The 55,344-nt window shown below is 62.8% G+C and carries 55 protein-coding genes; 32 read left to right on the forward strand and 23 right to left on the reverse strand.

Features of this window, described 5'->3' with window-relative positions:
• Positions 1 to 223: 223 nt before the first annotated feature.
• The 3 genes from NKK50_RS04975 (at position 224) to NKK50_RS04985 (ending at position 4,153) form a co-directional block, all read left to right on the forward strand.
• The gene (locus tag NKK50_RS04975) at positions 224 to 1,540 is read left to right on the forward strand and encodes a sugar ABC transporter permease (RefSeq protein ID WP_352462175.1); all 1,317 of its coding nucleotides are present in this window, start codon (positions 224 to 226) and stop codon (positions 1,538 to 1,540) included.
• Between the two features lie 12 nt (positions 1,541 to 1,552).
• A complete protein-coding gene (locus NKK50_RS04980; RefSeq protein WP_023683966.1) occupies positions 1,553 to 2,350 on the forward strand; it encodes an ATP-binding cassette domain-containing protein in 798 nt (265 codons plus the stop codon).
• A gap of 156 nt (positions 2,351 to 2,506) precedes the next feature.
• A complete protein-coding gene (locus NKK50_RS04985; protein WP_023670103.1) occupies positions 2,507 to 4,153 on the forward strand; it encodes a CHASE domain-containing protein in 1,647 nt (548 codons plus the stop codon).
• Positions 4,154 to 4,192: 39 nt separating this feature from the next.
• Here the strand turns inward: NKK50_RS04985 and NKK50_RS04990 are convergent, their stop codons facing one another.
• The 6 genes from NKK50_RS04990 to NKK50_RS05015 form a co-directional block, all read right to left on the reverse strand.
• Complete coding sequence (locus NKK50_RS04990; protein ID WP_023670102.1) at positions 4,193 to 4,435, reverse strand: YMGG-like glycine zipper-containing protein; 243 nt, start codon at positions 4,433 to 4,435, stop codon at positions 4,193 to 4,195.
• Positions 4,436 to 4,518: 83 nt separating this feature from the next.
• Entirely contained in the window at positions 4,519 to 4,845 is a 327-nt protein-coding gene (locus NKK50_RS04995) for a hypothetical protein (protein WP_023670101.1), read from the reverse strand.
• Positions 4,846 to 4,987: 142 nt separating this feature from the next.
• Positions 4,988 to 5,164 (reverse strand): hypothetical protein, encoded by a 177-nt coding sequence (locus NKK50_RS05000; RefSeq protein WP_023683964.1) that lies wholly within the window; start codon positions 5,162 to 5,164, stop codon positions 4,988 to 4,990.
• A 129-nt stretch (positions 5,165 to 5,293) separates the two neighbouring features.
• Positions 5,294 to 6,328, reverse strand: coding sequence for a sensor histidine kinase (locus NKK50_RS05005; RefSeq protein WP_023670099.1), 1,035 nt, complete (start codon positions 6,326 to 6,328; stop codon positions 5,294 to 5,296).
• A gap of 163 nt (positions 6,329 to 6,491) precedes the next feature.
• Positions 6,492 to 6,659, reverse strand: a complete 168-nt coding sequence (locus NKK50_RS05010; protein WP_023670098.1) for a DUF1328 domain-containing protein — start codon at positions 6,657 to 6,659, stop codon at positions 6,492 to 6,494.
• Between the two features lie 220 nt (positions 6,660 to 6,879).
• Positions 6,880 to 7,674 (reverse strand): response regulator, encoded by a 795-nt coding sequence (locus tag NKK50_RS05015; protein ID WP_023670097.1) that lies wholly within the window; start codon positions 7,672 to 7,674, stop codon positions 6,880 to 6,882.
• A 212-nt stretch (positions 7,675 to 7,886) separates the two neighbouring features.
• Between NKK50_RS05015 and NKK50_RS05020 the strand changes: the two genes are divergently transcribed.
• Both NKK50_RS05020 and NKK50_RS05025 read left to right on the forward strand, forming a co-directional pair.
• Positions 7,887 to 8,090 (forward strand): NepR family anti-sigma factor, encoded by a 204-nt coding sequence (locus NKK50_RS05020; RefSeq protein ID WP_023670096.1) that lies wholly within the window; start codon positions 7,887 to 7,889, stop codon positions 8,088 to 8,090.
• 3 nt (positions 8,091 to 8,093) lie between these two features.
• Positions 8,094 to 8,645 carry a sigma-70 family RNA polymerase sigma factor gene (locus NKK50_RS05025; RefSeq protein WP_023670095.1) on the forward strand — a complete coding sequence of 184 codons (552 nt, stop codon included), beginning with the start codon at positions 8,094 to 8,096 and terminating at the stop codon, positions 8,643 to 8,645.
• A 56-nt stretch (positions 8,646 to 8,701) separates the two neighbouring features.
• On the opposite strand, the gene NKK50_RS05030 is transcribed toward NKK50_RS05025, so the two are convergent.
• Positions 8,702 to 9,019: a response regulator gene (locus tag NKK50_RS05030; RefSeq protein ID WP_050485906.1), complete on the reverse strand. Its 318-nt coding sequence runs from the start codon at positions 9,017 to 9,019 to the stop codon at positions 8,702 to 8,704.
• Positions 9,020 to 9,357: 338 nt separating this feature from the next.
• On the opposite strand from NKK50_RS05030, the gene NKK50_RS05035 reads away from it, so the two are divergent.
• The 3 genes from NKK50_RS05035 to NKK50_RS05045 all read left to right on the forward strand — a co-directional run bounded on the left by NKK50_RS05035 (position 9,358) and on the right by NKK50_RS05045 (position 11,043).
• Entirely contained in the window at positions 9,358 to 10,119 is a 762-nt protein-coding gene (locus NKK50_RS05035) for a Crp/Fnr family transcriptional regulator (RefSeq protein ID WP_023670093.1), read from the forward strand.
• A gap of 124 nt (positions 10,120 to 10,243) precedes the next feature.
• The gene (locus NKK50_RS05040) at positions 10,244 to 10,570 is read left to right on the forward strand and encodes an ElaB/YgaM/YqjD family protein (protein ID WP_023670092.1); all 327 of its coding nucleotides are present in this window, start codon (positions 10,244 to 10,246) and stop codon (positions 10,568 to 10,570) included.
• 11 nt (positions 10,571 to 10,581) lie between these two features.
• A complete protein-coding gene (locus NKK50_RS05045) occupies positions 10,582 to 11,043 on the forward strand; it encodes a hypothetical protein (RefSeq protein ID WP_023683962.1) in 462 nt (153 codons plus the stop codon).
• 58 nt (positions 11,044 to 11,101) lie between these two features.
• Here NKK50_RS05045 and NKK50_RS05050 read toward each other — a convergent pair whose 3' ends face one another.
• Positions 11,102 to 12,622, reverse strand: coding sequence for a sensor histidine kinase (locus NKK50_RS05050; protein ID WP_502896545.1), 1,521 nt, complete (start codon positions 12,620 to 12,622; stop codon positions 11,102 to 11,104).
• Between the two features lie 164 nt (positions 12,623 to 12,786).
• On the opposite strand from NKK50_RS05050, the gene NKK50_RS05055 reads away from it, so the two are divergent.
• Entirely contained in the window at positions 12,787 to 13,014 is a 228-nt protein-coding gene (locus tag NKK50_RS05055; protein WP_023706301.1) for a hypothetical protein, read from the forward strand.
• A gap of 26 nt (positions 13,015 to 13,040) precedes the next feature.
• On the opposite strand, the gene NKK50_RS05060 is transcribed toward NKK50_RS05055, so the two are convergent.
• Positions 13,041 to 13,961, reverse strand: a complete 921-nt coding sequence (locus NKK50_RS05060; RefSeq protein WP_023670088.1) for a diacylglycerol/lipid kinase family protein — start codon at positions 13,959 to 13,961, stop codon at positions 13,041 to 13,043.
• A gap of 255 nt (positions 13,962 to 14,216) precedes the next feature.
• Here NKK50_RS05060 and NKK50_RS05065 point away from each other — a divergent pair, with 255 nt between their 5' ends.
• The gene (locus tag NKK50_RS05065) at positions 14,217 to 15,521 is read left to right on the forward strand and encodes a PRC-barrel domain-containing protein (RefSeq protein ID WP_023708587.1); all 1,305 of its coding nucleotides are present in this window, start codon (positions 14,217 to 14,219) and stop codon (positions 15,519 to 15,521) included.
• Between the two features lie 105 nt (positions 15,522 to 15,626).
• Here NKK50_RS05065 and NKK50_RS05070 read toward each other — a convergent pair whose 3' ends face one another.
• The gene (locus tag NKK50_RS05070; RefSeq protein ID WP_352543150.1) at positions 15,627 to 17,165 is read right to left on the reverse strand and encodes an alkaline phosphatase family protein; all 1,539 of its coding nucleotides are present in this window, start codon (positions 17,163 to 17,165) and stop codon (positions 15,627 to 15,629) included.
• A gap of 217 nt (positions 17,166 to 17,382) precedes the next feature.
• Here NKK50_RS05070 and NKK50_RS05075 point away from each other — a divergent pair, with 217 nt between their 5' ends.
• The 4 genes from NKK50_RS05075 (at position 17,383) to NKK50_RS05090 (ending at position 20,552) form a co-directional block, all read left to right on the forward strand.
• Positions 17,383 to 18,315, forward strand: a complete 933-nt coding sequence (locus tag NKK50_RS05075; protein ID WP_023724468.1) for a VOC family protein — start codon at positions 17,383 to 17,385, stop codon at positions 18,313 to 18,315.
• Between the two features lie 4 nt (positions 18,316 to 18,319).
• Positions 18,320 to 18,952 carry an alpha/beta hydrolase gene (locus tag NKK50_RS05080; RefSeq protein ID WP_023683957.1) on the forward strand — a complete coding sequence of 211 codons (633 nt, stop codon included), beginning with the start codon at positions 18,320 to 18,322 and terminating at the stop codon, positions 18,950 to 18,952.
• Entirely contained in the window at positions 18,945 to 19,244 is a 300-nt protein-coding gene (locus tag NKK50_RS05085) for a GNAT family N-acetyltransferase (protein ID WP_023683956.1), read from the forward strand. The genes NKK50_RS05080 and NKK50_RS05085 overlap by 8 nt, the downstream gene beginning before the upstream one ends.
• A gap of 249 nt (positions 19,245 to 19,493) precedes the next feature.
• Entirely contained in the window at positions 19,494 to 20,552 is a 1,059-nt protein-coding gene (locus tag NKK50_RS05090; RefSeq protein ID WP_023690114.1) for a dipeptidase, read from the forward strand.
• A 3-nt stretch (positions 20,553 to 20,555) separates the two neighbouring features.
• Here NKK50_RS05090 and NKK50_RS05095 read toward each other — a convergent pair whose 3' ends face one another.
• From NKK50_RS05095 to NKK50_RS05110, 4 genes are read right to left on the reverse strand one after another with little or no spacing between them, the layout of a single operon-like run.
• Positions 20,556 to 20,801, reverse strand: coding sequence for a hypothetical protein (locus NKK50_RS05095; RefSeq protein WP_023690115.1), 246 nt, complete (start codon positions 20,799 to 20,801; stop codon positions 20,556 to 20,558).
• Between the two features lie 2 nt (positions 20,802 to 20,803).
• Positions 20,804 to 22,030: an aminomethyl transferase family protein gene (locus NKK50_RS05100; RefSeq protein ID WP_352543151.1), complete on the reverse strand. Its 1,227-nt coding sequence runs from the start codon at positions 22,028 to 22,030 to the stop codon at positions 20,804 to 20,806.
• 51 nt (positions 22,031 to 22,081) lie between these two features.
• A complete protein-coding gene (locus NKK50_RS05105; protein WP_023835003.1) occupies positions 22,082 to 23,647 on the reverse strand; it encodes a phytoene desaturase family protein in 1,566 nt (521 codons plus the stop codon).
• Positions 23,634 to 25,253 (reverse strand): phytoene desaturase family protein, encoded by a 1,620-nt coding sequence (locus NKK50_RS05110; RefSeq protein WP_023835004.1) that lies wholly within the window; start codon positions 25,251 to 25,253, stop codon positions 23,634 to 23,636. The genes NKK50_RS05105 and NKK50_RS05110 overlap by 14 nt, the downstream gene beginning before the upstream one ends.
• A gap of 201 nt (positions 25,254 to 25,454) precedes the next feature.
• Between NKK50_RS05110 and NKK50_RS05115 the strand changes: the two genes are divergently transcribed.
• From NKK50_RS05115 to NKK50_RS05135, 5 genes are all read left to right on the forward strand, one after another.
• Positions 25,455 to 26,195, forward strand: coding sequence for a class I SAM-dependent methyltransferase (locus NKK50_RS05115; RefSeq protein ID WP_245274204.1), 741 nt, complete (start codon positions 25,455 to 25,457; stop codon positions 26,193 to 26,195).
• An 85-nt stretch (positions 26,196 to 26,280) separates the two neighbouring features.
• Positions 26,281 to 26,943: a transcriptional regulator BetI gene (gene betI / locus NKK50_RS05120; protein WP_023711681.1), complete on the forward strand. Its 663-nt coding sequence runs from the start codon at positions 26,281 to 26,283 to the stop codon at positions 26,941 to 26,943.
• A gap of 53 nt (positions 26,944 to 26,996) precedes the next feature.
• Complete coding sequence (locus NKK50_RS05125) at positions 26,997 to 28,079, forward strand: ABC transporter substrate-binding protein (protein ID WP_023748364.1); 1,083 nt, start codon at positions 26,997 to 26,999, stop codon at positions 28,077 to 28,079.
• A gap of 116 nt (positions 28,080 to 28,195) precedes the next feature.
• Positions 28,196 to 29,272 (forward strand): extracellular solute-binding protein, encoded by a 1,077-nt coding sequence (locus NKK50_RS05130; RefSeq protein ID WP_023835005.1) that lies wholly within the window; start codon positions 28,196 to 28,198, stop codon positions 29,270 to 29,272.
• Positions 29,269 to 30,564, forward strand: coding sequence for a flavin monoamine oxidase family protein (locus tag NKK50_RS05135; RefSeq protein WP_352543152.1), 1,296 nt, complete (start codon positions 29,269 to 29,271; stop codon positions 30,562 to 30,564). Before NKK50_RS05130 ends, NKK50_RS05135 begins: the two co-directional genes overlap by 4 nt.
• A 39-nt stretch (positions 30,565 to 30,603) precedes the next feature.
• On the opposite strand, the gene NKK50_RS05140 is transcribed toward NKK50_RS05135, so the two are convergent.
• The 3 genes from NKK50_RS05140 to NKK50_RS05150 all read right to left on the reverse strand — a co-directional run bounded on the left by NKK50_RS05140 (position 30,604) and on the right by NKK50_RS05150 (position 33,507).
• Positions 30,604 to 31,677 carry an ABC transporter ATP-binding protein gene (locus NKK50_RS05140; protein ID WP_352543153.1) on the reverse strand — a complete coding sequence of 358 codons (1,074 nt, stop codon included), beginning with the start codon at positions 31,675 to 31,677 and terminating at the stop codon, positions 30,604 to 30,606.
• Positions 31,678 to 31,768: 91 nt separating this feature from the next.
• On the reverse strand, positions 31,769 to 32,593 hold the full coding sequence (locus NKK50_RS05145; RefSeq protein ID WP_352543154.1) for an ABC transporter permease: 825 nt from the start codon (positions 32,591 to 32,593) through the stop codon (positions 31,769 to 31,771).
• Positions 32,590 to 33,507 carry an ABC transporter permease gene (locus NKK50_RS05150; protein ID WP_023701363.1) on the reverse strand — a complete coding sequence of 306 codons (918 nt, stop codon included), beginning with the start codon at positions 33,505 to 33,507 and terminating at the stop codon, positions 32,590 to 32,592. The genes NKK50_RS05145 and NKK50_RS05150 overlap by 4 nt, the downstream gene beginning before the upstream one ends.
• 292 nt (positions 33,508 to 33,799) lie before the next feature.
• On the opposite strand from NKK50_RS05150, the gene NKK50_RS05155 reads away from it, so the two are divergent.
• Positions 33,800 to 35,212: an aminotransferase gene (locus NKK50_RS05155; protein WP_352543155.1), complete on the forward strand. Its 1,413-nt coding sequence runs from the start codon at positions 33,800 to 33,802 to the stop codon at positions 35,210 to 35,212.
• Between the two features lie 15 nt (positions 35,213 to 35,227).
• Here the strand turns inward: NKK50_RS05155 and NKK50_RS05160 are convergent, their stop codons facing one another.
• Positions 35,228 to 36,430: an aromatic ring-hydroxylating oxygenase subunit alpha gene (locus tag NKK50_RS05160; protein WP_023711686.1), complete on the reverse strand. Its 1,203-nt coding sequence runs from the start codon at positions 36,428 to 36,430 to the stop codon at positions 35,228 to 35,230.
• Between the two features lie 504 nt (positions 36,431 to 36,934).
• On the opposite strand from NKK50_RS05160, the gene NKK50_RS05165 reads away from it, so the two are divergent.
• The gene (locus tag NKK50_RS05165) at positions 36,935 to 37,315 is read left to right on the forward strand and encodes a hypothetical protein (RefSeq protein WP_023701367.1); all 381 of its coding nucleotides are present in this window, start codon (positions 36,935 to 36,937) and stop codon (positions 37,313 to 37,315) included.
• Positions 37,316 to 37,549: 234 nt separating this feature from the next.
• On the opposite strand, the gene NKK50_RS05170 is transcribed toward NKK50_RS05165, so the two are convergent.
• Positions 37,550 to 39,640 carry a PAS domain S-box protein gene (locus NKK50_RS05170; protein ID WP_352543156.1) on the reverse strand — a complete coding sequence of 697 codons (2,091 nt, stop codon included), beginning with the start codon at positions 39,638 to 39,640 and terminating at the stop codon, positions 37,550 to 37,552.
• A gap of 222 nt (positions 39,641 to 39,862) precedes the next feature.
• Entirely contained in the window at positions 39,863 to 40,591 is a 729-nt protein-coding gene (locus NKK50_RS05175) for a response regulator (RefSeq protein ID WP_023690130.1), read from the reverse strand.
• Positions 40,592 to 40,685: 94 nt separating this feature from the next.
• On the opposite strand from NKK50_RS05175, the gene NKK50_RS05180 reads away from it, so the two are divergent.
• Positions 40,686 to 41,390, forward strand: a complete 705-nt coding sequence (locus NKK50_RS05180; protein ID WP_023670063.1) for a response regulator transcription factor — start codon at positions 40,686 to 40,688, stop codon at positions 41,388 to 41,390.
• A 71-nt stretch (positions 41,391 to 41,461) separates the two neighbouring features.
• Here NKK50_RS05180 and NKK50_RS05185 read toward each other — a convergent pair whose 3' ends face one another.
• On the reverse strand, positions 41,462 to 41,632 hold the full coding sequence (locus NKK50_RS05185) for a hypothetical protein (RefSeq protein WP_023670062.1): 171 nt from the start codon (positions 41,630 to 41,632) through the stop codon (positions 41,462 to 41,464).
• Positions 41,633 to 41,810: 178 nt separating this feature from the next.
• Between NKK50_RS05185 and NKK50_RS05190 the strand changes: the two genes are divergently transcribed.
• Together NKK50_RS05190 and NKK50_RS05195 are read left to right on the forward strand one after the other, a co-directional pair.
• Complete coding sequence (locus NKK50_RS05190; RefSeq protein ID WP_352543157.1) at positions 41,811 to 42,050, forward strand: hypothetical protein; 240 nt, start codon at positions 41,811 to 41,813, stop codon at positions 42,048 to 42,050.
• Between the two features lie 279 nt (positions 42,051 to 42,329).
• Entirely contained in the window at positions 42,330 to 42,791 is a 462-nt protein-coding gene (locus NKK50_RS05195) for a L,D-transpeptidase (protein WP_023683946.1), read from the forward strand.
• A 164-nt stretch (positions 42,792 to 42,955) separates the two neighbouring features.
• Here NKK50_RS05195 and NKK50_RS05200 read toward each other — a convergent pair whose 3' ends face one another.
• Positions 42,956 to 46,039, reverse strand: a complete 3,084-nt coding sequence (locus NKK50_RS05200; RefSeq protein WP_023696405.1) for an efflux RND transporter permease subunit — start codon at positions 46,037 to 46,039, stop codon at positions 42,956 to 42,958.
• Positions 46,036 to 47,340, reverse strand: a complete 1,305-nt coding sequence (locus tag NKK50_RS05205; protein ID WP_023708598.1) for an efflux RND transporter periplasmic adaptor subunit — start codon at positions 47,338 to 47,340, stop codon at positions 46,036 to 46,038. The genes NKK50_RS05200 and NKK50_RS05205 overlap by 4 nt, the downstream gene beginning before the upstream one ends.
• Before the next feature lie 149 nt (positions 47,341 to 47,489).
• Between NKK50_RS05205 and NKK50_RS05210 the strand changes: the two genes are divergently transcribed.
• The 8 genes from NKK50_RS05210 (at position 47,490) to NKK50_RS05245 (ending at position 55,157) form a co-directional block, all read left to right on the forward strand.
• On the forward strand, positions 47,490 to 48,026 hold the full coding sequence (locus NKK50_RS05210) for a TetR/AcrR family transcriptional regulator (RefSeq protein ID WP_023670057.1): 537 nt from the start codon (positions 47,490 to 47,492) through the stop codon (positions 48,024 to 48,026).
• 348 nt (positions 48,027 to 48,374) lie between these two features.
• A complete protein-coding gene (locus NKK50_RS05215; RefSeq protein WP_023670056.1) occupies positions 48,375 to 49,163 on the forward strand; it encodes a 3-hydroxybutyrate dehydrogenase in 789 nt (262 codons plus the stop codon).
• Between the two features lie 140 nt (positions 49,164 to 49,303).
• Complete coding sequence (locus tag NKK50_RS05220; protein WP_023748367.1) at positions 49,304 to 50,122, forward strand: chromate resistance protein ChrB domain-containing protein; 819 nt, start codon at positions 49,304 to 49,306, stop codon at positions 50,120 to 50,122.
• Positions 50,119 to 51,510: a chromate efflux transporter gene (gene chrA, locus NKK50_RS05225; RefSeq protein WP_023751679.1), complete on the forward strand. Its 1,392-nt coding sequence runs from the start codon at positions 50,119 to 50,121 to the stop codon at positions 51,508 to 51,510. The genes NKK50_RS05220 and chrA overlap by 4 nt, the downstream gene beginning before the upstream one ends.
• Before the next feature lie 237 nt (positions 51,511 to 51,747).
• A complete protein-coding gene (locus tag NKK50_RS05230; RefSeq protein ID WP_023751680.1) occupies positions 51,748 to 52,734 on the forward strand; it encodes a methyltransferase in 987 nt (328 codons plus the stop codon).
• Positions 52,735 to 53,115: 381 nt separating this feature from the next.
• Positions 53,116 to 54,321: a pilus assembly protein TadG-related protein gene (locus tag NKK50_RS05235; RefSeq protein WP_348524259.1), complete on the forward strand. Its 1,206-nt coding sequence runs from the start codon at positions 53,116 to 53,118 to the stop codon at positions 54,319 to 54,321.
• Between the two features lie 4 nt (positions 54,322 to 54,325).
• On the forward strand, positions 54,326 to 54,757 hold the full coding sequence (locus tag NKK50_RS05240) for a TadE/TadG family type IV pilus assembly protein (protein WP_023690708.1): 432 nt from the start codon (positions 54,326 to 54,328) through the stop codon (positions 54,755 to 54,757).
• Positions 54,747 to 55,157, forward strand: coding sequence for a TadE/TadG family type IV pilus assembly protein (locus tag NKK50_RS05245; RefSeq protein WP_352543158.1), 411 nt, complete (start codon positions 54,747 to 54,749; stop codon positions 55,155 to 55,157). The genes NKK50_RS05240 and NKK50_RS05245 overlap by 11 nt, the downstream gene beginning before the upstream one ends.
• The last annotated feature ends 187 nt before the right edge of the window (positions 55,158 to 55,344 follow it).

Genomic DNA, 55,344 nt, shown 5'->3' on the forward strand with positions numbered 1-55,344 from the left:
GGTATCCGCGGCGGGGGGTAAAACAATGCCGAATGTGGCCACTGGGTGCGGGGGGGCCTGGGGGGGGGTTTCAACTTTACCGCTACTATTTAAATAATGGCGCCCGCGGGGGTTCAACGCGGGGGCGTTTTCTCTACGAGAATTGTGTGTTTCCGCCATCGGCGGCAAACTTCTAGGCTGTGGTCCGGCATCCGCGCCAGACGGCAAGCCGCTGGAGGACATCATGACCGACACGACCTCAAATCCGCAGGCCGATACGGCACGAGCGTCTGAACTCGGCGCGGTCGCCCGGTTCCTGAAAGCGACCGAGCTCGACACGCGCATGCTCGGCATGGTCGGCGCGCTGCTGGTCATCTGGGTCGGCATACATATCCTGTCGGGTGGGCTTTTCCTGACGCCGCGCAATCTTTGGAACCTGTCGGTGCAGACGTCCTCGGTCGCGATCATGGCGACCGGCATGGTACTGGTCATCGTCATGCGCAACATCGACCTTTCGGTGGGCTCCGTCGAAGGCGTGATCGGCATGATCATGGGCGTGGCACAGGCCGAATTCCTGATTCGCGTCATCGGCTTCCAGCTTGGAAACCCCTGGCTCTGGGTCGTCGCGCTTGCCGCCGGCGTGGTGCTTGGTCTGCTGATCGGCGCGTTCCAGGGCTTCATCATCGCCTATATGCAGGTTCCGGCCTTCATCGTGACGCTTGGTGGCCTGCTGGTCTGGCGTGGCATGGCATGGCTCATCACCAGCGGGCGCACGGTCGCGCCACTCGACGCCACCTTCCAGCTGATGGGCGGCGGACCACGCGGCTCGATTGGCGCCGCTGCCAGCTGGATCGTCGGCATCGTCGCCTGCGCGGCGGTCGCCTTCGCGCTGCTCAACGGTCGCTCGCAGCGCAAGCGCTTCAGCTTTCCACTGCGCCCCGTCTGGGCCGAGACCCTGCTTGGCGTGGTCGCTTGCGCGGCCATCCTCGGCGCCGTGTGGATCGCCAATTCCTATCCATGGCCGATCGGCATCGTGCGCCAGTACGCACAGCAGAACGGCATCACCGTTCCCGAAGGCGGGCTGTTCATCGCGCATGGCATCGCCATACCGGTGCTGATGGCGGTGATTGTCGGCATCATCATGACGTTCATCACCAAGCGCACGCGTTTCGGCCGCTATGTCTTCGCCATCGGGGGCAATCCGGAGGCAGCGGAACTCGCCGGCATCAACACGCGCTGGGTGACCATGAAGGTGTTCATGATCATGGGTGTGCTGGCTGCAATCAGCGCGGCGATCTCGTCGGCCCGTCTCAATGCGTCAACCAATGCGCTGGGCACACTGGACGAGCTTTTGGTGATCGCGGCCGCTGTCATCGGCGGCACGTCGCTCGCGGGCGGCGCCGGAACGGTGATGGGCGCCATGCTCGGCGCGCTACTGATGCAGTCGCTGCAATCCGGCATGGTGCTGCTCGGCATCGACTCGCCGCTGCAGAGCATTGTCGTTGGCGCTGTCCTGGTCATCGCCGTCTGGCTCGACACCGTCTACCGCAAGCGCGTCTAGGGAGGAACGATTATGGAAAAAACTGCTCCCACCGGTACGCCACTGATCGACATGCGCAACATCTCGATCGCGTTCGGTGGCATTCGCGCCGTCGACGATGCGTCCATCGATCTTTTCCCGGGCGAAGTGGTGGCGCTGCTTGGCCACAACGGCGCCGGTAAGTCGACGCTGATCAAGATCCTGTCGGGCGCCTACAAGCGCGATGCCGGCCAGATCTTGGTCAACGGCCAGGAGGCCTCGATCTCCAATCCGCGCGACGCCAAGAAATACGGCATCGAAACGATCTACCAGACGCTTGCGCTGGCCGACAATGTCGACGCTGCCGCCAACCTCTTCCTCGGCCGCGAACTGATGACCGCGTGGGGGACACTCGACGATGTCGCCATGGAGGCCGAGGCGCGCAAGGTGATGGGCCGGCTCAATCCGCGCTTCCAGCGCTTCAAGGAGCCCGTGATCAAGCTATCGGGCGGCCAGCGCCAGTCGGTGGCGATCGCACGCGCCATCCTGTTCAACGCCCGCATCCTGATCATGGACGAACCGACGGCCGCGCTTGGGCCGCAGGAGACGGCGCAGGTCGGCGAACTGGTAAAGCAGCTCAAGGCCGACGGCATCGGCATTTTCCTGATCAGCCACGACATTCACGACGTGTTCGAGCTTGCCGACCGGGTCTGCGTAATGAAGAACGGCCAGGTCGTCGGCACCGCGCTCACCACCGATGTGACGCAGGACGAAGTGCTCGGCATGATCATCCTGGGAAAGTGCCCGCCCGGCGCCATTCCCGGTCCGGGTGCGCTGAAGATCGCGGCCTGAGACCACGCTATCGTCAGCTGTCATGTTCACTGATGCTCGAGATCGATAAGCCGGCTAAATATGCATGATATGCCAGCTGTCATTATGGCTTGGCCGCGCCATTGTCTTGCCGCGGCGACTTGCCCATAAAGGTCCCGAACCGTCCATGGGCCTGCGTTGAAGAAGTTTTTCCCGATCCTTGCCTTCATTGCCGTTGCACTGATCAGCCTGACGATGGCGGGCTTCGCCTATTTCGCGACCCAGGAAGCGGCGCGCATCAAGTTCGAGGCGACGGCCGACGACGCGCTCAACCGCATCGAAAGCCGTATCGATCTGCATCTGTCACTGCTGCGCTCGACGCAGGCGCTGTTCGACGCCCGCAATGGCGAGATTTCAGGTAGCGAATTCAAGGCCTTCTTCAGCGCCCTCGATGTCGATAACAATTTCGCCGGCCTGCGCGGCATCGGCTATCTCAGGCTGGCCAAGACCGGTGACGAAGCGGCGGTCGAGCGCGACATGTTGCGCGACCGCGGCGCCGCCCACACGGTCTATCCGGACACGACACAGCCATGGCGCACGCCCGTCGTGCTGTTCGAGCCGCTCGACCCTGCCAACGAATCCACCATCGGCTACGACATGTTCACCGAGCCGGTGCGGCGCGAGGCGATCGAAAAAGCGATGGCCGATGACGCACAGCACGCAAGCGGTCTGGTCCAGCTCGGCCAGGACACTGGCGCGGCGCAGACCTTTACCGGTTTCCTGGTCTTCGTCAGGCTCAATGTCGAAACCGCGCCGGATGGTATCAATGCGTCCAGATCATCGACATCAGGCCTTCTCTACGCGGCCTTCCGCGCCCGCGACCTGTTCCAGACCGCGCTCAGCCGCACGCCTTTGCTGCCGGTCAACACCGCGGTCTATGACGGCACGGCCGACGCCGACAATCTTCTGTTCCAGTCGGAAACGCCGCCGGTTGCGAGCTTTGGCGACAGGCTGTTGGTGACGCGCAAGATCATCGTCGCCGGTCGGCCGTGGACGGTGCTGTTTCGGCCGACAAGTGCATTTTCGCAACCGTCCTCGCGCGCCATTCCGGTCATGCTCGGGCTGTTCGGCCTGCTTCTGGCCGGGGCCATCGCGTTGGTGGCGCGCTACCAGGAGCGCGCCTACGACGCCAAGTCGCTGCTGCATGAAACGACGGAAAAAAGCCTGCTCGAAAAGGATTTGATGCTGCAGGAGATGAAGCATCGGATCAAGAATTCGATCACGCGGGTGCTGGCGATTGCGCGCCAGACGGCAGCGCAAGCAACCGACGTGAAGGAGTTCTCAACTTCCTTCTCAGCCCGCCTGCAGGCAATGGCGGCTTCCCAGGATATGCTGACGCGTTCGCGCTGGCAGAAGGCCGATCTTGGCGACCTGCTGCGCATCGAGCTCGGCCAGGTGTTCGGCAAGGAGCTTCCGGAAGGGATATTGTCAGGGCCTCAGGTGCTGCTCGACGAGAGGACGACGCAGGCGCTTGGCCTGACCTTTCACGAACTGGCGACGAATGCGCTGAAATATGGCGAGGCCGGCAATTCCGTGGGTGCGCTCAAGGTCGACTGGTCGTTCGAGGGGCGCGGGTCCGAGCGGATGCTGGTTCTGAACTGGCGCGAGGCCGGGCAGAAGGAACTCGAAGCGCCGGCGAAGACCGGCTTCGGCACCAAGCTGATCGACCTCAATGTCACGCGCGAATTGCGCGGCACGATTGCCCGAGATTTTCGCATCGATGGGCTTACGGTGGAAATCAGGATCCCGCAGCCTGATGCAGTCAAACAAACGGAGACCGGCTGACCGGTCTCCGTCGCGATTGTCTGACGCTTTTGAAGCGGATCAGCAGCGAGCGGTGTAGAGCCGGCCGCGATTGTCGCGATACTGGCAATAGCCGTTGCGCAGGTTGCGCACCAGCAGGCCGGAACCGGCGCCAACGGCTGCGCCGATCAGCGCACCCTTGCCGCCGCCGATCAGTCCGCCGGCCAAAGCACCGACACCGGCGCCGACACCGACATCCTGCTCGGTCGTGCTGCAGCCGCTGACGGCGACCACCGCAACCATGGCAATAATCAATTTCCGCATAGAATCTCTCCTCACTTTTGTCCTCACTTTAGTAAGCTCCAGCCGCTATTTAGCACGAAACAGCAGCCTTTGCCCGCTCGATCTTATTGTTGGCTAAGAGAGTCTTTTTCGCGGCGCGTGGCGTTCGACGCGACCACGACACTGGAAATCTGCAAAGACGCGTCGAGGGTGCCGTCCGGGCGCACGTTCCAGACGATCTGGTCGTAATCATCTTCCAGCGCGGGGTCGACCGTAAGACATTTGGCAACGACGTGCTCGGCCTGACCCTGCACGTCGCCGGCAGCGAATGGACGTTCTGCCGTGCATGCTTCGGCGGTTTCGAAAACACTGACCGGCACCGGCAGTTCACGGCATTCGGTCATGTTGTTCGAACAGCCAATTACCAAAAGCAAAGCGGCGATGTGTTCCACGGCGACACGTCCTCTCGCCATAAGAACGGTCCACAGCCGTCAAAGTTCCTGTGCCGAAAGGGGCGTTAATAATTGGTCGGCTACGAGCTGGACAGTTTCTGAGCCAGGCTGCTTGGGAGCAGCGTGAACCTGAGCATCTGGCTCAGACCAATTGCGACGCCACGATCAGCACAACAGCGGCGACGAGCGCGACAGCGGCGACGCGAAGCAAGGGATGCCAGGCGTGCTGCAAAGGCGAGGCTGAAGCGTCAGGATCCTGAAAGCCGCTCATCGACACCCGGGCGGCCTGCTCCAGCCTGTTCATATCGGCAACCGTCATGATCATTCCTCCCATACTCGCGTTGCAGGCTGCGGCCGAAACATCGGTTGAATCGGTCAAGATCCAGCAATCTCTGGGAACCACAGCATCGGATTTTATGGTGAACAGCCGGTTAAGGAATCCCGCCGCTCATTCGGTTTCGAAATTGCCGTGCGGAACGACGAGGCGATATTCGAGGCGGTCACTGGTGATCTCCAGCGTCGCCGTGCCGTTCAGCGATGCCGGCACGACACGTTCGAGGGCAACGCTGCCGAAGCGTTTCTCGGTGCGCCTGTTATCATTGGCGACAATGGCCTCGACCCAGGTCAGCGACAAAGCCGGCTTGTCTGCGGCCTCTGCGACGTTCGACAGATCGGCGGTTACCTCGACAAAGCCGTCCGGCCGCGCCAGGGCGCCGTAGCTGAATGAATTGACGGCGAGTTCGTGCATGGCCAGGCCGATATGAATGGCCGCGTTGGGATTGAGGTAGGGGTTGACGCCATTGAAGCGCAGGCTCTGCGCGGGATCGGCGCCGTAGCGAACGACCTGGCCGCGGATAAGCTCGCGAAGTGCTGCACCCCGCCAGTTCGACGACGTCACCAGGTCCTGCGAGGAAGCCAGTGACTGCAGGCGGCCGCGAAAGCGCTTCAGGAAATCGTCCGGTGTCTCGGAATAGCGGCCGGTCTGGGTGGCAATACTCTGGATGATAGCCAACAGGTTCTTGGAGCGGTGGCTGACTTCGCGCAACAGCGTCTTCAGCGTCTGTTCGCGGCGTTTCTGCTCGGTGGTTTCCACCATCGTGGTGACGACGCCCTGCACGTCGCCGCGATGGCCCCGATCGGCATCGACCCATACCTGGAACCAGCGCATGCCATCACCGGTGGGAACACTCAGTTCAAGGCGTTCCGGATTGCCGGAAGCGATCACATTGCTTTTGGCGGCGGCGATTTGCTCAGCTTGCGCCGGTGGCAACGCGCCGTTGCTGTCGGCTGTGTCGGAAACCCACGGCGCACGCATGTTGCGGGCCCATACAGTCTTCAATTCACGATCCTGATAGAGGACGGAAATGCCGGCATTGTGCAGAGCGTGAAGCAAGGCCCGGCCAAGCTGCATTCCGCTTTCAGCCGGGTGCAGTGCGATCACCTCGTCGCCCTGTCCGCTCTCGCCTCCGCCAATGGAACGCATCAATCACCTGTCCACCTGATCAGGACCGAACGATTCACTTGGACTCAGTTCCTGAGTAGGTCCCCAGAAAAGGTCCGCCGGACGATGTCCCGTTGGAGGACATCGCCCGGCGGTGGCTGGAAACCGTTTGAGGGGTGCGGCTTCCAGTGTTCTTCGCCCGCTCCTACGATGCCCGTCTGAACAGGCCGGCCAGAAGCGAGATGACGAGGAAGGCGAGAAAGATGAAGAACAATATTTGCGCGATACCGGCCGAGGTACCGGCGATGCCGCCGAAACCAAGCGCGCCGGCGATGATCGCCACGACGAGAAATACGAGCGCCCAGTAGAGCATGATCTGTCTCCTTCCGATACTGGATCAAGAACGTGAGTGATTGCTGTTTGTTCCACCATTTGCCGAAAAAGAAGGTCTTTGGAAGGGGCCCGGACGCGAATTGATTCGCGCGCGTGAGCGCCATACGGCGCGACGGGCAGCCGCCGATCGCCGGGTTAGGCGATCGCCAGTGCCGCCAACGCTGCGAGGCGGCGAAAAGTTGGAGATTGAAGGCCCTACTTCACGCGGCGGCCTTGGCCTGCCGGTCGAAGAACAGCGCTTGGCTGATCAGCGCCTTGACCATGTCGGGATTGAACGGCTTGGTGACGAGGAAGGCCGGTTCAGGCCGCTCGCCGGTCAGCAGACGTTCGGGGAAGGCGGTGATGAAGATTACCGGCACCGAAGTCGACGACAGGATTTCGTTGACCGCATCGATACCCGAGCTGCCATCGGCAAGCTGGATGTCGGCCAGCACCATCTTCGGCCTTGTCTTGCCGAACATCGCCACCGCCTCGGTATGGGTGCGCGCGGTTCCGACCACGTGGTGGCCGAGGCTCTCGACCATTTCCTCGATGTCCATGGCGATCAGCGGCTCGTCCTCGATGATCAGCACATCGGTCGCCACCTGGCGAGAGATCTCGTTGCTCGCCTGGGCAAGCAGTTCGGAGAATTCCTTGGCGTCGACATCGAGAATTTCAGCTGCCTCGTCTTCACCGAAGCCTTCGACCGCGACCAGCAGGAAAGCCTGGCGTGGCCGTGGCGCAATGGCGTTCAGATTGGCGGCGGCGCGCTGCTCCCATGCCGATTGCGCCTGCTCCTGCGGAACGCGGATGGCAATGGAGGTGAACAGTTTGGCGAATACCTTGTAGAGCGCGATGCGGTCGCTTGACGCTTGCGGGAAGATGTCGACGTCGGCGATGATGGCTTCGAGCATCGCGGCGACCAGCGCATCGCCACTCTCCTGCGATCCGGATACGGCGCGTGAAAAGCGGCGCAGGAACGGCAGGTGCGGAGCGATGGTTGCGGAAAGGCTCATGGTAGACGTCTCCCTCAGATGACGTGATTGCATAGATTGCAGGTCAAGCTGATTGCAAGCCCCAACACCCAAACGCGGGTTTTGCGAAAAAGTTCCGAGACTTGTGGAACGAAACCGTACGGGCGACGTTTGTGGTGCGATGGGCAACCAGACGAGGGGGCCGCTTTGCGTTGTGTAATGGGGCGGCTCGGGGCGCTGGATTTAAGGGCGAAATGAAGGACATGAATAAAGAAACGCTGGCTGGCGCCGCTGACAGGCGCCGGGCCAATTCCGGCGACCCGCTCGGGGCGAATTCGGAAATCGGCCGCAAACTCAAACAGTATTATGACGAACTGGTCTCGGACAATGTGCCGGATCGCTTTGCCCAGTTGCTCAGCCAACTGGAAAAGGCCGAACCCGCACAGAAGAAGGACTGAGGCATGGCAGCTGTCTCACAAGGGTTCAAGACCGACCTGCTCGGCTCGATCCCGAGCCTGCGGGCCTTTGCCGTGTCGCTGACGCAGAATGCCGACAAGGCCGACGATCTGGTGCAGGAGACGCTGGTCAAGGCCTGGGACAAGCATGAGAGCTTTCAGCCCGGCACCAATCTCAAGGCATGGCTGTTCACCATCCTGCGCAACGAGTTCTATTCCCAGATGCGCAAGCGCGGCCGCGAGGTGCAGGACAGCGACGGCATCATGACGGCCAGGCTTGCCGTTCATCCGGCTCAGCACGGCCAGCTTGACCTCAAGGATTTTCGCGGCGCGCTCGAGCAACTCCCCGAGGACCAGCGCGAAGCCATCATCCTCATCGGCGCTTCAGGCTTTTCCTATGAAGAGGCCGCCGAAATCTGCGGCTGTGCGGTCGGAACGATCAAGAGCCGGGTCAGCCGGGCCCGCACGCGGTTGCAGGAGATCCTCAAAATCTCCGGCGAAGACGAATACGGGCCGGACGCGATCTCGTCCCAGGTGACGGGTTCAAACGCTGCCTGACGGCGGAGGGCCCGTTTGCGGGCCTGGGCTCTCTACACATACGCATCGAAGATATCTCAGACTGGCGCGCGGCCGCAGGCCGCCGCCAGAGCCTCGACGAGATCGGTCCCCGAATAGGGCTTGGTGACCAGGCGGATGCCGGGAAAAGACCCTTTGATCTCATCGGGGTCCGAATAGCCGGAGGCAAAGACAAACGGCAGGCCCGATTGGCGCAACCGCGCGGCAAAATCGAGTGTGGACGTTCCGCCCAGCATGAGGTCCACGATAGCGGCGTCGAACTCGCCAACGACCTTCTGCTCATCGATCTCGGCCAGAGCGCGGGCAATCACTACGTCGTTCGCGCCATGGTCGCGGCAAAGCTGCTCGACATCCATGGCGATCAGGAATTCATCCTCCAAGACAAGAATTCGCAATCCCTCAAGCAATGGCGGCACTTGGCAATCTCTCCTCAATTCTTGCAGCATCGGGTACAGTGACTCCAGTCAACCGCATCGCGGACCTTGGGGGATCGGTCAGGCCTTAATCCGAAAAGTTCGCCACCGGCTCTACTCCACAAGCGGGCTTCGAATTCGCCTCAGTGGAGTGTAGCGAGTCATGATCGCTATTTGCCATCCTGTCATTTAAAAAAGACATGCCATCGGCAGCGGAACCGCGGCCTTGCAAAGGCGTAGCACTCAGTCTCTGGCAAGAGACGTTCGAAAGAGGGATCGAAATGTCTGGCCAGAATGGTCGTTCGTTTTCCAGCCGTCAGTACCCATGCGAGATCTGCCCGCTTCGGCCATTGCCGGTGTTCCGGGAATTCGAGAAGCAGGAGCTTGCCTATGTCAGCATGTTCAAGAAGGGCGAACTGGCCGTCGACAAGGGCGCCACAGTGCTGGTCGAAGGCAGCCAAAGTGCTCATCTCTACACCGTGCTTTCGGGCTGGGCCTTCCGCTACAAACTATTGTCGGACGGCAGGCGCCAGATCCTGAACTACTCCATGCCCGGCGATCTTATCGGGCTGCAGGGCAGCCTGATGGGCGAAATGCAGCACTCGGTCGAGGCGCTGTCGCCCATGCTGTTGTGCGTCTTCGAGCGTGAAAACCTGCACGAGCTCTACCGCAACCATCCGGGCCTTGCCTACGACATTACCTGGCTGGCGTCGCGCGAGGAGCGCATGCTGGACGAGAACCTGCTCAGCGTCGGCCGGCGTACGGCGGTCGAGCGCACCGCCTATCTCATTGCCTTCATCGCCAGCCGCGCGGCGGCAGTCGGGCTCAACGGCAAGGCGCCGGTGCAAATCCCGATTACCCAGCAGCATGTCGCCGATACGCTCGGCCTGTCGCTGGTCCACACCAACAAGACGATCCGCAAGCTCATCGATCGCAAGCTGATCGCCTGGCGCGACGGCGGTTGCGAAGTGATCGACGGGGAGGGGCTGAAGGATCTCGCGCGCTGGGAGGGCCTAAGCGAAGGCCGTCGGCCGCTGATCTGACAGGCAGGCCTCCATCTGGGGCTGGACTCGCACTTGCAAACACCCTTTCATGGATACGGTCTCCGATTTCGGAACCATGACGTGTGTCGGGCGTTTGAAGCCAAGCAAACGCAAGGAGTTTAGAATGGCAACTGCCGCAGGAAAAACCGCCAACGAAAGTCAGACGAACGCCGACCTGGAAGCCGACATTCGGCAGTTGAAGGCGGATATCGAAAAGTTGACCAAGCAATTGGCCAAGACCGGCGAACATGGTTACGGCACGGCGCGGCGCGCTGCTGCCGAAGGCGTCGACCAGTTGCGCGCCCAGGGTGAAGCCGTCTTCGACAGCCTGCGTGGCAACGCCAAGGATCTTGAGGCCCAGATCACGGCCAATGTGCGCGAGAAGCCGGTCACTTCACTGGCGATCGCGGCCGGCGTCGGCTTCCTGTTTGCGCTTCTTGCCCGGCGCTAGTTTCGACAGAGATGGGCATGCTGGCACCGCTTATCTCGGCCTTGGCCTCGGGTGAAGCCATTGCCGCCATGCGCCGCGCGCGCACGGCGGCAATCGTCTACGGGCTCGCCGCCGTGGCTGCCCTGTGCGGCCTCGGGTTTCTCCTGGGGGCGGCCTACATCTGGGCGGCTGACCGTTATGGCTCGATGGCCGCCTGTCTTGGCTTCGCCGCTGGTTTCCTGGTACTGGCCGGGCTTATCGTGCTCATTCATCAACTTGCGGCTGGAACGCGTGCACGCCGACGTGCGCGAAGGCGCAATGCCGACCTGAAGGCGCTCGGTATCACCGCGGCGCTTGCCGTGCTGCCGGCCTTGCTCAAGGGGAAAGGCGGGAAGGGCGTCATTCTCGGCCCGATGATCGCGCTCGCGGCCTATGCCATCTACCGCGAGAACGTCAAACCGGATCCGGGCGATCCAGACAGCGAAGCCGACTAAAGCGCGTCGCGCTGATACGCTGTTCCCGGGAAAACCGCTTCGCACTTCTGAAATTGCTTTAAGCCGGCAGATCTTCAAGCGGCATCGATATTTCGGCGAACACGCCTTCGCTGCGGAATTCGTGGGTCACTTCGCTCGACAAAACCTTGGCGAGGCTGCGGCGGATCAGGATAGAGCCGAAGCCCTGGCGTTCCGGCGGGTCGACTTTCGGCCCGCCGCTTTCGATCCAGGTCAGCACAAGGCGGTGCGCGCCTTTCTTGCCCGCCGCCTTCCAGTCGACATCGACCTTCCCCGAGCCAACCGACAGCGATCCGTATTGCAGCGCGTTGCTGGCCAGTTCGTGCATGATCAGGCCGAGCCCCACCGCCTGGTCGGGCGAAAGCAGCAGCTCCGGACCGGAGATCACGATGCGCGGCCGTTCTGCCGAATCGAACGGCTTGACCTCGATCTGCATCAGTTCGCGAATACCGATGCCGCGCCATTCGCGATCCGACAGCAGGTTATGGGCAGCGCCCAGCGCCTGCAGCCTGGCGCCGAAGGCTTCCAGGAATTCGCTTGGGCGGCGAGCGTGGCGAACGGTCTGCGTCGCCAGCGCCTGCACCGTCGCCAGCGTGTTCTTGACCCGATGGTTGAGCTCGCGCAGCAGCAGCCTTTGCCGGTCCTCGCCGAGCTTGCGTTCCGAGATGTCGTAGTTGACGCCAAAGATAAGCGTCGGCTTGCCTTCGCCGTCGCGCTCGATGACGCGGCCGCGGGTGACTATCCAGCGCGGCGGATCGAAGCCTTTGACCCGGTATTCGCCGAAATAGTCGTCGCTGCCGGTCAGGGCATCGCGAAAGCGCGTCTCGGTCTGGTAGACGTCGCGCGGGTCGATGGCGGCCAAAATGTCGCGCGCCCGCAGCCGGTTCGAACGCGGCAGGTTGAACAGCTCCGACAAACGCACGTCGCATTCGATCATGTCGGTGCGGATATCCCAGGCCCAACTGGCGAGCGAGGCGGCATCGAGCGCTATGGCTCGGCGCTTTTCCTCCTGCGCCAAAGCAGCCGTGGCAATGGCGCCGCTGCGGGTGGCGTCCTTGAGGGTAAACAGGCTGGCGGCGAGGCTGGCCAGCGATTTCAAATGATCGAGCGCGGCAGCGGACGGAAGTTCATGCGGCTCCCGGTCGAATACGCACACCGTACCGACGCGCGCGCCGGCGACCACCATCGGCGCGCCGACATAAAAGCGGACATGGTGTTCGCCGGTGACCAGTGGGTTGCGGGAGAAGCGAGGGTCGATGCTGGCATCCGGCACCACCATGGGCTCGTCGCCGGCGGCAATGGTATGGGCGCAGAACGATATGTCGGTCGCGGTTTCGGTCTCGTTGAAGCCGACACAGGATTTGAACCACTGTCGTTCGGTGTCGAGCAGCGTGACGAGCGCGATCGGCGCCTGCATCACGGCTGCGGCAAGGCCGGTGATGCGATCGAAGTCGGGATCGGAGTCGGTGTCGATCGCGTCAAGCCTATGCAGTACGGCAAGCCGCTCCGGCGCCGCCACGGCGCGGCGGACCTCAACCGGCAAACCAGCCTGCTTCGTCACCTTGCTATCCACCAAGCCCCCTCGCTTGCAGGCCCCACCCGCGGTGGCGCGCACCTTGCGCGGCCGTCGCGCCGGAACTTTTGTAGCAAGCAATCGTTACCCCACCATGTTTCGCCGGCGATGGTTTTATCCACCATCCCGGCTGCACGATAGGAACGCCGCCAATGACCAAGATCGCCCCTGAAAACAAAGCCCGTCAGGGGCGCTGGGGTTGGCACGGCCTGCGCATATTGGTCGCCGCGTTGCTCCTGGCTTTCATTGCTTGGGGAGCGGCCGAGATTTATGGCCAAAAGATCGATCCAGATAGCCCTGAAAGCCAGGGGCAGCCCACCGGCCAGACCGCGCCGGCCAACCAGAGCGCGCCAGCCGGCGAGGGGCAGTCGGGTGGCTAGGGTTCTCCTCGTCATTCGTAATCGCATCAGGCGGCCTTTGCCTGGGCGGCTTGCGCCGGAACCAGGACGTTCAGTGCGCCAGGGTGGATCTGGATTGTCGTTTCACGCTCCAGCTTGACCAGTTCGCCGTCGATGACGGCGCCGAATTTCTTGCTCCCTGTATGGATTTTCACGATTGCCTTGTCGGCCTGATGGGTTTCGACATGATCGCTGTCGCGCCACCTGCCTCGAGCCATGTCGAAGAGCGCCCTGACCAACTCGCCACGCTGCCGCGCCACGGTGACATAGATGCCGAGCACGCCGCCGGCAGGATTGTCGGCATAAGGCAGATGGCCTTCCCCAAACAGATTGTTGGAAATGCCGATGCCGCTGATGCGGGTCACGATCTCGGCTTCGCCGACCGTCAACGTCACCTTCATGGCGGGAGGATTGTTGATCGTCGTCCAGGCGGCCTTGGCCGAGGCGCGAATCTTTCCCAGGCGCGAGGCGAATTCCATATTGTCGCGCAGCTTCACCATCCTGGCGTGCAGGCCGATCGAGAACTGATGCACGAACGGCCGGCCATTCGCGCTCGCGATATCGACCGCCATGATCTCGCCGTCAGCAAAGGACTTCAGCGCGCCATCGATGGTCTGCGGAATTCCAAGGCCGCGGGCGAACAGGTTCATGGTTCCTGCAGGCAGGACGGCCAGCGCCTTCTTGCCATTCATCAGCCGCCCCGCGGCGGCCGAAATGGTGCCGTCGCCGCCACCGGCCAGCACGACGTCGATGTCGCGCCGCGCGGCGACCTTGTCGAGCGCCGCGACAATCTCCTTGCCGGCGACGATGTCGATCTCGATGGAGTGACCAGCCGCCTCGAGCGTCTGGCGCATCCGGTCGGTTAGCGCGGAAAGATCGGTGGTCCGCAAGGTGCCGCCATCCCGGTTCAGCACCGCTGCAAATCGCATGCCCCACTCCGTATTCTTTTTAGCGGCCGGAATGCCAGCCGCAGGCTGAACGGGCAAGCTTGGCAAAGGTTCCATCGGCCGGGCGGGAATGTCGGGCGATTCCGCGGACTTGCCCAGGGTATTTCGATGCTCCCGTTTTTTCGGAACAAGCGCCTTGTCACAACGTTGTGATCCCATTGGAGGCGCCGCCTTCGGTCCCGGCAAGTGGTTTGCCGATTGCGGCGCGCATGAGATCACGCAAGAGGAGACTTAATCATGATCCGCACACTGTTCGCGACGACCGCACTGGCAACGCTGATCGCTACCGGTGCGTTTGCGCAGTCAACGACGGCCCCGGCGACGACCCCAGCGCCGGCTGAAGCCCCTGCTACCATCGCGCCGGCGCCGCAACAGGCCGACGGCGCGCTGATGACCAATATCATTGGCGAGTCCGTCTACAATGGCACTGGCGACGATGCGCAGAAGATCGGTGACGTCAGCGACGTCGTCCTCGATGAAAACGGCCAGGCGAAATCCGCCATTATCGGCGTTGGCGGCTTCCTCGGCATAGGCAGCAAGAACGTCGCCTTCGACTACGGCAAGTTGCAATGGGTCGAGAGGAATGGTGACCGCTGGCTCGTCGCCGAGACAACGAAAGAAGCGTTGACGGCGCTGCCCGACTTCGACCGCAAGCCTTACGATCCGGCCTCGGCGCCTGCTTCCACGGCGCAGAACGACCCGCAGAAGCCGGTTGATCTCAACGCCGCGCCGTCAGAACCGGCGGTGAAACGCGCTGACGGCAATCTCGCAACCAACATCATCGGCGAGAATGTCTACAATGGCACTGGCGACGATGCCCAGAATATCGGCGACGTCAACGACATCGTGCTGACCAAGGATGGCAAGGCGCAGTCGCTGGTGATCGGCGTCGGCGGCTTCCTCGGCATGGGTGAAAAGAATGTCACCTATGATTTCGCCAAGGCGCGGTGGGCCGAAAAGAACGGCGATCGCTGGCTGGTGGCGCAGACGACCAAGGAGGAACTGCAGGCGCAGCCTGATTTCGACCGGAAGCCCTATGATCCGGCGCCCGTGACGACAACCTCCGACGCGACGCAGCCGACTGCTCCGGCTGCCCCGACGGCCGTTGCACCGGCTGACAATGCTCAGCCAGCGGACAAGACCGCGGAAGCTCCGGCCGGGACAAAGGCCACCGATCCGACGCAAACGGCAGCGATCGACAAGTCCACATTGACCGAAATGCCGGTCGGTAACATCAGAGGCGACGACCTGAAGGGCACCACCGTCTATGGCGCCAACGACGCCAAGGTCGGCGAGATCGGCGACGTCGTGCTCACGCCCGACAGCAAGCCGGATGCCGTCATCATCGATGTCGGCGGCTTTCTAGGCATCGGCGCCAAGGAGGTCGCGGTCGGCATGGACAAGCTCAAATTCATGACCGACAAGGACGGCAACAAATATCTCTACACCAACTTCACCAAGGAGCAGCTGCAGGCGCAGGCTGCCTATGACAAGGGCAGCTATGCTGAGAAGCGCGACCAGCAGCGGATGATGGTACAGTAAGGGAATAGGCAGTAGGGATTAGGCAGTAGGCGAAAAACCAAGCGACTAGGCATCAGGCCGCCAGAACATTCTACTGCCTACTGCCTACTGCCTACTGCCTACTGCCTACCACATATCCACCACCCCTTCGTCCGTCAGCTCTGCAAGCGCCAACGACTGGTCAAGATGCTCGGCGCGCCAGGCAAGCAGTCGCTCGGCAAATTCAAGCCGCACGCTGAGATAGGCCGGGTCGGCGGCAACGTTGGCCAGTTCGCCCGGATCCTTCTGCATGTCGAAGAGCAGCGGCGGCAGGCCGCCGCCGAAATGCACGTATTTGAATTTTTCCGTACGGATGACGGCGAGGTTGCACTGGCGCGAGCCGATGCCGAAATGCCGTTCGGCCTCACCGCTGGCAATCGAGCGGAAGTCGAACTCCCAATGCGCCGCGTCGCGCCAATCCTTAGGCGGTTCATCTTGCAGGAACGGTTTTAGCGAGCGGCCGTCGAGATGCAGCTGGGCGTCGGTGTCCAGCAGATCGAGCAAGGTCGGGAAGATGTCGACGGCCTCGGTGAAGTGGTTGACGGTCGAGCCGGCTGCATTGCCGTGACGCGGGTCGCGCACGATCAATGGGATGTGATAGCTGCCGTCGAAGAAGCCGCCTTTGCCCAGCATGAAATGGTCGCCCATCATCTCGGCGTGGTCCGAAGTCAGCACGATGATGGTGTCATCCCATGCATTCGCCGTCTTGATCGCTTGCCAGATGCGGCCAAGCTGCGCGTCGACCTCCGAGATCATGCCGTAATAGATCGCGCGGATGGCCCGGATGTTGTCGTCGCCCCAGTCGCGCACGTGGCCGTCGGTGCCGGGGCGGAAGCTTCTCCGCTTCTGGCGACCAAGGTCGTAAGCCAGATAGGGATGCCTTTGCGCCTCGGCCTGCCAAGTCTCGACATGGCGGAAGGGCGGTCCGTCCGCCGGATCATACAGCGTGTTGTAGGGCCGCGGTACGACAAAGGGCGGATGCGGGCTGATGAAGGAGACATGCGCGAACCATGGCGAATCCTGTTCGTCCAGCCAGCGAATGAATTCGCCGGCAAGAAAAGCGGTCGGCGTCTCGTCCCTGGAATAGACAGGCGGCGCGCTGGTCACGGCGTCGCCCGCTTCCCCGCCTACGGGGCGGTGAATGCCGGGAGAGCCCGCGCTGGTGTCGACGCCACGTGCCTTCAGCCATGACAGCCATGGTTTCTGATGCTCAGGCAGGAACTGGCGAACGCTGAAGCCGGGCAGCACGCCCTCATAGCTTTTCAGCCGGGGATCGCCCGGCGCCATCGTGCGCGGATCGGGCGAGACGTCGGTGTAGCCGAACAAAGTCGGATCATAGCCGAGGGCGCGGGCCGAAAGCGCCATGTTGCCGTGGCGGGCGTCGAGCGGCGTGCCGTTGCGGCAGACGCGATTGTTCATCTGGTAGAGGCCGGTGTAGAGGCACGCGCGGGCCGGCGAGCAGGGCGCCGCGCCGCCGTAATGCCGCATGAAAAGGACGCCTCCGGCGGCGAGCGCATCGGCATTCGGCGTCTTCACCACGGCATGGCCGGCAGCCGACAGGCAATCGCCCCGCCATTGGTCGCAGGAGATCAATAGGATGTTCGGGCGTCTGCTTTTCGCGGCCAATGCTCTATCCTGTCACGTCGGGAAGACGTTCAATGAACCGGAATTTGGCGGCAGCGCAAGCCTGTCAGTCTTGCTTAAATGGTGAACGAAAATTTCCTGCTGTTCACTATTGGGATACAGTCCATTCTGAGTTTGCCGCCTTTGCCATTGCCAGGCGGCCCCTCATATAGGCGTGGACAGCGGCAAGAGCCGCAAACCGAAGGGAAGGAGCAAGACAATGCTCGACCAGATCAAGGGCCTGCATCACGTGACGTCGATGGCCGGCGATGCGCGCCAGAACAATAATTTCTTCACGCACAAGCTCGGCCTGCGCCGGGTCAAGAAGACCGTCAACTTCGACGCGCCAGATGTCTATCACCTCTATTATGGTGACGAGCACGGTACGCCCGGCTCGGTGATGACCTATTTTCCGTTCCCGGACATTGCCAGGGGCCGCCATGGCGTCGGGGAAGTCGGTACCACGGCCTATTCGGTGCCGGCCGGCACGCTCGGCTATTGGGAAAAGCGCTTCGCCGATGAAGGCGTTGCGGGTGTCTCCCGCGAAGAGACGTTCGGCGAGAAGCGGCTGGCCTTCGCCGGTCCCGACGGCGACGGTTTCGCGCTGGTCGAAGACAAGGCGGACAGCCGCGCGCCATGGTTGAAAGGCGGCATTCCCGCTGATGAGGCGATACGCGGCTTCCACTCGGTCTCGCTCAGATTGAAGGATGGTGGCGCCACGGAAGAGCTGTTGAAGTTCATGGGCTATGAGCAAGTGGACAAGTCCGGCAGTGTCAGCCGGCTCGCCATCAAGAACGGCAACGGCGCTGATGTCGTCGATATCGAATCGCTTCCTACCGCGGGCTTTGCCAATCTCGGCGCCGGCTCGGTCCACCATGTCGCCTTCGCGGTGGAGAACCGCGCCCAGCAGCTCGAAGTGCGCAAGGCGCTGATCGATACGGGTTATGGCGTGACGCCGGTGATCGACCGCGACTATTTCTGGGCGATCTACTTCCGAACGCCGGGCGGCGTGCTGTTCGAAGTCGCCACCAATGAGCCGGGCTTCGACCGCGACGAGGACACCGCCCATCTCGGCGAAGCCCTGAAACTGCCGACGCAGCACCAGCATCTGCGGCCCTATCTTGAAGAGCATCTGCAGAAGCTGGAAGGCTGAGACGATGAGCAAGGAAGCTTACATCCATAAGGCGCTGCCGGGTTCGCCCGGCGGCCCGCTGCTCTTCGTCTTTCACGGCACCGGCGCGGACGAGAGCCAGCTGCTGTCGCTCGGGCGCGACCTCGCGCCACAGGCGACGATCGTATCGCCGCGCGGCGATGTTTCCGAGCATGGTGCGGCGCGTTTCTTCCGCCGCACCGGCGAGGGCGTCTACGACATGGACGACCTCGCGCGGGCGACCGCCAAGATGGCCGGTTTCATCAAGGCGCAGGTGGCAGCGGCAAGGCCATCTTCGGTCTTGGGTCTCGGCTATTCCAACGGCGCCAACATCCTGGCGTCCGTAATGTTCGCCGCGCCCGAGCTGTTCGATGCGGCGGTGCTGATGCACCCGCTGATCCCGTTCGAACCGCAGGTGCAGGGCAGCCTTGCCGGACGCCGCATCCTGGTCACCGCCGGCAAGCGCGACCCGATCTGCCCGCCCAACCTGACATCCCGGCTGGAGGCCTATTTGCGCGCCAATGGCGCCGATGTCACAGTGGAGTGGCACGATGGCGGCCACGAAATTCGACCAAACGAGATCGAAGCGGCGAGGCGGCTTTTTGCCGATGCGCCGGTTGAAGGAGCAAGCGATGCCTGACGAATTGCCTGAGATCGAACTCGAGGACCGCGGCTCGAAGGGACGTTATGTGCTGCGCGGACCCGGCGGCGCCGAGGCGGAAATGACCTTCACCAAGGTCGGCGAGCACCAGATCATCATCGATCACACCGAAGTGCCGGACGTGTTTCGCGGCCAGGGCGCCGGCCTTCGGCTTGTCACACGCGCCGTCGAGGACGCGCGGGCAGTGGGCAAGAAGATCATCCCGCTCTGCCCCTTCGCCAACGCCCAGTTCCGCCGCCATCCGGAATGGGCGGATGTGCTGAAGCAATAGACCTTTTTCCCTTCTCCCCTTGTGGGGTGAGTTGCCGGTCGCCGAAGGCGAATTCATCGTGCCAGTGGCACGATGAAAGGCCGGCGAACGCCGGGACGCTGCGAAGCAGCGGGGACCCGGCAGGTGGTCGGAGTCGCTCAGCCACAAGAGCGAACGCCTCTCTGGCATTTGCGCAGTTCGGCCTTCTTGCCTAAGTACACAGTTCGCCGCGGTTCGTCCGCTCCTGCCAATTGACCGAATGGCTTCCTGATGACCGAACCCGATCTCGTCCCCGTCTTCGACGGCCACAACGACACGCTGCTGCGACTGTACCAGTCGAAAGACACAGACGTCGAAAAGCTGTTCATCGAGGGGACGCAGGGCGGTCATATAGACCTGCCGCGCGCCAAGAAGGGCGGCTTTGCCGGCGGCATGTTCGCGATCTTTCCACCGCCGGTCGAGAAGAGCAAACGTGCTGCGGTGCCGCCGGCGCCGAGCGACAATGAGCCATTGCCGCCGGAACTGCCGCGCGCTGATGCGCTCAATTCCACCATCGGCATGGCCTCGATCCTGTTTCGGCTGGAGCGCGCGGGCGCGCTGACAGTCTGCCGCAGTGCCGGTGACATTCGCGAGGCGATGGCGAAAGGTTCGATCGCGGCGGTGTTTCATATTGAAGGCGTCGAGGCGATCGATCCCGAACTTACCTTGCTCGACGTGCTCTACGAAGCCGGCCTGCGCTCGCTCGGCATTGTCTGGAGCCGCCCCAACGCCTTCGGCCATGGCGTCCCGTTCCGCTTCCCGTCGTCGCCCGATACTGGACCGGGGCTGACCGATGCCGGCAAGGCGCTGGTCAAGGCCTGCAATCAGCTCAAGATCATGATCGACCTGTCGCATCTCAACGAAAAGGGCTTTCGCGATGTCGCCGCACTCAGCGATGCGCCGCTGGTCGCCACCCATTCGAACGTGCATGCGCTGTGCACCCATTCGCGCAACCTGACGGACTGGCAGCTCGGCGCTATCCGCGAGACCGGCGGCATGGTCGGGCTCAACTTCGCCACCGGCTTCCTGCGTGAAGACGGACGGATGAATTCGGACACTAGCCTCGACATCATGGTGCGCCATGTCGACTCGCTGCTGCAGGCGCTGGGCGAGGACGGCGTCGGTCTCGGCTCCGATTTCGACGGGGCGATGATTCCGGCCGTCATCGGCGACGTTGCCGGTCTGCCGAAGCTGATAGATGCGCTGGCCGCGCGCGGTTTCGGACGCGCGTTGATCGAGAAGATAGCCTATCGCAACTGGCTGAGCGTTCTCGAAAGAACCATAGGCTGAGGCTTAAGCGCCCATGCGCTTCAGCCAATCCTGGCCGCCGCGATCCCTGATCATCGGCAGCGGGTTCTCCCAGTCCAGCCGCGCGCAGATGCGGTAGACTTCGAGCGTCTCGGCGCTCATTTCGCCGCGCTTGTAGAAGTACATGGCGGCGGCATAGCGGGTACGACCCGACCATTTTTCGCCGAGCGGCGTGTTGACCAGCTGCCACTGTTCGGCGGCTTCCGTCTCATCATCCGGTTCGTCGGCCATGATCAGAAATCCGCCGGCGGATTGGCGGTGCGGCGGTCGAGCTTGATGAAAGGACGGGCCACCACCTTGGCCCGCTTCATCAGCTTCTGGTACTGCAACTCGCGCATGGCGTAGATCTCGACCCAGAGGTCTTCCACCATCGTATCACCATAGGGACGCGTCAGCGAGGCGATGGCGATATTGCGCTTGGCCATCGGCGACCAGATGGCGGCGCTGACCAGCCCGACCTCCTGATGCTTCTTGTGGTAGACGATGGCGTGCTCGGCCGGGATGTTGCCTTCGATCTCCAGCCCGACCAGCATGTGGCGCAGCTTGCGTTTGGCGCGCGCTTCGAGCATGGCGCGGCGGCCATTGAAATGGCCTTTTCCCAAATCGACCATAAAGCCGAGACCGATGTCGTCCGGCATGCGCAGACGGTCGGCGCGAATGGCATGCTCGGCGGTGGTGAAGTCGGCATTGGCGACGATGAGGCCGGCTTCCAGCCGGGCGCGGTTGAGGGCGGCGTAGCCGATGGCGCGGATGCCGCGCAGTTCGCCTGCCGTCATCAGGCGGTCCCAGAGGCTGAGCGCTTTTTCGGCCGGCACGAACAGTTCGTAGCCGAGATCGCCGGTGAAGCCGGTGCGTGAGATGGTGACGGTGCTACCGTCATGCGGGAACTCGGCGAGATCGAACACTTTGAGTTTTTCAACGCCGGCAAAGCCGGCCTCGCGCAGCACGGCGAAGGAGGTTGGGCCTTGCAGAGCGAGACCAGCGACGCTTTCAGTCTCTTCTTCGACGGTCACTTCGAAACCGATGGCGCTGTCGAGCAGCCAAGGCAGGTGCCGCTCCTGCGAACACAGGCGGAAGCGGGTCGGTGACAGCCGGAACAGCGTGCCGTCATCGAGGACAAAACCTTCGTCGTCGCACCATGCGGTGTAGTGGACGCGGCCCGGTTTCAGCTTGGTGACATCGCGCAGCGTGACGCGATCGAGGAAGGCTTCGGCATCCGGCCCCTCGATGCGGTATTTGGTCATCGGCGAGATGTCGAACAAAGCCGCCTGGCTGCGGATGGCGAAATATTCGAGTTCCTCGTCCCACAGCGAATGCGGCGCGCGATAGCCGGCCCAATTGTACCAGTCCTGAGTTCTGGCCAGCGCATCGATGCGCGGCTGGAACGGCGTGCCGAGACGCAGTGTGCGGAAATGCGACTGCGCTGTGGTGCGGGCGGCGTTGTTGATCGGACTCGTCATGACGGCATTCCTTCGCCGTAAAGTGCGGCGTTGACTGGCTGAAACATCCGATCATCCCTTCATCGCGATGATGCGCCGCGCCGCATTCAAACCGGGAGCACCCGAAACGCCGCCGCCTGGATGCGAACCGGCGCCGGCCAGGAACAGCCCCTCGATCGGCGTGTCGTAGCCCGACCAGCCGGAGACCGGCCGCGACATCAACATCTGGTCGGCCTGCAATTCGCCGTGGTGCCAATGGCCCCCCGGCATGCGGTAGTTGGCTTCGATATCGGCTGGCGTCAAAAGCTCGGCATGCAGCACGGACTTGCCGATACCGGGGGCGTAGGCTTCGAGCTGCGCCATAACAGCTCTGAGGAATTTCGGCTTGCCGGCGTCCCAACCCTCTTTCAGCGCATAAGGCGCGTATTGCACGACAGCCGACAGTACACAGGCGCCGCTTGGCGCGAGCGACGGGTCGGAGAGCGACGGCAGTGTGATCTCCATCACCGGTTCGGCTGAGAACTCGCCATATTTCGACGGGTTGAAGGCGCGCTCGACATGGTCGGGCGAGGGCGCGATAACCAGACGGCCCTTGTGATTATCGGCGTCGACGCCGGAAAATTGCGGTGGCCGATCGAGCGCCAGATGGAGCTTCGCCGCGTCGCCCCTCATGCGGATGTTCTTTACCTTGCGCACGAAACCCGTGTCGATCTCGCGCGGGCCGACGAGATCGAGCATTGTGGTCGCCGGGTTGATGGCGGAAACGATCGTTCTGGCGTGCAGCACCTCGCCGCCGTCGAGGGTCACGCCGAGGGCGCGCCCTTTCTCGACGACTATCCTGGCCGCGGGCGCTGCCGTGCGGACGGTGACGCCGGCTTTCTCCGCCGCCGCGCGGATCGTGGCGACGACTGCACCCATCCCACCTTTCGGCAGCATCTGCGCGCCGGTTTTGCCGCCGGTCTCGCCGGCCAGCCGATAGTAGAGGCCGAGCAGGGAGGTCGGCGAACGCGGGCCGAGGTGGCTACCAAGCGTGGCGTCGAAGGCAAGCAGGCCCTTCAGCCTGATATCGGCAAGCTGCTCGTCGAGCAGGTCGGCGACGTTCATCAGGAGAACGCGCAGGAAGTCGCGCATGTCTTCCTTGCCGAGCTTTTTCAGCGCCACGGCCGTCTGGCCGAGCGCTGCGGTTTCAAGCAGCGACATGCCACCGAGATCGGGCGGGCGCCGCGACAGGAACGGTTTCAGGATGCCGGCATAGCGCATGAGTTGCGCGCGCAATTCCTTCCAGGCGGACTGCTCGGACGGAGTGGAGCCGGTCAGCACTTCGCCATAGGCGCCATGCAGGACAAGCGGCGGGCCGTCCTTCGCCAAGGCGACTGACGGCATGAAGTCTGTACGGGTGACCTGCAGCCCGTGTTTCTCCAGCTCCAATGTCTTCACCACGTCGGGGTGCAGGCGGTTCAGCACATGCGCGATCGAGGAGACCCGAAAACCCGGCGCAAACTCTTCGGTGCGCGCCGCGCCGCCGACATCGCCGGCCGCTTCCAGCACCAGCACCTTGCGGCCGGCTTTCGCTAGAGTGGCGGCAGCGACAAGGCCGTTGTGGCCACCGCCAATGATAATGGCATCAAATGACGTCATGGGCCGGGCTCATATGGGAGGTCGATTTGGCGAGGTCGCGCAGGATCTCGGCTGCCGCATTGCGGCCGGGTGCGCCCATGACGCCGCCGCCGGGATGTGTCGAGGAGCCGCACATATAGAGCCCGCCGACCGGCGAGCGGTATTGTGCGTAGCCCGGCACCGGCCGGTTGAACAGCAACTGGTCGAAGGTCAGCTCGCCCTGAAAGATGTTGCCTTCGGTGAGGCCGACCTCGGCTTCGATCTCGCGCGGCGTGCGCACCTCCATATGGACGATGCGGTCGCGGAAGCCTGGCGAGTATTCCGCGATCTGCGCAACCACGCTTTCAGCGAAACCGTCGCGGTCGGCATCGGTCCAGTCCCGGCCCTTCACCTTGGGCGGTGCGTACTGCACGAAGCAGCTCATGAAATGCTTGCCCGGCGGCGCCATGGTCGGGTCGAGCGTCGTTGGGATGACCATGTCGAGGAATGGGTCGGCCGACCAGCGACCGACCTTCCAGTCGTCATAGGCGCGCTCCATGCGCTCCATGGAATCGGTGAAATGCATGTCGCCGCGATAAACGGGTGAATCCTTCGGCAGTGCCGGGAATTCCGGCAGAGAATCCAGCGCGATGTTGACCTTGCCGGAGGAGCCGCGGATCTTGAAGTTCCTGACCCGCCGCAGGAAAATGTCGGGCAGTTCCTTCTCCTCGACCAGTTTCAGGAATGTGCGTTTGACGTCGGCGTTGGAGACGACGAGCTTGCCGTAGACCTCCTCGCCGCCGGCCAGCACCACGCCCTTGGCCTTGCCTCGGCTCACCAGCACATGGTCGACCTCGGCGCCGGTGCGGATAGCGCCGCCGGACGCCTTGAAGGAAGCGGCGAGCGCCTTGGTGACGGCGCCCATGCCGCCGCGCGCATAGCCCCAGGCGCCGACCGAGCCGTCGACCTCACCCATATAATGGTGCAGCAGCACGTAGGCTGTGCCGGGCGACATCGGCCCGAGCGCGGTACCGATAATGCCGGACAAAGCGAAGTTCGCCTTGATGACATCGGTCTCAAAATATTCGTCGAGGAATTCCGAGATCGACATGGTCCAGAAGCGCAGCGTCAGCGCCATTTCTTCTGATGACAGGCCGACGAATTTCTTGCCGAGATAGAGAAGCTCTCCGAGGTCGCGCGGCTTGAGACTGGCCGGGTCCGGTGCGGTGCGCATCAGCAGCGGCTGGATGAAACGGCACTGCCGCGTCACGTCGCGCGAATAGCGGTCATAGGCCTCCGCGTCGCGCCTGGAGAAGCGGGCGAATTCGCGCCGGTGCGCATCGTGGTCACGGTAGTTGGCGAGGTAGTCGCCGTCGCGGGTGAACACGGCGCCGCCCTCATAGGAAATAACCTGCAAGCCGAAACGCGGCAGTTCGAGGTCGCGCATGATCTCGGGGCGAAACAGCGAGCAGACATAGGAGCAGTTGGAGTAGAGGAAGCCCGGCGTCAGCTCGCGGCTGGTGGCGGCGCCGCCGACCCAGTCGTTCTTTTCCACCACCAGCACGTCGAGCCCGGCGCGTTGCAAATAGCAGGCGTTGACCAGGCCGTTGTGTCCGCCGCCGATGACGATCGCATCCCAAGCTTTCATTCGCGCCCAGCCTTCATGGTGCTCGACCCTTCATTTTCGCGTGATTTGTCGCCGAATGCGCGGAATTTGGCACGGCAGCGGCTATTCTGTCCAGCCATTCTGAATGAATGTTCAACAAATGATATTGCGTTTTCCTGTTAATACGCTACGCTTTGCCGGCATTCGAACCTGCGCAATTCGGCTGACGGGACTTAAGGTCTGATGATCGAAACGGCAGATGGCGAGCCGGAATATGACGACGCCGCGATCCGCTTCCTCGAGGCGCTGTGGGGCGAGGGCTATCTGTCGCCGGGCGGACCAGACGAGGTCGACCGGGTGGTCGAAGGGCTGTCGCTCAGGGGCAAGACGATCCTCGACATCGGCTGCGGCTCCGGCGGCATCGCGCTGCATCTGGTGGAGCGCCACGGTGCTGCTCATGCCACCGGCTTCGACATCGAGCGGCCGGTGATCGAGGCGGCCAGAAAGCGGGCTGCTGTACGAGGGCTTTCAGACCGCGCCAGCTTCGTCCAGGCGCCGCCCGGAGCGCTGCCTTTCACCGATGGCGCCTTCGATGTTGTGTTCTCCAAGGACGCGCTTTTGCATGTGCCCGACAAGGACGCGCTGTTTGCCGAAATCTTCCGCGTGCTGAAACCGGGCGGCGTCTTTGCCGCCTCCGACTGGCTGATCGGCCATGACGGCGAGCCGTCATCTGAGATGAAGGCCTATGTCGCGGCCGAAGGCCTGTCCTTCGCCATGGCCTCGCCGGCACGCTATGCGCAAGCGATGCGCAGCGCCGGCTTTGCCGATCGCCGTCAGAGACCGCAATTCTTGGTATCGCAAGGTCGCGCGCGGCGAGCTGGAAAGGCTGAAAGGCCCGCTCTACGAGACGGCGGCAGCCGCGGTCGGAGCGGCCTATATCGACAAGAACATCAAGACCTGGGAGGCCATGAAGAAGGTGCTTGACAGTGGCGAGCACCGTCCCACTCATCTTCGCGGGTGGAAGCCGGCTGTCGTGGGATAGCCGGCAATGTGGAGCATGACGGCACCGATGAAAGCTGCGCGCGAAGAGCGATCCTCCGACACGTCTGGAGAAACCGAACCGGAAAAACGCGGCCGCAAGGCGTCGAAGGAGGTCAGGCAACAGCAGCTGATCGAAGCGACCATCGATTCGCTGGCCAAGCGCGGCTACGCGGAGACGACGATGGCCGATGTCGCCGATGGCGCCGGCCTGTCGCGCGGCATCGTCAACTTTCATTTCGAGAGCAAAGAGAAGCTGCTGATCGCCACCCTGCAGTATATGTATGACGAGTATTCGGCACATTGGCGTGCTGCCCTGCGGAAAGCCGGTGATGACCCAGCCCGCCAATTGCAGATTCTGGTTTGGGCCGACTTCGACCGCTCGATCTGCAACAAGCGCAAGCTCGCCGCTTGGCTCGCTTTCTGGGGCGAGGCCAAGTCGCGGCCGGTCTATCAGGCGCTGAGCAGTTCCCGCGACGCATATTACCAGCAGGTCTTCATCGACCTCTGCGCGACGCTCAAGCAGAGCGGCGGCTATGCCTATGAGCCGCAGGTGATGGCGCTGGCGCTGTCAGCCATGTTGGAAGGCCTGTGGCTGCGGTTGATGATGGGAACCGAAGACACCACGCGCGAAACCGCGCTGCAAGCGGCCAACGCGTTCCTCGCAGCCGCCTTTCCCAAGCACTACGGATAACCAGAAGCCGGCCAGTCGAGTCGGCAATGCAATGACAAAGAGGATGGAACAGCATGAAAAGAATAACCCGACGCCTGACACTGACATTGGCGCTGACGGCGACGCTGGCTGGTTCGGCTGCGGCGATTGCGGTCGCCGCCGACAAGGACCTGATCGTGTTCGACTGGTCCGGCTATGAGGACCCGAGCTTCCACCCCAAATATGTCGAGAAGAACGGCGACTCGCCGACCTTCGCCTTCTTCGGCGACGAGGACGAAGCCTTCGAGAAAGTGCGCTCCGGTTTCAAGGCCGATCTTGGCCATCCCTGCTCGCAGAGCGTGACAAAGTGGCGTGAGGCGGGGCTGCTGCAGCCGCTCGACACCTCGAAGATCACCGGCTGGAAGGATCTCAATCCCGGCATCATGGCGATGAAGGATCTGGCCACCACTTCGGACGGCAAGGCCTGGTTCATGCCGTGGGACTGGGGCAACACCCAGCTCACCTACAACTCCGACAAGATCGACGCGAAGGATGTGCAGTCGCTGAAGGCCTTCGCCGATCCCAAGTTCAAGGGGCGGGTCTCAATCGGCGACAATGTCGACGACGCCTATGCGCTGGCCAGCCTTGCCATCGGGCTTAAGGACTGGACCAAGATGACGGACAACCAGTTCAAGCAGGCTTCCGACTTCCTGCGTCAGGTGCACAAAAATGTCCGCTCCTACTGGACCGATACCACCGACGTCGTGCAGTTGCTGAGCGGCGGCGAGGTCGATCTCGCCTGGGCATGGAACGATGCCACGGTACAATCCGTCGCTGCCGGTGTGCCGATCAAGTCCAAGAAGGATACGGACGAAGGCATCTCGACCTGGGTCTGCGGCTACGTGCTGTTCAAGGACGCACCCGGCAATGTCGACAAGGCCTATGACTACCTCAACGCGATCAACGATCCCGAGACCGCCAAGGTGCTGGTCAAGGACTGGGGTTATGGCCAGGCCAACGCCAAGGGCATGGCCGGCGTCGACCCGGCGATCCTGAAAGAAAAGGGCTATGACGACGTGCAGAAATTCGTCGACAAGACCCTGTTCCAATCGCCCGTGCCGTCGTCGCTCAAGCTCAAGATGATCGCCGAATTCGAGAAGATCAAGGCAGGCTACTAAAGCTCTGTCCGGCCTCCTCCGTCTGCCTGTCAGTGCGCCGGGCAGACGGTCTCGCCAAGGCCGCTGAAATTCCGTAACGTCGCCCGGCCGCTTTTCGCGATGAGGAGTTTCGCGCCATGAATTCCATGCTTCGCCGCCTCGCCCTTGCCGCTGCTCTTACAGTCGGCGCTGGCGCCGTGCTTGCTTATGCCGAAGGCGGCGGCGACCTCGTCGTGTTCGACTGGTCAGGCTATGAAGATCCGTTGCTGCACCCCGACTACACCGCCAAATACGGCGCCGAGCCGACCTTTGCTTTCTTCGGCGACGAGGAGGAAGCGTTCCAGAAGATGCGCGCCGGCTTCAAGGCCGACATCGCCCACCCCTGCTCGCAAAGCGTGACCAAGTGGCGCGCGGCCGGCATTCTGCAACCGCTCGACACCTCGCGGATCGCCGGCTGGAAGGATCTCAATCCCGGCATCATGGCGATGAAGGATCTCGCCGTCACCGCCGACGGCAAGGCCTGGTTCATGCCGTTCGACTGGGGCAACACTTCGCTGCTCTACCGCACCGACAAGGTCACCGCGGAGGAAGCGCAGTCGCTGAAGATTTTCGCCGATCCCAAATTCAAGGGCCGCGTCACCATCGGCGACAATGTCGATGACGCCTATGCGCTGGCCAGCCTGGTCATCGGCCTCAAGGACTGGACCAAGATGACCGACGCGCAGTTCCAGGAGGCGTCCGCCTTCCTGCGTGACGTCCACAAGAACATCCGCTTTTACTGGACCGACGACACCGACCTCAACCAGGCCTTTACCGGCAATGAGGTCGACCTCGTCTGGGGCTGGAATGAGACCTTCGTGACGCTCAAGGGCCAAGGCATGCCGATCGCCATGAACCGCGACACCAGGGAAGGCATATCCACCTGGGTGTGCGGCTATGTGCTGATGAAGGATGCGCCGGGCAAGCTCGATCAGGCCTATGATTTCCTCAGTGCGGTCAACGCGCATGCCGTGTCCGATTACTTGGTCAAGACCTTCGGCTACGGCCACGGCAACAGCGCCGGGATGGCCGCGATCGACCATCAGGTGCTGAGCGACCGTGGCTTCGACAATCTCGACAAGTTCTTGGACAGGACGCTGTTCCAGCAGCCGGTGCCGCCTGAGCTCAAGCAGCGCATGGTCACGGAATTCGAGAAGATCAAGGCCGGCTATTGAGCGACAGGATTGAAAGAACCGATGTCGTCATCGTCGGCGCCGGTTTCACCGGCCTGTCGGCTGCGCTTGAGCTGAGAAAGGCCGGCATCGATGTCGTGCTGCTCGAAGCACGCGACCGCGTCGGCGGCAGGGTCGAGGCTATTCGCAACGGGCTTGGCGAGCGCATCGACAGCGGCGGCCAGTTTTTCTGCGAAGACATGCCGGAGGTGACGGCGCTGGCCGCGTCCCGTGGCAAGGCCTTCGTCGAAACCTATGTGAATGGCGATTTCATCACCCATCCATCGCTGTCGGTCGAAGAGGCCGAACGGTCCTATCATGGCGCGATGGCAATCCGCGAGCGGATGAATGCGATCGAGCCGGACGATCCCTCGATCGCCGGCATGAGCGCTGCCGCCTGGCTCGAACGCCAGCATGATCCCACTGACGCCAAGACGGCTTTCCGCTCGATGATCGAAGGCCTGTGGTGCCTGGCGATGGACAAGGTGCCGCTGTGGTACCTCATCGACAATGACCGCCGCATCACCAACGAGGTGCCCGAGCTGCAATATTCGCTGCTCGAAACCATGCAGTCGCTGGCCGAGGACATGGCGGGAGATCTCGGCGACAGGGTTTGGCTGAACGAGCCGGTTACGCGCATCGAGCACGGGCCGCAAGGGGTTCGTGCCGTCTCGGCAAGCAGCGCCATCGAAGCGCGAAAAGTGCTGGTCGCGCTGCCGCCGGCGACGGCCGCGAAGCTGGATTTCGCGCCCGCTCTGCCGCCGGCTCTCGCAAAGGCGCTCGGCGTCTGGGAAAGCGGTGCGGTGATCAAGATCCTGGTGCGCTATCCCACGCCGTTCTGGCGCGAGCGCGACCTGTGCGGCATGGTGATGTGGCGCGACCTGCCGGGCCTGTTCGCCTGTGACGCCAGCAAGGATGCGCAACATGCCGCGCTGGTCGTCTTCGTCGGCGGACCACTGGCGTTGCGTTGGCGTCCGCTCGCGGACGCGGCGCTGCGTGCGGAGGTCACGGCAAGGCTCGTTGATGCCCTTGGCCCGGAGGCGGCCGATATTATCGATTTCAGCCAGCGGGACTGGATCGATGACCGCTGGAGCGGCGGCGCCTACAGCGACCTTATTGTCGATGTGACGGCACGGGATGCCGAGCGCACGATCCGTGCCGGCGCAGATCCTGTTCATTTCGCATCGTCGGAACTGTCGCCGTCATTCCCGGGCTATGTCGAAGGCGCCATCGTGATGGGGCGGATCGCAGCCAAACAGATCGCGACGGAACTTAAAATTCTTAGTGGAGCATGATCTTATTCCGAATCCGGTTTCCACTTTTCGGGATCATGCTCAGTCCGCCATCGCCACCAAGGCCTCCGGATCGTAGCCGAGGCGGATCGAAGTGCCGACGGGGATATCGTCGGCGCCGAAGTCGTTGGTCTCGGTGACCGACAGTGGCTTTTCCAATCCGGGTATCTCGACGATGAGATGGGTGATCTCGCCAAAATAGTGGCGTTCGACCACCTTGCCGGCCACTTCGAATTTCGCCGTCGCGTTGTCCCACAGCACGCGCAATCGCTCCGGCCTGATGCCCAGCGTGGTGCCGCCGCCATTGCGCATGAAGGCCTTCGGCTTGTCGGTCCTGACCCGGCCGAAGCCCAGCGTGTCGACGACCAGCGAGGCGCTGCTCTCCTCGACGATCTGCGCTTTTACGAAATTCATGCCGCCGAGGAAATCGGCGACCTGGCGGTTGACCGGCCGCTGGTAGATTTCCTTGGGCGAGGCGACCTGGGCGATCTTGCCGCCGAACATTACGGCGATGCGGTCGGACATAGCGAGCGCCTCATACTGGTCATGGGTGACCAGCACGAAGGTGATGCCGACCGCCTGCTGCAGGCGGCGCAGTTCGAGCTGCATCTGCTCGCGCAATTTCTTGTCGAGAGCCGACAGCGGCTCGTCGAGCAGCAGCACCTTGGGCCGCATCACCAAGGCGCGGGCGAGCGCCACGCGCTGGCGCTGGCCGCCGGAAAGCTCGGTGGCGAGGCGTTTGCCGAGGCCGGTGAGCGACACCTGCGCCAGCGCTTCCTCGACGCGGCGCTTTTCTTCCGTTCCTCCCAGCCTGAGCCGTTTCAGCCCATAGGCGACATTCTGCTCGACATTGAGATGCGGGAAGATGGCATAACTCTGGAATACCATGTTGGTCGGCCGGCGGTTGGCGGGGATGCCTTCCATCGACTGGCCGCCGACCGAGATCGAGCCGCTGGTCGGGTTGTCGAAACCGGCAATCATGCGCAGCAGCGTGGTCTTGCCGCAGCCGGAAGGGCCGAGCAGCGAAAAGAACTCGCCCTCCTTGATGGTCAGCGAGGCGTCGTCGAGCGCCTTGAACGCCCCATAGCTGCGGGTAACGCTGCGGATTTCGATCATTGCTCGGTCGGTTTGGGGTCGATCAGATTGGGCCCGCTCGGACTTATCTTGCTTGGATGGCTCATCCTGAGGCCGTTCGGCCCGGGACTGCTCAGGCATAGAGGCCTCCCTCGCTCTGGGTGCGTCTGGCCGCATGGCGGCGCAGGATCTCGGCAACGGTCATCAAAACGAAAGAGGCAACCAGCAGCAGCGTGCCCAGCGCCAACACACCCGGCAGCTTGGCGGCAAAGCGCAACTGGCCCCAGATATAGATCGGCAGCGTCGTCTCGGTGCCGGTCAGGAAGAAAGCGATGACGAACTCGTCGAGCGAGATGGTGAAGCAGACCAGGAGGCTGGAAATGATCGCCGGCGCCACCATCGGCAGCGTCACCCGCCGGAAGGTGCCGAAGGCACTCTCGCCGAGATCGGCGGAGGCTTCTTCGAGGCCGCGGTCGAAGCCCTCGAAACCGGCGGTCAGCACCGTCATCGAATAGGGAATGCAGATCAGGACATGGCCGAGTACGACGGTGAACAGCGAAAGGCTTAAGCCCAGTTGCAGCATGACCAGCAGCATGGAGATGGCGAGGATTATTTCCGGCAGCACCAGCGGCGCCATGATCAGGCCATTGATTGTGCGGCGGCCGGGATAGCGGTAGCGGGTGATCGAGCGGGCGGCGAGGATGCCGAGCAGCGTCGCCAGCACCGATGCCGAGATACCGACGATCAGGCTGTTCCAGGCGGCGTCAAGCAGCGCCGGCGTCTTCGGCAGGTCTTGGTACCATTTCAGCGTATAGCCGGTGAGAGGAAATTTTGGCGTCGGCGCGGTGTTGATCGAGAAGATCGGCAGGAAGATCACCGGCAGATAGAGAAAGACGACGTAGAGGAAGGCGTAGGCGGACAGCCAGCCGCCGGGAAAAAGGCGCCGCCTCGCCGTCATCGCGCCAGCCTCTGCAGCGCGCGGATGATGAGCACGGTGGCGCCCGCCATCAGCGTCACGACCAGCATGGTGGTCACGGACAATGCCGCGCCGAGTGGCCAGTTGGAGGCCTTATGGAACTGCGACTCGATGGCATTGGCGATCATCACGCCATCCTTGCCGCCGACCAGCCTTGGGGTGACGTAGTCGCCGACGGTGGGGATCATGACGATGAGAGCGGCCGAGATGACGCCCGGCGCCGACAGCGGCAGCGTCACGCGCAGGAAGGAGCGCAGCGGGCCGTCGCCAAGATCGGTGGCAGCCTCGACCAAGGTGCGGTCGACCTTCTCGAGCGAAACGAAGATCGGCAGGATGGCGAAGGCCGCCCAGGCGTGTGTGAGCGTGATGATGACGGCGCTGGAATTGTAGAGTAGCGCGGTCGATGGTTCGTCGATGATGCCGAGGCCCATCAGGCCGGAATTCAGCACGCCATTATAGCCGAGGATGACTTTCCATGACATCACGCGCAGGAGATAGCTGGTCCAGAACGGGATGGTAATCAGGAACAGCCACAGGCTCTTGTGGCGACCGCCATGGAACGAGATGAAATAGGCGATCGGATAGGCGAGGATGACGGTGAAAAAGCTCACCGTCAGCGAAATGTAGAGCGAGCGCCACAGAAGATCGCGGTAGATCGGCTCGGTCAGCGCGATGCGATAATTCTCCAGCGTGAATGTATGGTCGATGGTGAGGTAGTTCTGCGTCCAGAAGGAGTGGGCGAAGACCACCAGGATCGGCACCAGCAGCAGGATCAAAGCGTAGACCAAGGTCGGGCTGATCAGGGCAAGGCCCTGGACTGATTCGGACTGCAGAAGGGCGTTTCGCCTTGCTCGCGTCATGCGTCGCGTGGGCACCCCTTCGGCAGCTACCGTCATTGCAGCGACCCGGGCGTGATCTCGGTTGCTGGCTCGAACTGTTCCGCCATGATGCTCCCATTGACCGGGCCGGCTGCCTGTTCCCAATTTTTGCGGAGCGCGCTTTGCTGGTTGCGCTCCAAGCTTGCCGGCTTTCTTTCATCATGAGCCCATCCGTGCATTGAAATCAAGCGCTATTTCTGTAATATTGATTGAACGGACATTCAAAATTAAGTGAAGAAGGCCGGCTTTCCTGCCCTTGGCGCTTCGCTTTCTGTCCGGTGAAATTACGCTCAGACGATGCGAGGCAATGATGGCGGCTGCAAGAGACCTAAGAGCGATGGAAATGGCTGACGGTGGCGATGCGGTCGAGCTGGCCAAGCGCCATCTCATCCAGCCCTGGCCTTATGCCGGCTCGGTCGGCAATGAAGCGCGTGCGCTGATTGGCGAGGGCGATGGCATCTACATCACCGATGTAACAGGCAAGCGACTGATCGACGGGCCGGCCGGCATGTGGTGCATCAATGTCGGCCACCGCCGCGAGGAGCTGGCCAGGGCGATGTACGACCAGGCGATGATGCTGTCCTACAACACGCCCTGGTATACGATGAATGCGCCGTCGGCCGAGCTCGCCAAGCGCCTCGCCGATCATGCGCCGGGCGATCTCAGCCATACCTTCTTCACCACCGGCGGATCGTCGGCTGTCGAGACGGCACTGCGCTTCATGCAGTTCTACAACAATGTGCGCGGGCGGCCGGAAAAGAAGCTGATCCTCAGCCGCGGCGGCGCCTATCACGGCTCGACCTATCTGTCGGCCTCGCTCAACGGCCGGCCGCGCGACCGCGACTGGATGGACGGCGCCGACGATCTGGTCGTCAAACTGTCCTCGCCAGACCCGTTCCGGCGGCCGAAAGGCATTGACATCGCCGCCTTCTGCGATTTCCTGGTCGATCAGTTTCGCGATGCGGTCGCCCGCGTCGGCGCAGAGAAGATCGGTGCTTTCGTCGGCGAACCGGTGCAGGCATCCGGCGGCGTCGTGGTGCCGCCGGATGGCTATCTCAAGCGCATTCGCGAAATCTGCAGGGACAACGATATCCTCTATATCTCCGATGAGGTGGTGACCGGCTTCGGGCGGCTCGGCCATGTCTTTGCCTCCGGCGATGGCTTCGGCATCGACCCCGACATGATCACCTTCGCCAAGGGCGTTACATCAGGCTATTTCCCGCTTGGCGGCGTCATCATCTCGGAGCGGCTGCTTCAGGAAATGCGCCGTTCCAACCATCCCGATGCGATGTTCGGCCATGGCCTGACCTATACCAGTCATCCCATCGGCTGCGCGGTGGCGCTGAAGAACCTGGATATCCTGGAAGACAGCGTGCTGGCCCACACGCGCGATGTCGCGCCCTATTTCCAGGCGCAGTTGAAGACGCTGGAGGAACTGCCGCTGGTTGGCGAAGTCCGCGGCATGGGCCTGATGGGCTGCGTCGAGTGCGTAGCCGACCGCGAAAGCAAGGATCCGCTGCAGCTCGACAAGGATGTCGGCAAGCGCATCGACGCGCATTGCCACGAACTCGGCCTCCTGGTCCGGCCGCTGATCAACATGTGCGTGATGTCGCCGCCGCTGATCATCACGCGAGAGCAGATCGACGACATGGTGGCGATCCTGCGCGAAGGCATTTCGCGGACCATGGATGATCTGCGCAAAGAGGGCGTGTGGCAGGGGTGACTGGCAGTTCCGCCCCTACACCTGCGAGCGCATAGCCTCATTGAGGTTCCACATGTCCTTCTCCTCCGGCGCCGTCTCCAGGCCCAGCACCGGGATCTGCTTGCGCAGATGGTCGTGGTGGGTGCGCACACCGTATTCGAGGTCGGAGAGATAAAAACCCTCGAAGGCCTCCGAGATCATGGACTCGTTTGACCAGACGGAAAGCTGCACGTCCTCGTTCATGGTATCGCGGTCGATGCGGTAGGCGAGATAGCGGGCGGCCGCCTGTTCCCGGGTCTCGTCGGGGTAGCGGTAGATGGCGCCGCGCAGCAGCGTCTCGCCGGTCGACAGCGGGAACTCCTGATAGAACTGCACCGATTCCGGCATGATCGACAGCGCGTTGTTGGGGAAGATGCCGTAATAGATCCAGGCCCTGCGCAGATGCTCCGGCAGGTGTGAGGCATCGGGCGTGAGCTTGATGTATTCGCGCACGCTCCAGCGCCGGCCGGCATGCGGATTGTAGGTGGCAAACGAGCGCGACACGCCGTTGATGAACGGCTCATCGAAATAGGTCGAGCCGTAGAGATCCTGCAGCGCCGGATGCGCCATGGCGACGTGGTAGCCTTCATTGTCGACGTCGCGCACCGACTTCCAGTTGACCGGCGTTTTCTGTGTCCAGATGCCCCAGGACGGCACCATCTCGGCCGCATTGTAGTGGGCCATCTCGGCCTCGATCGGCTTCAACAGTTCGGCCACCGAAGGCTGCGGGCCCCCCTTGCGAAAGCGGACAAAGATGAAGCCCATCCATATCTCAAGGTCGAGCGGCATCAGGCCGAATTCGGTCTTGTCGAGCTCGGGGAAGGAGCGCGGCCGGGCGGCGCCGCGCAGCGTGCCGTCGAGATTGTAGACCCAGCCATGGAACGGGCAGACCAGCGCGTTCTTGCAGGTGCCCTGGCTGTCGGCGACGACGCGGCTGCCGCGATGCCGGCACATGTTGTTGAAGGCGCGCAAGACGCCGTCCTTGCCGCGCACGATGAGCGCCCGCTCGCCGACCACGTCCATAGTCAGATAGTCGCCGGCATTCGGCACGTCGCAGACATGGCCGGCGATCTGCCAATGGTTGCGGAAGACGTATTCCTTCTCAAGTTCGAGAAGCGCGTCGGAGTGATAACTCCAGCCCGGCAGACCCCGCCGGTCCCAATCATTGGGGATCGCCACGTCACGGAGATGCGGGTTCATAAAAAAGCTCTTCTTTTATTGAATACTCATTCAATAAAACCATATTTTGCGTTGAAATGCAATGGCTTGTAGAAATCTCAACTTTTCAAGTCGGCACAATAGGGCCGGCTGAAAGCCAGAAAATCCCGGAATATCCGGGCGTTAACCGGGGTCGTGAAATAGCTGTCCGGCATGCGGATTTGGCCGTGCCGAGCTTGCAAACACGGCCCGCTCCGAGACGAAAAATACCTGGCGTCCGCAAATTCGATCCGCAGTGTGAGCTTGTTCATAGTGCGGCCGACAGGAAGCGGGCTTGGTGCGTTCGCGGCCCGCCTGTCGTCAACATTTGATTGCGCGCATGAAACAGCTTCGCAAATGCATCTTGCCGTCGGCACATGACCGGATCTGTCCGGATATGCCCGAATTTCTTGTTTCAAACCTGTTACGCGGGCAAGCCAAGCGCATCATTCGCCCGTTACCAGGCGCGCTTAGGTTCGTTTCATAAGAAAACGAAGGGGGGCAGCAATGCATACGAAAATCGAGATCACCAGCAACGAACGGCGCGCCAAACCGGCACTGCGTCAGCGCGCCAGCGACCATCCGGTTGCGATGTTCTCCATGCTGGGCGCCTGCGCTCTGGCCGTCATGTTCCTGACACCGGCTTCCGGTCCGGCCTTCGCTTCGCTCAACCCGCCGGCCAATGTCGTCCAGGGCGCGCTGACCACCATCAAGACCGCCCGGCTGCCGGAGCCGGAAATCGATTTTGCCTGCCAGGGCCAGGCCTGGGGCGCCGAGAGCGCGGAGTGCCTGCGCGTCATCGCCGCCCAGTCCGGCGTGCACAAGGCGCGTGCCGTCCGCATGATCGCCAACGCAGCGCCGCTGACCACGACACCCAACGTTTTCTGAACCTCCCGAGCGCTTCCTCCCGCGCTCGTTCTTGGCTCCCGCCGCTTCCCTCGGTCGGGAGCCTCTTTTTTAGGGTCTATCGAGATTCGGGTGAGGCCGGCCTGCGCATGGAGGTTCCCTGCGCTTCCGGTGCTCGCGTACTTCAAGTACGCTCCGCTCCGGTTCTCGGGAACCACCATTCTCGACTCGGCCTGACCCGAATCTCGATAGACCCTACGTGGGTGCTTCGAAAACTTAGCCGGCGGCGGCGACCTGGTCGGCTATTGCCGAGAGTACGCCGCGGACGTCCAGCGTCGAGAACGGCTTTTCCAGGATTTGCGGGCGCTGCGGCGCCGGCAAGGCTTCGATCTCGGCCTTGGCGCCGATCAGGTCGCCGGTGACCAGCACGAAGCGTTTGGCCAGCGCCAGGTTGTCGGCGAGCAATTCGCGGTAGATGGCAATGCCGCTGGTGCCGGGCATGCGCAAGTCGGAAAAGACGATGTCTGGCGGCATGTGGCCGGTCAAGGTCGCCGCCGCCGACGTCCAGGCCGGCACAACCCGCGACTTGATACCCATCAGTTCCAGGATGTCGGAGAGGGAGCCGGCGACGTCGGGTTCGTCGTCGATGATCAGCGCATGGCGCAAGCCGCTGGAACGAGCCGGGCTGTCGCCGGCTGCTGCCGCGCCGCCGGTGATTACCGGCAGCTGGACGACGAAGCGCGCGCCGCGCGGCAGCACCTCCTCGAACCAGATATTGCCGTTGTGGCGCTCGACGATCGATTTCGAGATCGACAGGCCGATGCCGGTGCCGACGCCGACCGGCTTGGTGGTGAAATAGGATTCGAAGATGCGGCTGCGGATCGCCTCGGGAATGCCCGGTCCGTTGTCCTCGACCGAAAACCCGGGGTTGCCGCGATCGCTGCGGAATGTCCGCACCTTGATCAGGCGGTCGCCGCCGATACCGGCCAGAGCGTGTTGGCTGTTGATCAGGAAATTGGCGGCCACCTGCGTGACGTGGTCGGCATCGGCCATCGCCAGCAGCGGGCCGGGCGCGAAATCGGTGTCGATGATGATGCCGCTCGAGCGTGCGCCATAGGCGGTCACTTCGAGTGCCGCGCGGATCACCTGGTTGAGATCGGTCTCGGCCTGCGCCGCCGGATGCAGGCGCACCATCGACAGGAAGCTTTTGACGATGCGGCCGCAGCGCTCGGCAGCGGCGCGCACTTTCTCGGCGCGAACCTTGGTCTGCGGGTCGGTGGCGAATTCATGCAGCAGCGTCGACTGAGCAACGACCACGGCGAGCGGATTGTTGAGCTCGTGCGAAACACCGGCCAGCAGCGAACCCATCGCCGCCATCTTCTCGTTCTGGTGCAGTTTTTCGCGCTGGCGGTTGATCTCTTCTTCGGCGCGCAGCTTATCGCGCAGATCGCGGATCGAACCGAAGATGAGCTGACGGTCGGCCACCCGCATCTCGGTCGCCGTCAATTCGATGGGAAACACCTCGCCGGCCGCATTCTGTGTCACGGTCTCAAGCCGCTGGCCAACCATCGGCGCGCCGCGGCCAGACATGTATTCGGCGCCCGAGACATAGCCCTTGCGGTAATATTCCGGCACCACGGTATCGAGCAGGTCCTTGCCGAGGATGTCGCTGCGCTGATAGCCGAACATCTTTTCGGCGGCCGGATTGAATTCGATGATCGAGCCGGTCTCGTCGATGACGATGATGGCGTCGAGCGACGCCTGCAGCATGGTGCGGCGGATGACTTCGCTGGCATGGGCGTCGGACGGCGAGTGCTCGATGGCGTCGCCGATGGCGAGCGCGATGATGTGCATCGTCGCCTCTTCCTCTTCGGTCCATTCGCGCTCGTTTAGGCAGTCATTGACCGCGAACGTGCCCCACAGATGACCGTGCGCGAACACCGATACCGACAGGAACGACTTGATGTGCTGCTTTTCGAAATCGGCCCTGAGGAACCCGTCGAGATCGCGCGTATGGCCGGCGAAGATTTTGCCTTGCCGCTCGTCCTCTCCAATCCGCTCCAGCAGCGGATCGGTATCGACGATCGACTGCATGATCACCGTCGGCGAAGCCAGTTCGCCGCCGAAGCGAGGATCGATCCAGTAGGCGGCGACCGATTGGGCGAAGCCCTGGCCGGGCAATTCGCGCAGCCTGAACAGGATGCCGCGCTGGCAATTCATGGCGCTGCAGAGCGTTTCGAGGATGGTTTCCATCTCGCGCTGCCAGTCGCCGGCATCGCGCAACCGGCGGACGACTCGCACAGCCGTCATCGCGGCGCTCTGGCGAGCGCCTTGCGGGTCCATACGTGGTGCTGGTTCAGCGGTCATGTCAGCCATCAGTAAAGGGCCGTCGAATTAGGCAGCTATGGAGCATTTCACGAAAAAGGTGAAACGCTCCATGTTTCAATGCAATCCCGAACGGAAAATCGCTACGCACTGTTCCTGGAATTGCTAAAGCGCTTCACCGTTTCACGGAAACGGAGAAGCCTCTATCTCTTTGTTTTCACACAATTCCGGGCGGAAACCGCGTACACTTTTCCTGTAATTGCTCTAGTGCCCGTCACCGGTCGGCAGCGAGAAGATATAGCCTTCGCCGCGCACTGTGCGCAAAAATTTCGGATTGGCCGGATCGGTTTCGATCTTCTTGCGCAGCCGCATGATGCGAATGTCGACGGCGCGCGACGATTCAGGATCCTCGACAAAACCAATCGCCTCGGAGATCGCCGATCGCGTCAACAGCCGGTTGGCGCGGGTCAGGAAAACCTCCAGCACATCGAACTCGCTCTTGGCCATGTCGATGACGGCGCCGTTGGCGCCGGTGACAAGCCTGCCGTCGAGGTCGGCCTGGAACGGGCCGAAGGTCAGGCGGCGGCCGCCATCGGCTTGTGTCTTCGCCGCCTGGGGCGGGCTCGGCTGCGGAACGCGGCGCAGCACGCTGCGCACACGAGCCAGCACCTCACGCAACTCGTAGGGCTTGACGATGTAGTCGTCGGCGCCAAGCTCCAGCCCGACAATGCGGTCGAGTGCGGTGCCGGCGGCCGTGGCATAGATGATGCCGACCGGTATTTGCGAGCGCAGCCAGCGGCCGAGCGACAGTCCGTCCTCGCCCGGCATGGCGATGTCGAGAATGGCCAAATGAAACGATTCCGTCTCCAGCAAGGCGCGCGCCTCGGCCGCGCTTCCGGCCTGGGTCACATCGTAGCCGTTGGCGCCGAGATACTCGGCGACCGCGTCCCGGAGATCGGGCTCGTCCTCGACGATGACAATCCGTGCCCGCACTATGGCCTCGCTCCCGCTTTCAGCGGAAAGTAGATTGGGTATAAACATGATGTCCAGCACTCATATCCGGTTGCGGGGGAACGGGAAGAAAAACATGGCTGCACGATCCGTCATCGCGCTGGTTTCCGTCGCCGATGTGGTGGCCGGCGATCTTGCCGATCATCTCGACCGGCGCGGCCATGACGTGCGCGAGGCGCGGCAGCCCTGGGAAGCTGAATCCCTGCTTTCGGCCGGAGGCATCGATATCGTCATCGTCGGCGACAGCCTCAGCCAGGCGGAGGGGCGGGACCTGCTCAGGCGTTATGGCGGCGGCCAGAGCGCGGACGGGAAGGCGGGGCCGGATTTCATCCTGATCTGCCGGCCGGCCGATCTGGTCGACAAGGTGCTGGCGCTCGAGCTTGGCGCCGCAGATGTCGTCGAAAGTCCGCTCAATGTCAGGGAGCTTGCCGCGCGCATCGGCGGCCTGCTGACGCGGCGCGGCAGGTCCGCCCAGGAACTGATCGTGCTGGAAAATGCCACCGTCGATTTGCGGTCGGCCATCGTCATGCACCGTTCGGGTACGGAAGAACAGCTGTCGCCGGGCCAGGTGGCGCTGCTCAGGCTGTTTCTGGCCAGCCCGCGCAAGGTGCTGACGCGCGACGACATCATTGCGGCGGCGCCCGCCGAAAATGCCGATGCCTTCGATCGCTCGATCGATTCGCGCATCGTGCGGCTGCGCCGCAAGCTCGACACCGAAACCATCACAACTATACGCGGCGCAGGCTACCGGTTCGACCCGCCGACGCAGCGCGCCGACTGAGGGTCGGGAGGCTGGATTGTTCCTCGGCTCGCCCAAAAAAGCTGCGCAATCTTGGGCGCCATGCATAGGCGTCAGCGCACCACCAGAAGCGATGGTCCCGACGGCAATTCGCTGGCGACTACGATTTCGCTGGCGGCATGCGCGCGGTCCTTCAGAAGAACCGTGGCGAGACCGGCAAAGCCGAGCAGGCCTTGTGCATAGAGCAGTACCGAAAGCACGGAGGCTGCAGATTTCGTCTTCATCGGTTGTCCCCAAAAATCAGAACCGCGGGTGCTCCAGGATAAACCCGAAGTGCCCGCGTCGCCCACGGAGCCCCCCGTTGCGACGCGGGCCTTCGGTCCTCTCGGCAGCAAGTTGCCGGAGGGGCCGCGCATCCACTTCAACCCGAGGCCGACCCGCCAGAGGGCCCTGAGACGGTTGATGCGCAGACTGGAGACAATCCAGACCAAGGCTATGAACAGCGCGGCATGCAGCGTCGAAATCTCACCCGAATTCATCACCGCCAGTTTCGTCATCGGGGTGCCGGCTACTGTGCCGATTCCGCCGACGACAAATGCGGCGATGCTTATCCTGAAGAGCCAGGACAGGGTGGTTGATTTGATACTCATTTTCGTTGGCGCCGGCTGTTCTCGTTGGGATGACTGTGCCGCGAGCCTGTAACCAGATCATGCCGCCCAGGCCGCGCTTTGTTGCAAGTCGGTTTCGAGCGAAGCCAATCTTCTTTCATATAAGGACATCAGCACTTTCGTTTGGGGGCGCGGTGCGTGATCGGGAGTGCGCAGCGAAGGCGGAGCACGCTTCCCTTGTCCACCTTGCTTGTTAACCAGAGGAAACAGATTCGAAACACAAACGAGCCTCAGCGAAGTCAGTCTGAAACATGGCGCGGGGATAAGGCGGCCACCGAATTGACGCCGGCAGGACCGGCAAAGAGGAGCCATCATGTACAAAGCCATTTCCGCCAAACTCATCAACGTCACCGCCGCAGCCGGCGGCGCCGCGCTTCTGCTTGGCACCGCCAACAGCACCGCCCATGCCGCGGCAAACCAGATCGTGGCGCGTGTTTCGCTGTCGCAGCAGACCATGGAAGTGCTGGTCGATGGCCGGCCGACTTTCGCCTGGAAGGTCTCGACCGGCGACAGTGCGCATGTCACGCCGACCGGCTCGTTCAAGCCGACCCGCATGCACGAGATGTGGCATTCGAAGAAATACGACAACGCGCCGATGCCGCATTCGGTCTTCTTCAGCGGCGGCTACGCCGTGCATGCGACCAACGCCATCAAGCGGCTGGGACGGCCGGCGTCGCATGGCTGCGTGCGGCTGCATCCCGACAATGCCGCCGACTTCTACCAGTTGGTCGAAACCTTCGGCCCGACCAACACCAGCATCGTCATCGTCAAGTAGCAGACTGCGTTTGGAGCGATGGTGCAGCGCAGCCGGCCAGGTCATGCCGCACCGCAAGTTCCCGCCTGAAGCTCCATCAGAGCTTCGCGGTAAATCAATCCAGTCAAAAAAGAGGCCGGAAATTTCCGGCCTCTTTTCGTTTGTTCGCTAACGCCGTTCGCAGCTCAGTCCGCGTGCACCGGCATCAGCTTCGGGTCTGGCTTTTCGGCGTGGTGCGGCAGGTCCTTGCTGGCGATGAAGGTGTAGAACATCGGCACCACGAACAGGGTGAACATGGTTCCGACCAGGATGCCGGTGAAGATCACGAGGCCCATCGAATAGCGCGCCGCCGCACCAGCACCACTGGACACGATCAGCGGCACGACGCCGAGCGCCATCGCCGCTGTCGTCATCAGGATCGGCCGCAAGCGCACCTTGGCCGAGGCGACGATCGCATCGCGCCGCCTCATGCCATGCAGCTCGCGCTGCTGGTTGGCGAACTCGACCAGAAGAATGCCATGCTTGGTGATCAGACCTATCAGTGTGATCAGGCCGACCTGCGTGTAGATATTGAGCGTTCCAAGCCCCAGATTGAGCGGCACGATGGCGCCAAAGATCGACAGTGGCACCGCCATCATGATGATCAGCGGGTCGCGGAAGCTTTCGAACTGCGCCGCCAGCACCAGATAGATGACGATTACGGCGGCTGCGAACGCGATAAGGATCGTGTTGCCCTGCTCCTTCTCCTGCCGGGACTGGCCGGAATAATCGATGAAGAAGGTATCGGGCAGGCTCTCCTTGGCAAGGTTCTCCAGGGTCTGCAGCCCGTCGCCCGTGGTGACGCCGGGAAGCGGCAGCGCTGATATCGTCGCCGAGTTCAGCTGGTTGAACTGCTCGATCGCGGCCGGCGCGGCGTTGGTCGAAATCTTCACTACCGCTGAAAGCGGCACCATTTCGCCGGTCACGCTACGCACGAAATATTCGCCGAGCTTCTCGGGATTGTCGCGGAATTCCTTCGGCACCTGCGGGATGATGTCGTAGCTGTTGGAGTCGCGGTCGAACTGAGCCACTTCGGCGCCGCCGACCAGCAGCGTCAGCGTCTGGCCGATGTCGGCGATCGGCAGGTTGAGAGCCGCCGCGCGGTCGCGGTCGATGGTCACCGTCACCTGCGGAGCGTCAAAGGACATCGAGTTTTGCACGACGATGAAGCGGCCGGAGGCCTGCGCCTTGTTCTTAATCTGCTCGGCCGCCTCGTAGACCTCGGCGGAACCACCGGTCGAGCGCACCACCATGGAGATCGGCAGGCCGCCGCCGGAGCCCGGCAGCGTCGGCGGCGCGAAGACGAAGGCCTCGACGCCGGCCACCTTGCCGAGGCGTCCCTGGATATCGGCTTGAAGCTCCTTTGAGTTGCGCTGGCGCTCGGCCCAATCCTTGAAGGCGAAGCCGACAAAGGCGCCGTTGGTGGCGCCGCCAAAGGCAACGGCAGAGAATTGCGCCCTGGTTTCGGGAATGTCCTTCACCAGGCCGAGGATCTGGTTGACGTAGGTCTCGGTGTAGTCCGAGGTCGCGTAGCGCGGTGCCGTCACGATCGACAACAGGAAGCCCTGGTCCTCTTCCGGCGCCAGTTCGCTCGAGGTCTTGGTGAACATGAAGCCGGTGAGCGCAACCAGCGCCACGACCATCAGCAGTGTCACCGGTCGATTTCTCAAGGAGGCGGTGACCGCCCGCTCATAGACATGCTCGACACGGCTGAAGGTTCCGTCGACGACGCGCTGGAAGCGACTGTGCGATCCCGCCTTGAGCAGACGCGCCGCCATCATCGGCGTGATGGTGACGGCTATGAGGCCGGACAGCACCACCGAACCGGCGAGCGTCACCGCGAACTCGCGGAACAGCGCGCCGGTCAGGCCGCCGGTGAAGGCCAGCGGCGCGAACACGGCGGCGAGCGTGATGGTCATGGCCACGATGGCGGAGAAAATCTCGCGCATGCCGTTGAAGGCCGCCTGCATCGGCGACATGTGGTCCTCCTCCATGTGGCGATGAATGTTCTCCACCACCACGATAGCGTCGTCGACGACAAGGCCGATGGCCAGCACCATGGCCAGCAGCGACAGAAGGTTGATCGAATAGCCGACCGCAAACAAAAGAAAGCAGACGCCGACCAGCGACAGCGGGATGGTCACGATCGGCATCATCACCGAGCGGAATGAGCCGAGGAACAACAGGATGACCACGACGACGATGGCGACGGCTTCGGCGATGGTCTTGAACACTTCATCGATCGAGGCGCTGATCTGTTCGGTGGAATCGTAGACGATTTCGATGGTCATGCCTTTCGGCAGCGTCTCTTGAATCAAAGGCACGATCTTGTGGATCGCCTCCGCCGTTGTCAGCGGGTTGGCGGCCGGCGTCGGGAAGATGGCGAGGAAGGTGCCGGGCTTGCCATTGAAGCTCACCCTCGTGTCGGTGCTCTCGGCGGCAAGCTCGACTCGCGCCACGTCGCGCAAGCGCACCACCTGGCCGTCCGTCGAGCGCAGCGGAAGCTCGGCAAAGGCCTCAGGCGTCTGCAGCGTCGAGCGAACCGTGATCGAGGAGACGACATATTCGTTCTCGGTGTTGCCGGGCGCCGACAGGAAGTTGGAGTTGTTGATCGCCGCCAGCACTTCGGCGGCGGTGACGCCACGCGCAGCAAGCTTGACCGGGTCGATCCAGACCCGCATCGAATATTCCTCGGCGCCGAAGATCTGCACGTCGGCGACACCTTCGACCGTCGACATGCGGGGCCGCACGACGCGCTCGATATATTCGGTGAGCTGCTCCTTGCTCATGTTCGGATTCTGCATCGAGATGTACATCATCGCGAACTCTTGGCCGGTGCCCTTGACGATGACCGGGTCCTTGGATGCATCCGGCAAGGTGCCGCGTACGCCCTGCACCTTCGACAGGACCTCGGTGAGCGCGACATCCGGATTGGAGCCGAGCTTCATCTGGACGACCACAGTGCTCGAAGACGGCCGGCTGGACGAGGTGACGTAGTCGATGTTCTCGGTCGAGGCGACGGCCCGCGCGATCGGGGCGGAGATAAAGCCCTGGATCAGGTCGGCGCTGGCGCCGGGATAGGCGGTGGTGATGGTGATCGCCGTCTCGTCAACCTTGGGATACTGCCGGATCGACAGGTTGAAGATGCCCTGGAAACCCAGGAGCAGGATCATGCAGGCGAGGACGGTGGAGAGGACCGGCCGGCGAATGAAGATGTCGGAAAAGTTCATTGCTGAGCCTGCTGGTTAGCCGACTTGCTGGGGTCAATGGTGTTGTCGACAGCGACGGACATGCCGTTGAAGAGACGGTTCTGACCGGCGGTGACGACCTCGTCACCGGTCTTGATGCCCTCGATGATCTCGACCATGCCGTCGTTGCGGCGGCCGGGCTTCACGAACACCTGCGACAGCACGAGCGCCGGCTTTTCCGGTTCTGCCGCGGGCTTCGCGGGGTCGACAGCCGGCTTGTCCGCGGGCTTCGCCGCGGCGTCTTCGGCAGCCGGTTTCGCGTCTGCCGGCTTTGCATCTGCCGCCGGCTTTGCTGCGTCGGCCCCCGCGGCAGGCTTTTCCTCGGGTTTCGCGGCTGGGGCGCCTTCCGCCGGCTTCGCCGGAACGACGACGAAGACGAAGTCGCCATAGAGGCTCGACGTCAATGCCGTCTGCGGCAAGGACAGAATGTTTTTCTCCTGCGGCAGCTCGACGCGAACCTGGACGAACTGGCCGGGCGTCAGCTTGCCGTCAGGGTTGGCGACCTCGCCGCGGACGGACACCAGGCGGCTTGAAGCGTCGATCTTGGGATCGATGCCGCGAATGGAGCCGGCAAACGGCATGTCGGCGCCGCCGCCGGTGCCGCCGAGGCCGAGCCGCACCGCCTGGCCTATCTTGAGCAGCGGCAGCTGCTGTTCGGGTACCGAGAAATCGACCCGCATGGTGTCCAGATCCTGCAAGGTCACCACTGCGTTGCCGGGCGAGAGATATTGGCCGAGGTCGATCTTGGGGATGCCCACGGTGCCGGCGAACGGCGCCGTCAGCTGCTTCTGATCGAGCACGGCCTGCAGCTTGTTGACCTGCGCGGCGGAGGCCGATGCAGCGGCTTGAGCGGTGTCGAGCGTGGCATCCGTTCCGACGCCGCGCCGCTGCAGCTCCAGCGCGCGTTCGAGCGCCGTCTTGTCGGACACGGACTGCGCCTTGGCCGCGACCAGATCCGCGCGTTCGACGGCATCGTCGAGCTGCAGCAGGACCGAATCGACCGGCACCTTCTGGTTGGCATGGAAAAGGATGTCCTTGACGATGCCGCTGGTCTCGACGGTAAGGTCGACACCGCGCACGGCGCGTACCGTGCCGATCGCCTCGACGCCCGGCGTCCAGTCGGAAGGCTTGACGACAACCGTCGATACGGTCGTCGCCGGCGGCTTCATGGTGGCGAAATACTGTTTGATAGCGTTGTCGCGGAACAGGTTGAAGCCGACAACGCCGACGCACACCAGAGCGAGCAGAAGCAGAATTGCGGTGATAGAGATGAAGCGCTTCACGAACTGTCCCCTCGGCCGGTGTCCGGCAAAATAGCCGAATAGCGGGACACTTATCGACGCCAGGTCCCGATTACAAATGACGGCGAACTTACTGTACCGTCTGGACGGTCTTGTCAATTCCGCCTAGGCTGGTGCGGGGGAAGGGATCGATGAAGACCCAAAGGGCAAATTCGCGCGACAAGATACTCGCCGCCGCCGCCGATGTCGCACGCGAGACCGGTCCCGGCAGCCTGTCGCTTGACGCCGTCGCCAGCCGCGCCGGCGTGTCGAAAGGCGGCCTGTTATATAACTTTCCGACCAAGGCCAAACTGATGCAGGGCCTGGTGGAGAATTACCTGCGCGCGTTCGAGCTGGCGCTGGAATCGGGCCGTGTCGCCGGCGCCAGCGGCGAGAGCCTGCTCGCCACCTATATCCGGCTCTCGGCGGATGATTGTGAGGAGCCGAAGCCGACGGCTTCGTGGATATTCTCGGCGATCGCCGAGGATCCGGATTTCCTGACGCCGATAAAAGCCTTCAAGTCACAGCTGCTGCAGCGGCTGAAGAGCGAGACGCCGGACCTCAAGACGCTGCTGGTCTGCTTTCTGGCCATCGAAGGGCTGCGCAGCATGAACCTCTTCGATTCCGACGTGCTGTCCGCCGACGAACGCCACTTGCTGGTATCGGCCCTACTGGAGATTGCGGGATAGCTCAGGGCGTCGCGGTCGAAGAAGCGATACGGGCCGGGCGGAAAGGACGGTTAGTGAGCGGCATGGCATAGGCACGCATCACGACATCGGCGATTTCAAGCTACAGCCCCCCTGATTCGTTGGATCGATGCTTCAGGAATGACTGCGCGAATGCGCGGCCGACTATGTTGCGCCGCACCATAACACTGCCGTGCCAGCCTTGACGTGTCAGCCTTGAGACGGCGCTCGGCGAGGCCGGCAAAGCGCGTTTTAGGGCTGTGATGGCGCCGGCATATGGTTATGGCATTGTCATGTTGCGGCGCACAAACTATGTGCCTTTGTAGTCCTCCTAACAGTCGCGAGATCTCCATGGGTTCCCTTTCTTCGAAGAATGCGCTCGTCACCGGATCGACCAGCGGCATTGGCCTGGCCATTGCCCGCGCCCTTGCCGCCGAGGGCTCCAACGTCACGATCAACGGCCTTGGCGAAGCCGCGGCGATCGAACAGGAGCGCGCCGGCATCGAGAAGGATTTCGGCGTCCAGTGCCGCTACTCCGGCGCCAACATGATGGACGGCGCAGCGGTGACCGCCATGGTGCGCGAAGCCGAGCAGGCCTTAGGCAGCCTCGACATTCTGGTCAACAATGCCGGGATACAGCATGTCGCGCCAATCGAGGAGTTTCCCGACGACAAGTGGGAAGCCATCATCCGCATCAATCTGCTTGCCGCCTTTTACGCGATCAAGGCCGTGGTGCCCGGCATGAAGGCGCGCAAATGGGGCCGCATCATCAACACCGCGTCGGCGCATGCACTGGTCGCCTCGCCGTTCAAGTCGGCTTACGTCTCGGCCAAGCACGGCATAGCGGGTCTGACCAAGACGGTAGCGCTGGAAGTCGCGCAGGACGGCATCACCGTCAACGCCATCGCGCCCGGCTATGTCTGGACGTCACTGGTCGAAAGGCAGATCCCCGACACGATGAAGGCGCGCGGCATGACCGAGGAACAGGTCAAGCGCGACGTGCTCCTGGCGGCACAGCCGACGAAGCAATTCGTCACCGTGGAGGAGCTCGCCGCGCTGACGCTGTTTCTGTGCTCGGACTCGGCCAGGCAGATTACCGGCACGACTTTGCCGATGGATGGCGGCTGGACGGCGCAGTAGGCGCGGTCCCCCGGCGCCGCTCTTTCCTTGACAAAGACGAAGGATCAATCCAGCATTGTGGCAAGGGGTTCCTTCGCGACGACCCCGTGAGGCGTCAGCCCAATGATCGCGTCCAAACTCTCACTCTGGAGGTGGACGCCATGCCGTCAACAACCGCAATCACCGTAGCGCAGCTTTCCCGCCTTGTCGGTCTGTCCGACGCGCCTGTTCTTGTCGATGTCCGCATCGACGAAGACTACGACGCCGATCCGCGCCTGCTTCCGGCCTCGTGCCGGCGCGACTTCAAGTCTGTTTCGAGCTGGGCTGCCGAATTAACGGGGGCTCATGCTGTCGTCATCTGCCAGAAGGGGCTGAAGCTTTCGCAAGGCGTTGCCGCATGGCTGCGCCATGAGGGCATTGCTGCCGAATCCCTTGAAGGCGGCTTCGAGGCGTGGCAGGCGGCCAAGGGACTTCTGGTCAAGGCCGACAAGATACCGCCCCGCGACGACAAGGGCCGCACGGTCTGGGTGACGCGTGCCCGCCCCAAGGTCGACCGCATCGCCTGTCCCTGGCTGATCCGCCGCTTCGTCGATCCCTCGGCGGTGTTCCTGTTTGTCGAGCCGTCTGAAGTGCTGGCGGCCGCCGATCGGTTTGGGGCGGTTGCCTTCGACATCGACGACGTGTTCTGGAGCCATCGCGGCGAGCGCTGCACCTTCGACACGATGATCGAAGAGTTCGGGTTGCGGTCCGAAGCGCTCGATCGCCTTGCGCTGATCGTGCGTGCAGCCGATACGGCGCGCCTCGATCTCGTACCGCAGGCGGCCGGGTTCCTCGCTGCATCGCTCGGGCTGTCGCGCATGTTCCGCGACGATCTCGAACAGCTTGATGCCGGCATGCTGCTCTACGATGCGTTCTTCAGATGGTGCCGCGATGCCACTGACGAAACCCACAATTGGCCCAGCGCGGGCAAAGCGCCATGAGCGCCCTTGCCGCGGACGACGATGCACAGGCTACCGAGGCTCCGATCGTCCCGACCTTCCGCCAAGCCGCGAAACTGTGGGCAAGGATCGGCCTGCTCTCCTTCGGCGGGCCGGCCGGACAGATCGCGCTGATGCACAAGGAATTGGTCGAGGATCGCCGCTGGATCGGCGAGCAGCGGTTCCTGCATGCGCTCAACTACTGCATGCTTCTGCCAGGCCCCGAGGCACAGCAGCTCGCCATCTATATCGGCTGGCTGCTGCACCGGACCGCCGGCGGCCTCGTTGCCGGCATCCTGTTCGTGCTGCCCGGTGCGTTTGTCATGCTGGGCCTCAGCATCTTCTACGTGCTTTACAATGATGCGCCCGTCATCGAGGCGCTGTTTTTCGGCATCAAGGCGGCGGTGCTGGCCGTCGTCGTGGAGGCGGTCCTCCGCATCGGGAAACGGGCGCTCAAGAACCGGGTGATGATGGCGATCGCGGTGGCCGCGTTCCTTGCCATTTATGTCATCAGGCTGCCGTTTCCGCTGATCATCCTGGTTGCAGGGCTGACCGGCTGGATCGGCAACCGCCTGGCACCGGCGCGTTTTTCCGGAGCCGCACGCGGCAAGGACAATTTGCCCGATGTCAGGGGCGCCGTCGACGTCATGTTCGAACGCGGCGAACTCGCTCACACCAAGCCGACGAAATGGCACGCGCCGCGCACCATCGCGATCTGGGTGCCGATCTGGCTCGGGCCGGTCGTACTGATCCTGGCGCTGACCGGCCCTGCCAGTGTTTGGGCACAGCTTGGCGGCTTCTTCAGCCTGATGGCGGTGGTCACATTCGGCGGCGCCTACGCCGCACTCTCCTATGTCGCGCAGGCAGCGGTGACGTCGTTCGGCTGGCTGGCGCCGGGTGAAATGGTCGATGGGCTTGGCCTGGCCGAGACGACGCCGGGACCATTGATCCTGGTGCTGCAATTCGTCGGCTTCGTCGCCGCCTACCGGCACGCCGGTGCGATGGGACCGCTTGTCGCCGGATCGCTCGGCGCATTGCTGACGCTCTGGGTGACGTTCGTGCCGTGCTTCTTCTGGATCTTTCTCGGTGCCCCCTACATCGAAGCGCTGCGCGGCAACAAGGCACTGTCGGCGGCGCTGAGTGCGATCACGGCGGCTGTCGTCGGCGTGGTGATGAACCTTGCGCTGTGGTTCGCACTGCATGTCGTCTTCGGCGCGGTGCACCGCGTTGGCCTGGGCATGGAGGTGCCGGTGCTGTCGTCGCTGGATTGGCGTGCCGCGCTGCTGGCGGCAGCCGCTATGGTCGCCATGCTGAAACTGAGGATCGGCATGCTGCCGACATTGGCCGGCTCGGCGCTGGCCGGACTGGCGCTGCTGGCCTTGCCTGCGTAGCGTCCGAAGGCGCGACCAGCCATTATCACAGCCGGATTTTTGAGGTATGCCGGGCCGGCGCACAACGGTCGCGGGCGCTGGTAGGATCAGCGCTGGCGCCGGAGATACGCTTTACGTCGAACCCGATACCGCCAAGCTGAACCTGCTCGACGCGGAGAGCGGCGCGCTGGCGAACTGATTTGACGAGGTTGGCCGATCTGTTCAAAGTCGATCCTGGATCGCACAACGGGATATGACATGGTGGATTCCGATCGGATCGACAAGCTGATCGCAGGGGTGCCCCCCGCCTTGGCGCTTCGTGCCGGGCTGGACCTTGGCATCTTCACCCGGCTCGGCGGCGATGCTGCGACTGCCGACAGCCTTGGGGCAGCGCTCAAAGTCGAGCCCGCTCGTCTGTCGCGGCTCCTCTACGCGCTCGCCAGCATCGGTCTCCTCGACGTCAAGGATGGTCAGTTTCGCAACGGAGCCGAAGCGTCGAAGTTTCTCGACGCGTCCAAGCCGACCTATCGCGGCGGCGATCATGTGCTGCTGCGCGAACTCTGGGGAGCCGACCTTTTGACCGCAGAGTCGCTGCGGCAGAACCGGCCGGCCGCGCTGCATGACTTTTCTGAAGCGGGGCCAGAATCCGCAGCGGCCTTCAGCCGCATGCTCGCACCGGGAGGGGTGATTTTCGGCCGGAATCTGGCCCGTGAGCTGGACCTCTCGGCGGTCCGTTCGGTGATCGACATCGGCGGCGGCGCCGGGACCATTCTGGTCGGACTTCGCGAGCGATGGCCGCATATTGCGGCGACTTTGATGGAACTCCCGACGGTCGCAGCGGTCGCACCAGCGATCCTGTCGGAATACGGTGCCGGCGATGTGGTTGTCGAAGAAGGCGACATAACGGTCGCTCCATCGACCGGCCGGCATGACTTGGCAATCCTGAAGGCTGTCGTCCAGGTCCTGCCGCCGGACCAGGCGCGCAGTTCGATCCTGAACGCGGCGCGTTGCCTCACCCAAGGAGGCGAGATCGCAATTGCGGGGTGGGGTGTCGTCGATGACGACCGTCTCGGCCCGCCTGAGGGTGTCTTTCTCAATCTCACCTTCCTGAACCTTTACCGCGCAGGCGAATCGTACACGGAAGGTCAGTATCGCGGGTGGATGGCCGGGGCTGGGTTCCGGGATATCTCCAGGTCGCAGCTGACCGACGGCACCACGTTGTTTCGTGGGCGCCTCACGGACTGATCGTGGCTGGAGTGGTTGGTTTCGGGCGTGTGTGGCCCTCAGAGCCAGCCCCGGACGGATTGCACAAAGTTCCTGAGGCGGCGTGAGCCGATCTTTCCCCTTACCGGGCAGCGCGGTGTCCCCTGTCTTCTCGATAGCTTCTTCGCAGAGGGGGCATTTAAATGTCACTTGGTCGACAACAAAGTTCGGGATAGCGGCATATTTCGCATTCGTCGATTGGGGCGGAACCTCCGACAGGATGTTGCGCGGTCGCTGCAACTTGCGCCTAGACTAGCCCGTTCGACTACGTCGAATCGGAATGGAGTTTTTAGACATTCGTTTATCTATTCGTGGTTTCTAATACATATGGCATCCAACGCGTTCACCCGGATTTGGTTTGCTTTGAGCCGCCTAAGGCGCGCCACGAACGGTAACGTTGCCGTCATCGTTGCCTTCACCTTGCCGGTCGTGGTTGGCGGCGCCGGCCTCGGTGTGGAGACATCCTTCTGGTATTACAGCAGCCTCAAGCTGCAGGCCGTTGCCGATGCCGCGGCCTATGCCGGCGCGCTCGAGAAAGTCGCGGGTTCCGATAACCCGACCATCATCGCCGCCGCCACGCAGTCCGCGACCTCGAACAATTTTGCCACGCCGGGCACGATCCAGGTCAACACGCCGCCATTGTCCGGCCCGAACACCGCGAAGAAGGCAGTGGAGGTCATCGTCAAGCAGAACCTCGACCGCTACTTCACGGCGATTTTCAACCAGGCGCCCGTTGCCGAACAGGCAAGGGCGGTGGCGCTGATCAATGACGCCTCCAAAGCTTGCGTGCTGGCGCTCAGTCCGTCGGCCTCCCAGGCTGCGCTCTTTTCCGGTAACACCACCGTCAACCTCACCGGCTGTTCGGTCATGTCGGACTCGATTGCCTCGGACGCCATAAAGACGCAGGGCTCGGCGGTGCTCAAGGCCGACTGCCTGATCACGGTCGGCGGCATGGTGCTGAACAATCCAGCGACCACAGTCTGCAAGTCCAACATCACCCGAGCCTTGCCGGCAGCCGATCCTTTCTCCGGCTTGGCGACGCCGACAGCCGGCAACCCTTGCAAGAATGTCAACGGCAACAAGACGTCGCAAACACTCCAGCCTGGCACCTACTGTAGCGGCATGAGCCTCAGCGGCAACGTCACCCTGCAGCCCGGCGTCTACGTCGTGCAGGGCGGTATGAAGGTCAACGCCAACGCGGTCGTCGCCGGCAGCGGGGTAACCATCTTCATGGCAGGCAGCAACACCGTCAGCATGAACGGCAACGCCAAGGTGACGCTGAGCGCGCCTACCTCCGGAGCCTATTCCGGCGTGCTGTTCTACGGCGACAGGACCGGGACTGCGGCACAGAGCACCTTCAACGGCACAGCGGACTCGCTTTTGACCGGCGCCATCTATTTTCCCAGGCAGCAGGTCAACTACCTTGGCAACTTCTCGGGGAACGGTGGCTGCACTCAGGTCGTCGCCGACACCATCCAGTGGTCAGGCAGTACGACGATAAAGCAGAACTGCAAAGGCCTCGGGATGGACGACATTCCGGCGGCACTGTCCGTTCAGCTTGTCGAGTAGCGGGATGGGTGGGCGGACCTTGCGCATTGTCCGGGACAAATCCGGGATAGCCGCCGTGGAGTTTGCCATGTTGCTGCCCGTCCTGTGCTTGGTCTGCCTCGGCATCGCCGATGGCTGGTCCTACGTGACGAGTTACCTGCAGATGCGCGCGGGCGTCAAAACCGCGGCCAATCTCGTGATGGCCGGCGCGTCCAATGACACCGGGACGCAGGCGGTCGCGCTTTCGAGCTGGAACGACAAGCCCGAGGACGCCGCGGTCGTGCTGGTCCGCTCCTATTTGTGCGGCGCCACGGTCGTGGATGAGACCACCATCTGCGGCGGAAAGAAAATCTTCGTCCAGATAACGGCGACGGGCACCTGGGTGCCCCCGTTTAACTTCGGTGTCTTCCCGGACCCGCGCGCGATCAGTCATCAGCAGGTTATCCGTGTCCGCTGAAAGGATCGGATCCAGGTGGCGCCGTGACTGCTCCGGCGCAGCCGGGCTGGAATTCGCCTTGATCGCGCCTTTCCTGGTGATGCTTTTGTTCGGAATCTTCGCCTTCGGCTGGGCCATGAATGCCGTGTCGACCGTCCGCTATACACTGGAAACCTCTTCCCGGGCGCTGCAGCTGAACAACACGCTTTCGCAGAGCGACATCCAGGCTATCGCCGCGCAGAAATTGGTGAACCTGGGTCTGAAGAACGTCATTGTGACGATCGCGACTGACCCTGCCAGCGGCGGTTTCAAGATGGCGCATCTGACCGCCAGCTATGCCTTCGTCATCGCTTTCCCGTATTTCGACCAGTATCCGATAAATTACGCCACGACCGTCACGGTGCCCCTGGTTGCCAGCTAGGATACGGCCGGCTTGGTTGAGTTGGCGGCGCCGAACTCAGACCGTAACGGATCGACTGGGAACCATCGCTCGATCTGGAATTGTACTTGCAAGAGGTCGATTCTCTTCGCGGCTGTAGATGCTTAAAGCTCGCTCCTGAGACCTCAGGGATGGACTTTTCTATGGAACTAAAGTCAGGCTGCTTGCT

The sequence above is a fragment of the Mesorhizobium sp. M0001 genome, from assembly GCF_040324255.1.
Taxonomy (GTDB): domain Bacteria; phylum Pseudomonadota; class Alphaproteobacteria; order Rhizobiales; family Rhizobiaceae; genus Mesorhizobium.

What these genes read in the sequence shown, in the direction of transcription:
- NKK50_RS04990 (WP_023670102.1), bottom strand. Translation starts at nt 4,435, where the DNA reads ATGCGGAAATTGATTATTGCCATGGTTGCGGTGGTCGCCGTCAGCGGC.
- NKK50_RS04975 (WP_352462175.1), top strand. Translation starts at nt 224, where the DNA reads ATGACCGACACGACCTCAAATCCGCAGGCCGATACGGCACGAGCGTCT.
- NKK50_RS04980 (WP_023683966.1), top strand. Translation starts at nt 1,553, where the DNA reads ATGGAAAAAACTGCTCCCACCGGTACGCCACTGATCGACATGCGCAAC.
- NKK50_RS05105 (WP_023835003.1), bottom strand. Translation starts at nt 23,647, where the DNA reads ATGACGTCATTTGATGCCATTATCATTGGCGGTGGCCACAACGGCCTT.
- NKK50_RS05150 (WP_023701363.1), bottom strand. Translation starts at nt 33,507, where the DNA reads ATGACGGTAGCTGCCGAAGGGGTGCCCACGCGACGCATGACGCGAGCA.
- NKK50_RS05000 (WP_023683964.1), bottom strand. Translation starts at nt 5,164, where the DNA reads ATGACGGTTGCCGATATGAACAGGCTGGAGCAGGCCGCCCGGGTGTCG.
- NKK50_RS05240 (WP_023690708.1), top strand. Translation starts at nt 54,326, where the DNA reads ATGGGTGGGCGGACCTTGCGCATTGTCCGGGACAAATCCGGGATAGCC.
- NKK50_RS05200 (WP_023696405.1), bottom strand. Translation starts at nt 46,039, where the DNA reads ATGAACTTTTCCGACATCTTCATTCGCCGGCCGGTCCTCTCCACCGTC.
- NKK50_RS05180 (WP_023670063.1), top strand. Translation starts at nt 40,686, where the DNA reads ATGGCTGCACGATCCGTCATCGCGCTGGTTTCCGTCGCCGATGTGGTG.
- NKK50_RS05065 (WP_023708587.1), top strand. Translation starts at nt 14,217, where the DNA reads ATGATCCGCACACTGTTCGCGACGACCGCACTGGCAACGCTGATCGCT.
- NKK50_RS05215 (WP_023670056.1), top strand. Translation starts at nt 48,375, where the DNA reads ATGGGTTCCCTTTCTTCGAAGAATGCGCTCGTCACCGGATCGACCAGC.
- NKK50_RS05025 (WP_023670095.1), top strand. Translation starts at nt 8,094, where the DNA reads ATGGCAGCTGTCTCACAAGGGTTCAAGACCGACCTGCTCGGCTCGATC.
- NKK50_RS05145 (WP_352543154.1), bottom strand. Translation starts at nt 32,593, where the DNA reads ATGACGGCGAGGCGGCGCCTTTTTCCCGGCGGCTGGCTGTCCGCCTAC.
- betI (WP_023711681.1), top strand. Translation starts at nt 26,281, where the DNA reads ATGAAAGCTGCGCGCGAAGAGCGATCCTCCGACACGTCTGGAGAAACC.
- NKK50_RS05090 (WP_023690114.1), top strand. Translation starts at nt 19,494, where the DNA reads ATGACCGAACCCGATCTCGTCCCCGTCTTCGACGGCCACAACGACACG.
- NKK50_RS05160 (WP_023711686.1), bottom strand. Translation starts at nt 36,430, where the DNA reads ATGAACCCGCATCTCCGTGACGTGGCGATCCCCAATGATTGGGACCGG.
- NKK50_RS05195 (WP_023683946.1), top strand. Translation starts at nt 42,330, where the DNA reads ATGTACAAAGCCATTTCCGCCAAACTCATCAACGTCACCGCCGCAGCC.
- NKK50_RS05190 (WP_352543157.1), top strand. Translation starts at nt 41,811, where the DNA reads ATGCGCAGACTGGAGACAATCCAGACCAAGGCTATGAACAGCGCGGCA.
- NKK50_RS05055 (WP_023706301.1), top strand. Translation starts at nt 12,787, where the DNA reads ATGACCAAGATCGCCCCTGAAAACAAAGCCCGTCAGGGGCGCTGGGGT.
- NKK50_RS05125 (WP_023748364.1), top strand. Translation starts at nt 26,997, where the DNA reads ATGAAAAGAATAACCCGACGCCTGACACTGACATTGGCGCTGACGGCG.
- NKK50_RS05040 (WP_023670092.1), top strand. Translation starts at nt 10,244, where the DNA reads ATGGCAACTGCCGCAGGAAAAACCGCCAACGAAAGTCAGACGAACGCC.
- NKK50_RS05015 (WP_023670097.1), bottom strand. Translation starts at nt 7,674, where the DNA reads ATGAGCCTTTCCGCAACCATCGCTCCGCACCTGCCGTTCCTGCGCCGC.
- NKK50_RS05060 (WP_023670088.1), bottom strand. Translation starts at nt 13,961, where the DNA reads ATGCGATTTGCAGCGGTGCTGAACCGGGATGGCGGCACCTTGCGGACC.
- NKK50_RS05185 (WP_023670062.1), bottom strand. Translation starts at nt 41,632, where the DNA reads ATGAAGACGAAATCTGCAGCCTCCGTGCTTTCGGTACTGCTCTATGCA.
- NKK50_RS05165 (WP_023701367.1), top strand. Translation starts at nt 36,935, where the DNA reads ATGCATACGAAAATCGAGATCACCAGCAACGAACGGCGCGCCAAACCG.
- NKK50_RS05220 (WP_023748367.1), top strand. Translation starts at nt 49,304, where the DNA reads ATGCCGTCAACAACCGCAATCACCGTAGCGCAGCTTTCCCGCCTTGTC.
- NKK50_RS05095 (WP_023690115.1), bottom strand. Translation starts at nt 20,801, where the DNA reads ATGGCCGACGAACCGGATGATGAGACGGAAGCCGCCGAACAGTGGCAG.
- NKK50_RS05075 (WP_023724468.1), top strand. Translation starts at nt 17,383, where the DNA reads ATGCTCGACCAGATCAAGGGCCTGCATCACGTGACGTCGATGGCCGGC.
- NKK50_RS05020 (WP_023670096.1), top strand. Translation starts at nt 7,887, where the DNA reads ATGAAGGACATGAATAAAGAAACGCTGGCTGGCGCCGCTGACAGGCGC.
- NKK50_RS05115 (WP_245274204.1), top strand. Translation starts at nt 25,455, where the DNA reads ATGATCGAAACGGCAGATGGCGAGCCGGAATATGACGACGCCGCGATC.
- NKK50_RS05030 (WP_050485906.1), bottom strand. Translation starts at nt 9,019, where the DNA reads ATGGATGTCGAGCAGCTTTGCCGCGACCATGGCGCGAACGACGTAGTG.
- NKK50_RS05085 (WP_023683956.1), top strand. Translation starts at nt 18,945, where the DNA reads ATGCCTGACGAATTGCCTGAGATCGAACTCGAGGACCGCGGCTCGAAG.
- NKK50_RS05100 (WP_352543151.1), bottom strand. Translation starts at nt 22,030, where the DNA reads ATGACGAGTCCGATCAACAACGCCGCCCGCACCACAGCGCAGTCGCAT.
- NKK50_RS05035 (WP_023670093.1), top strand. Translation starts at nt 9,358, where the DNA reads ATGTCTGGCCAGAATGGTCGTTCGTTTTCCAGCCGTCAGTACCCATGC.
- NKK50_RS05080 (WP_023683957.1), top strand. Translation starts at nt 18,320, where the DNA reads ATGAGCAAGGAAGCTTACATCCATAAGGCGCTGCCGGGTTCGCCCGGC.
- NKK50_RS05010 (WP_023670098.1), bottom strand. Translation starts at nt 6,659, where the DNA reads ATGCTCTACTGGGCGCTCGTATTTCTCGTCGTGGCGATCATCGCCGGC.
- NKK50_RS05005 (WP_023670099.1), bottom strand. Translation starts at nt 6,328, where the DNA reads ATGCGTTCCATTGGCGGAGGCGAGAGCGGACAGGGCGACGAGGTGATC.
- chrA (WP_023751679.1), top strand. Translation starts at nt 50,119, where the DNA reads ATGAGCGCCCTTGCCGCGGACGACGATGCACAGGCTACCGAGGCTCCG.
- NKK50_RS05045 (WP_023683962.1), top strand. Translation starts at nt 10,582, where the DNA reads ATGGGCATGCTGGCACCGCTTATCTCGGCCTTGGCCTCGGGTGAAGCC.
- NKK50_RS05210 (WP_023670057.1), top strand. Translation starts at nt 47,490, where the DNA reads ATGAAGACCCAAAGGGCAAATTCGCGCGACAAGATACTCGCCGCCGCC.
- NKK50_RS05155 (WP_352543155.1), top strand. Translation starts at nt 33,800, where the DNA reads ATGGCGGCTGCAAGAGACCTAAGAGCGATGGAAATGGCTGACGGTGGC.
- NKK50_RS05170 (WP_352543156.1), bottom strand. Translation starts at nt 39,640, where the DNA reads ATGACCGCTGAACCAGCACCACGTATGGACCCGCAAGGCGCTCGCCAG.
- NKK50_RS05230 (WP_023751680.1), top strand. Translation starts at nt 51,748, where the DNA reads ATGGTGGATTCCGATCGGATCGACAAGCTGATCGCAGGGGTGCCCCCC.
- NKK50_RS05130 (WP_023835005.1), top strand. Translation starts at nt 28,196, where the DNA reads ATGAATTCCATGCTTCGCCGCCTCGCCCTTGCCGCTGCTCTTACAGTC.
- NKK50_RS05110 (WP_023835004.1), bottom strand. Translation starts at nt 25,253, where the DNA reads ATGAAAGCTTGGGATGCGATCGTCATCGGCGGCGGACACAACGGCCTG.
- NKK50_RS05140 (WP_352543153.1), bottom strand. Translation starts at nt 31,677, where the DNA reads ATGATCGAAATCCGCAGCGTTACCCGCAGCTATGGGGCGTTCAAGGCG.